This window comes from Caballeronia sp. LZ029, from assembly GCF_031451275.1.
Lineage (GTDB): Bacteria > Pseudomonadota > Gammaproteobacteria > Burkholderiales > Burkholderiaceae > Caballeronia > Caballeronia jiangsuensis.
In genome coordinates, this window is sequence record NZ_JARUXO010000002.1 from 628565 (window position 1) to 685160 (window position 56596).

At 62.8% G+C, this 56596-nt stretch carries 54 protein-coding genes; 27 read left to right on the top strand and 27 right to left on the bottom strand.

All coding sequences use genetic code 11. The features are described 5' to 3' along the window. From QCE73_RS17680 to QCE73_RS17705, 6 genes are all read right to left on the bottom strand, one after another. A partial coding sequence (locus QCE73_RS17680; RefSeq protein WP_309882665.1) for an Hpt domain-containing protein occupies positions 1 to 684 on the bottom strand: 684 nt, incomplete at its 3' end. A 19-nt stretch (positions 685 to 703) separates the two neighbouring features. After that, positions 704 to 1669, bottom strand: coding sequence for a chemotaxis protein (locus tag QCE73_RS17685; protein WP_309882667.1), 966 nt, complete (start codon positions 1667 to 1669; stop codon positions 704 to 706). A gap of 73 nt (positions 1670 to 1742) precedes the next feature. Continuing rightward, positions 1743 to 3419, bottom strand: a complete 1677-nt coding sequence (locus QCE73_RS17690; protein WP_309882669.1) for an EAL domain-containing protein — start codon at positions 3417 to 3419, stop codon at positions 1743 to 1745. An 18-nt stretch (positions 3420 to 3437) separates the two neighbouring features. Then, positions 3438 to 3758, bottom strand: coding sequence for a hypothetical protein (locus tag QCE73_RS17695; RefSeq protein WP_309882671.1), 321 nt, complete (start codon positions 3756 to 3758; stop codon positions 3438 to 3440). Beyond that, positions 3755 to 5068 (bottom strand): EAL domain-containing protein, encoded by a 1314-nt coding sequence (locus tag QCE73_RS17700; protein ID WP_309883149.1) that lies wholly within the window; start codon positions 5066 to 5068, stop codon positions 3755 to 3757. The genes QCE73_RS17695 and QCE73_RS17700 overlap by 4 nt, the downstream gene beginning before the upstream one ends. A gap of 111 nt (positions 5069 to 5179) precedes the next feature. Continuing rightward, complete coding sequence (locus QCE73_RS17705) at positions 5180 to 7087, bottom strand: methyl-accepting chemotaxis protein (RefSeq protein ID WP_309882672.1); 1908 nt, start codon at positions 7085 to 7087, stop codon at positions 5180 to 5182. A gap of 934 nt (positions 7088 to 8021) precedes the next feature. On the opposite strand from QCE73_RS17705, the gene QCE73_RS17710 reads away from it, so the two are divergent. The 4 genes from QCE73_RS17710 (at position 8022) to QCE73_RS17725 (ending at position 11288) form a co-directional block, all read left to right on the top strand. Continuing rightward, the gene (locus QCE73_RS17710) at positions 8022 to 8384 is read left to right on the top strand and encodes an ESPR-type extended signal peptide-containing protein (protein ID WP_309882674.1); all 363 of its coding nucleotides are present in this window, start codon (positions 8022 to 8024) and stop codon (positions 8382 to 8384) included. 76 nt (positions 8385 to 8460) lie between these two features. Further along, on the top strand, positions 8461 to 8730 hold the full coding sequence (locus tag QCE73_RS17715; RefSeq protein ID WP_309882675.1) for a hypothetical protein: 270 nt from the start codon (positions 8461 to 8463) through the stop codon (positions 8728 to 8730). A gap of 348 nt (positions 8731 to 9078) precedes the next feature. Beyond that, positions 9079 to 9522 carry a hypothetical protein gene (locus QCE73_RS17720; protein WP_309882677.1) on the top strand — a complete coding sequence of 148 codons (444 nt, stop codon included), beginning with the start codon at positions 9079 to 9081 and terminating at the stop codon, positions 9520 to 9522. After that, the gene (locus QCE73_RS17725; protein WP_309882679.1) at positions 9519 to 11288 is read left to right on the top strand and encodes a ShlB/FhaC/HecB family hemolysin secretion/activation protein; all 1770 of its coding nucleotides are present in this window, start codon (positions 9519 to 9521) and stop codon (positions 11286 to 11288) included. The genes QCE73_RS17720 and QCE73_RS17725 overlap by 4 nt, the downstream gene beginning before the upstream one ends. A 58-nt stretch (positions 11289 to 11346) precedes the next feature. Here the strand turns inward: QCE73_RS17725 and QCE73_RS17730 are convergent, their stop codons facing one another. Further along, the gene (locus tag QCE73_RS17730) at positions 11347 to 11811 is read right to left on the bottom strand and encodes a septal ring lytic transglycosylase RlpA family protein (RefSeq protein WP_309882680.1); all 465 of its coding nucleotides are present in this window, start codon (positions 11809 to 11811) and stop codon (positions 11347 to 11349) included. 156 nt (positions 11812 to 11967) lie between these two features. Here QCE73_RS17730 and QCE73_RS17735 point away from each other — a divergent pair, with 156 nt between their 5' ends. Further along, on the top strand, positions 11968 to 12561 hold the full coding sequence (locus tag QCE73_RS17735) for a YSC84-related protein (RefSeq protein WP_309882681.1): 594 nt from the start codon (positions 11968 to 11970) through the stop codon (positions 12559 to 12561). 3 nt (positions 12562 to 12564) lie between these two features. On the opposite strand, the gene QCE73_RS17740 is transcribed toward QCE73_RS17735, so the two are convergent. After that, on the bottom strand, positions 12565 to 13440 hold the full coding sequence (locus QCE73_RS17740) for an IclR family transcriptional regulator (RefSeq protein ID WP_309882682.1): 876 nt from the start codon (positions 13438 to 13440) through the stop codon (positions 12565 to 12567). 285 nt (positions 13441 to 13725) lie between these two features. Here QCE73_RS17740 and QCE73_RS17745 point away from each other — a divergent pair, with 285 nt between their 5' ends. From QCE73_RS17745 to QCE73_RS17775, 7 genes are read left to right on the top strand one after another with little or no spacing between them, the layout of a single operon-like run. Then, entirely contained in the window at positions 13726 to 14817 is a 1092-nt protein-coding gene (locus tag QCE73_RS17745; RefSeq protein ID WP_238212108.1) for an ABC transporter ATP-binding protein, read from the top strand. After that, the gene (locus QCE73_RS17750; RefSeq protein ID WP_309882684.1) at positions 14810 to 15727 is read left to right on the top strand and encodes an ABC transporter permease; all 918 of its coding nucleotides are present in this window, start codon (positions 14810 to 14812) and stop codon (positions 15725 to 15727) included. Before QCE73_RS17745 ends, QCE73_RS17750 begins: the two co-directional genes overlap by 8 nt. A 15-nt stretch (positions 15728 to 15742) precedes the next feature. Continuing rightward, positions 15743 to 16537: an ABC transporter permease gene (locus QCE73_RS17755; protein ID WP_309882686.1), complete on the top strand. Its 795-nt coding sequence runs from the start codon at positions 15743 to 15745 to the stop codon at positions 16535 to 16537. A gap of 10 nt (positions 16538 to 16547) precedes the next feature. Next, positions 16548 to 16856 (top strand): (2Fe-2S)-binding protein, encoded by a 309-nt coding sequence (locus QCE73_RS17760; protein ID WP_035503804.1) that lies wholly within the window; start codon positions 16548 to 16550, stop codon positions 16854 to 16856. Next, entirely contained in the window at positions 16853 to 18277 is a 1425-nt protein-coding gene (locus QCE73_RS17765) for an FAD/NAD(P)-binding oxidoreductase (protein WP_309882688.1), read from the top strand. The genes QCE73_RS17760 and QCE73_RS17765 overlap by 4 nt, the downstream gene beginning before the upstream one ends. Continuing rightward, positions 18270 to 19409, top strand: coding sequence for an FAD-dependent oxidoreductase (locus QCE73_RS17770; RefSeq protein ID WP_309882689.1), 1140 nt, complete (start codon positions 18270 to 18272; stop codon positions 19407 to 19409). Before QCE73_RS17765 ends, QCE73_RS17770 begins: the two co-directional genes overlap by 8 nt. Before the next feature lie 22 nt (positions 19410 to 19431). Beyond that, positions 19432 to 20478, top strand: a complete 1047-nt coding sequence (locus QCE73_RS17775) for an ABC transporter substrate-binding protein (protein WP_309882690.1) — start codon at positions 19432 to 19434, stop codon at positions 20476 to 20478. A gap of 3 nt (positions 20479 to 20481) precedes the next feature. On the opposite strand, the gene QCE73_RS17780 is transcribed toward QCE73_RS17775, so the two are convergent. After that, a complete protein-coding gene (locus QCE73_RS17780; RefSeq protein WP_309882691.1) occupies positions 20482 to 22518 on the bottom strand; it encodes an NADH:flavin oxidoreductase in 2037 nt (678 codons plus the stop codon). A gap of 128 nt (positions 22519 to 22646) precedes the next feature. On the opposite strand from QCE73_RS17780, the gene QCE73_RS17785 reads away from it, so the two are divergent. Beyond that, positions 22647 to 23276 (top strand): TetR/AcrR family transcriptional regulator, encoded by a 630-nt coding sequence (locus QCE73_RS17785; protein ID WP_309882692.1) that lies wholly within the window; start codon positions 22647 to 22649, stop codon positions 23274 to 23276. On the opposite strand, the gene QCE73_RS17790 is transcribed toward QCE73_RS17785, so the two are convergent. Next, on the bottom strand, positions 23240 to 24046 hold the full coding sequence (locus QCE73_RS17790) for an NAD(P)-binding domain-containing protein (protein ID WP_309882693.1): 807 nt from the start codon (positions 24044 to 24046) through the stop codon (positions 23240 to 23242). The two genes, QCE73_RS17785 and QCE73_RS17790, sit on opposite strands and share 37 nt — an antisense overlap. Before the next feature lie 180 nt (positions 24047 to 24226). On the opposite strand from QCE73_RS17790, the gene QCE73_RS17795 reads away from it, so the two are divergent. Together QCE73_RS17795 and QCE73_RS17800 are read left to right on the top strand one after the other, a co-directional pair. Then, positions 24227 to 24610, top strand: a complete 384-nt coding sequence (locus QCE73_RS17795) for a nuclear transport factor 2 family protein (protein WP_309882694.1) — start codon at positions 24227 to 24229, stop codon at positions 24608 to 24610. 200 nt (positions 24611 to 24810) lie between these two features. Continuing rightward, positions 24811 to 25050: a hypothetical protein gene (locus tag QCE73_RS17800; RefSeq protein WP_309882696.1), complete on the top strand. Its 240-nt coding sequence runs from the start codon at positions 24811 to 24813 to the stop codon at positions 25048 to 25050. Between the two features lie 27 nt (positions 25051 to 25077). On the opposite strand, the gene QCE73_RS17805 is transcribed toward QCE73_RS17800, so the two are convergent. Both QCE73_RS17805 and QCE73_RS17810 read right to left on the bottom strand, forming a co-directional pair. Further along, positions 25078 to 25410 (bottom strand): cupin domain-containing protein, encoded by a 333-nt coding sequence (locus QCE73_RS17805; protein ID WP_035503820.1) that lies wholly within the window; start codon positions 25408 to 25410, stop codon positions 25078 to 25080. Positions 25411 to 25460: 50 nt separating this feature from the next. Further along, positions 25461 to 26336, bottom strand: a complete 876-nt coding sequence (locus QCE73_RS17810) for a LysR family transcriptional regulator (protein WP_309882697.1) — start codon at positions 26334 to 26336, stop codon at positions 25461 to 25463. Between the two features lie 96 nt (positions 26337 to 26432). Here QCE73_RS17810 and QCE73_RS17815 point away from each other — a divergent pair, with 96 nt between their 5' ends. The 11 genes from QCE73_RS17815 (at position 26433) to QCE73_RS17865 (ending at position 39248) form a co-directional block, all read left to right on the top strand. Next, entirely contained in the window at positions 26433 to 27632 is a 1200-nt protein-coding gene (locus QCE73_RS17815) for a YbfB/YjiJ family MFS transporter (protein ID WP_309882699.1), read from the top strand. A gap of 75 nt (positions 27633 to 27707) precedes the next feature. Next, the gene (locus QCE73_RS17820; protein WP_309882700.1) at positions 27708 to 28580 is read left to right on the top strand and encodes a GNAT family N-acetyltransferase; all 873 of its coding nucleotides are present in this window, start codon (positions 27708 to 27710) and stop codon (positions 28578 to 28580) included. A 5-nt stretch (positions 28581 to 28585) separates the two neighbouring features. Further along, positions 28586 to 29512, top strand: coding sequence for a glyoxylate/hydroxypyruvate reductase A (locus tag QCE73_RS17825; RefSeq protein WP_309882701.1), 927 nt, complete (start codon positions 28586 to 28588; stop codon positions 29510 to 29512). A 163-nt stretch (positions 29513 to 29675) separates the two neighbouring features. Beyond that, on the top strand, positions 29676 to 31085 hold the full coding sequence (locus QCE73_RS17830; protein WP_309882702.1) for an aspartate aminotransferase family protein: 1410 nt from the start codon (positions 29676 to 29678) through the stop codon (positions 31083 to 31085). A gap of 43 nt (positions 31086 to 31128) precedes the next feature. Next, positions 31129 to 31626 carry an Lrp/AsnC family transcriptional regulator gene (locus QCE73_RS17835; RefSeq protein ID WP_187606672.1) on the top strand — a complete coding sequence of 166 codons (498 nt, stop codon included), beginning with the start codon at positions 31129 to 31131 and terminating at the stop codon, positions 31624 to 31626. A 95-nt stretch (positions 31627 to 31721) separates the two neighbouring features. Beyond that, positions 31722 to 32786 (top strand): tartrate dehydrogenase, encoded by a 1065-nt coding sequence (locus QCE73_RS17840; protein ID WP_187606671.1) that lies wholly within the window; start codon positions 31722 to 31724, stop codon positions 32784 to 32786. Between the two features lie 17 nt (positions 32787 to 32803). Continuing rightward, on the top strand, positions 32804 to 34276 hold the full coding sequence (locus QCE73_RS17845) for an NAD-dependent succinate-semialdehyde dehydrogenase (RefSeq protein WP_309882704.1): 1473 nt from the start codon (positions 32804 to 32806) through the stop codon (positions 34274 to 34276). Then, positions 34273 to 35241: a M14 family metallopeptidase gene (locus tag QCE73_RS17850; protein ID WP_309882706.1), complete on the top strand. Its 969-nt coding sequence runs from the start codon at positions 34273 to 34275 to the stop codon at positions 35239 to 35241. Before QCE73_RS17845 ends, QCE73_RS17850 begins: the two co-directional genes overlap by 4 nt. A 659-nt stretch (positions 35242 to 35900) precedes the next feature. Further along, positions 35901 to 36245: a cupin domain-containing protein gene (locus QCE73_RS17855; RefSeq protein WP_035503833.1), complete on the top strand. Its 345-nt coding sequence runs from the start codon at positions 35901 to 35903 to the stop codon at positions 36243 to 36245. Between the two features lie 196 nt (positions 36246 to 36441). Further along, positions 36442 to 37503, top strand: a complete 1062-nt coding sequence (locus QCE73_RS17860) for an ABC transporter substrate-binding protein (protein WP_309882707.1) — start codon at positions 36442 to 36444, stop codon at positions 37501 to 37503. Between the two features lie 20 nt (positions 37504 to 37523). Continuing rightward, positions 37524 to 39248, top strand: coding sequence for a GMC family oxidoreductase N-terminal domain-containing protein (locus tag QCE73_RS17865; RefSeq protein ID WP_309882709.1), 1725 nt, complete (start codon positions 37524 to 37526; stop codon positions 39246 to 39248). Here QCE73_RS17865 and QCE73_RS17870 read toward each other — a convergent pair. Genes QCE73_RS17870 through QCE73_RS17895 form a run of 6 tightly spaced genes read right to left on the bottom strand, consistent with a single transcriptional unit; the run spans position 39236 to position 45546 of the window. Beyond that, positions 39236 to 40663 (bottom strand): aldehyde dehydrogenase family protein, encoded by a 1428-nt coding sequence (locus tag QCE73_RS17870; RefSeq protein ID WP_309882711.1) that lies wholly within the window; start codon positions 40661 to 40663, stop codon positions 39236 to 39238. The genes QCE73_RS17865 and QCE73_RS17870 overlap by 13 nt on opposite strands. 20 nt (positions 40664 to 40683) lie before the next feature. After that, positions 40684 to 41481 carry an ABC transporter permease gene (locus tag QCE73_RS17875; protein ID WP_309882713.1) on the bottom strand — a complete coding sequence of 266 codons (798 nt, stop codon included), beginning with the start codon at positions 41479 to 41481 and terminating at the stop codon, positions 40684 to 40686. Then, complete coding sequence (locus tag QCE73_RS17880; RefSeq protein WP_035503840.1) at positions 41478 to 42389, bottom strand: ABC transporter permease; 912 nt, start codon at positions 42387 to 42389, stop codon at positions 41478 to 41480. The genes QCE73_RS17875 and QCE73_RS17880 overlap by 4 nt, the downstream gene beginning before the upstream one ends. Further along, complete coding sequence (locus QCE73_RS17885; RefSeq protein ID WP_309882715.1) at positions 42386 to 43720, bottom strand: FAD-binding oxidoreductase; 1335 nt, start codon at positions 43718 to 43720, stop codon at positions 42386 to 42388. Before QCE73_RS17885 ends, QCE73_RS17880 begins: the two co-directional genes overlap by 4 nt. A 2-nt stretch (positions 43721 to 43722) precedes the next feature. Beyond that, positions 43723 to 44436 (bottom strand): HAD-IA family hydrolase, encoded by a 714-nt coding sequence (locus tag QCE73_RS17890; protein ID WP_309882716.1) that lies wholly within the window; start codon positions 44434 to 44436, stop codon positions 43723 to 43725. A 33-nt stretch (positions 44437 to 44469) separates the two neighbouring features. After that, a complete protein-coding gene (locus tag QCE73_RS17895; protein WP_035503914.1) occupies positions 44470 to 45546 on the bottom strand; it encodes an ABC transporter ATP-binding protein in 1077 nt (358 codons plus the stop codon). A gap of 101 nt (positions 45547 to 45647) precedes the next feature. On the opposite strand from QCE73_RS17895, the gene QCE73_RS17900 reads away from it, so the two are divergent. Further along, positions 45648 to 46619 carry a LysR family transcriptional regulator gene (locus QCE73_RS17900; RefSeq protein WP_309882719.1) on the top strand — a complete coding sequence of 324 codons (972 nt, stop codon included), beginning with the start codon at positions 45648 to 45650 and terminating at the stop codon, positions 46617 to 46619. Here QCE73_RS17900 and QCE73_RS17905 read toward each other — a convergent pair. The 9 genes from QCE73_RS17905 to QCE73_RS17945 all read right to left on the bottom strand — a co-directional run bounded on the left by QCE73_RS17905 (position 46533) and on the right by QCE73_RS17945 (position 56569). After that, entirely contained in the window at positions 46533 to 46949 is a 417-nt protein-coding gene (locus QCE73_RS17905; RefSeq protein ID WP_035503847.1) for a helix-turn-helix domain-containing protein, read from the bottom strand. The two genes, QCE73_RS17900 and QCE73_RS17905, sit on opposite strands and share 87 nt — an antisense overlap. Beyond that, the gene (locus QCE73_RS17910; protein WP_309882721.1) at positions 46946 to 48115 is read right to left on the bottom strand and encodes an FAD-binding oxidoreductase; all 1170 of its coding nucleotides are present in this window, start codon (positions 48113 to 48115) and stop codon (positions 46946 to 46948) included. The genes QCE73_RS17905 and QCE73_RS17910 overlap by 4 nt, the downstream gene beginning before the upstream one ends. After that, positions 48112 to 49500 carry an NAD(P)/FAD-dependent oxidoreductase gene (locus tag QCE73_RS17915; protein ID WP_309882722.1) on the bottom strand — a complete coding sequence of 463 codons (1389 nt, stop codon included), beginning with the start codon at positions 49498 to 49500 and terminating at the stop codon, positions 48112 to 48114. Before QCE73_RS17915 ends, QCE73_RS17910 begins: the two co-directional genes overlap by 4 nt. Further along, positions 49485 to 49799, bottom strand: a complete 315-nt coding sequence (locus QCE73_RS17920) for a (2Fe-2S)-binding protein (protein ID WP_035503853.1) — start codon at positions 49797 to 49799, stop codon at positions 49485 to 49487. The genes QCE73_RS17915 and QCE73_RS17920 overlap by 16 nt, the downstream gene beginning before the upstream one ends. Then, positions 49796 to 51619 carry an ABC transporter ATP-binding protein gene (locus QCE73_RS17925; protein ID WP_309883151.1) on the bottom strand — a complete coding sequence of 608 codons (1824 nt, stop codon included), beginning with the start codon at positions 51617 to 51619 and terminating at the stop codon, positions 49796 to 49798. Before QCE73_RS17925 ends, QCE73_RS17920 begins: the two co-directional genes overlap by 4 nt. 8 nt (positions 51620 to 51627) lie before the next feature. Next, positions 51628 to 52560 carry an ABC transporter permease gene (locus QCE73_RS17930; protein WP_035503857.1) on the bottom strand — a complete coding sequence of 311 codons (933 nt, stop codon included), beginning with the start codon at positions 52558 to 52560 and terminating at the stop codon, positions 51628 to 51630. Then, complete coding sequence (locus QCE73_RS17935; RefSeq protein ID WP_035503859.1) at positions 52557 to 53513, bottom strand: ABC transporter permease; 957 nt, start codon at positions 53511 to 53513, stop codon at positions 52557 to 52559. Before QCE73_RS17935 ends, QCE73_RS17930 begins: the two co-directional genes overlap by 4 nt. A gap of 79 nt (positions 53514 to 53592) precedes the next feature. Next, the gene (locus QCE73_RS17940; RefSeq protein ID WP_309882725.1) at positions 53593 to 55215 is read right to left on the bottom strand and encodes an ABC transporter substrate-binding protein; all 1623 of its coding nucleotides are present in this window, start codon (positions 55213 to 55215) and stop codon (positions 53593 to 53595) included. Positions 55216 to 55294: 79 nt separating this feature from the next. Then, on the bottom strand, positions 55295 to 56569 hold the full coding sequence (locus QCE73_RS17945; protein WP_309882726.1) for an FAD-binding oxidoreductase: 1275 nt from the start codon (positions 56567 to 56569) through the stop codon (positions 55295 to 55297). Between the last annotated feature and the right edge of the window lie 27 nt (positions 56570 to 56596).

Consider the following 56596-nt stretch of genomic DNA (forward strand, 5'->3'; position numbering starts at 1 on the left):
GAACGTGCTCGTGGTTTCCGCGAGCATCGCCTGCGTGATGACGAGCTCGCCCACCAGATTGATGAGCTGATCGACCTTCTCCACGCCGACGCGAATCGAACTACCCTCCGCCGATGTGGCCGCCTGCCTTTCGCCAGCGCTTGCCTGCACGTTCGTTGAATCGTTCCGATTGCTCACATGCGCTGCCGGTAGATTCGATTTGCCCAATGCCCGCTCGTTCTGCGTTCCTTCGACAGTCATCGAGTTCGCCTCGACGAAAGCCGGTTCGAGCGCAGGCGTCGATTCCGCTTGCCCAGCACCACTTTTCAGTCGCTCGAGCTTCGCGCGGATCGAGGCGGCAGCGGCCTCATCCGGCTCGGCACTTGCACGATACGCGGTGATCTGCCCCGAGAGCACGTCCTTGGTGGCGAGGAACGTGTCGATCATGTCGCGGTGCAGAACGAGCTCGTCGTTTCGCGCGCGATCAAGAAGCGATTCGAGAATGTGCGTCGTGTCGGTGAGCGAGGCGAATCCGAACGTCGCCGCACCGCCCTTGATCGAATGCGCTGCGCGGAATATCGCCGCGAGGTCCTCGGGGTCGGGGTTCGCGATGTCGAGCGCAAGCAGCAGACGCTCCATCTGCGCGAGCAGTTCTTCCGCTTCGTCGAAAAAGCCTTGATAGAACTGGGTAATGTCGAGTGTCATGATTAGCCAGCCTCGTCAATCAGACGGCCTTTTCGATGAGGGCCTTTCGCATCACGGAGGCAAGTTCGCTCGGTGCGAACTTCGAGACATAGCCGTTCGCGCCGACTTTGCGCACGTGTTGCTCGTTAGCGGAACCGGACAACGACGAGTGGATCACCACCGGAATGTGGCGCAGCGACGCGGTGTCCTTGATGCGGCGAGTGAGCGTGAAACCGTCCATCTCGGGCATCTCCAGATCGGTCAAGACCATGGCGATGTGGTCGTCCACGCACGCGCCGGTCGCTTGCGCTTCGCGATCGAGTCGCTCCAGCATCTCCCACGCCTCTCGACCCGTTTTCGTCATCACGTACGGGACACCCATCGCGGCGAGACTCTGCTCAATCAGGCTGCGCGCGATGCCCGAGTCGTCCGCGGCAAGTACTTTCGCGCCCGGTTTCAATAGAAGCTGTCCGGTTTTCTCCGCACTGATTTCCTGGATGCTCGCCGGCAGCACGTCTCGCAAAATCTGTTCGACGTCCAGCACCTTCGCGAGCTGCGAACCATCGATGTCTCCGTCCAGCCGTGCAAAGCTCGTGACCATGTTGCCGTGCGCGCTCGACTCGGCCGAGAGGATCCGATTCCACTCCAGCCTTACTATGTCGTCCACTTCTTCGACGGCAAAGCCCTGCGTCGTGCGGGCGAACTCGGTCACCAGCAGGATTTTTTTCGTGCCGCTCCTTGCTTGACATCCCATCACACGGGCGAGGTCGATCACGGGAATGATCTGGCCGCGAATATTCACCACACCGAGAATCTCCGGCTTCGCACCTGCCACGCACGTGATCGTCGGCATTTCGACAATTTCACGCACCTTGAATACATTGATGCCGTAGCGATCGCGCTGTCCGGAGTCCTGCGCGTAGCCTACCTTGAAGAGCAGAAGCTCAAACATGTTGCTTCCCGCGAGCTGGACTCGCTGCTCGATATCGTCCTGTGCGTGGTTCACGGTGTATGGCTCCTGGTTCGAATAACAGTGGAAGATCTCTTCTTCTACGGTAACGGCATTTGGTTTATATAGGTTACCTAACGAATTTGTGGGTAGATCCGACGCTGCAACAAGCGGAAATATCGAATCTCGTTAATGGATCGAGGCCGTCCTTTCCGTCGGCGGCCGTGGGCCTGCCAAAATGAAAGCCCTGCATCACCTCGCAGCCCAACTGCCGAAGAACTTCGACCTGCGTTGCCGTTTCCACGCCTTCGATGACGCACGCAAGGCTCAGACTTCGGCACAGATCAACGATACTGCGCACGATATCGCGCGCACCGACGTTGGTTTCGATCTCCGCGATGAAGCTGCGATCGACCTTGATCTTGTCCAGCGGTAATCGATGGATGCAGTTCAGGCTCGAAAACCCGGTTCCGAAATCATCGAGCGAGATGTGCGCGCCCAGCGCTTTGAGCGTTTCCAACGCCTCTTGCGCCTGCTCGAAATCGTGGATGACCGCCGTTTCGGTGACTTCAAACGTGAGGCGATCGGGCGCGACACCACTTTTGCGAATCATGCCGATGAGGCGCTCGAGGGCGTCGGGCGACGCCAGATCGAGCGCGGAGAGATTGAAGGACACGCGGGCTTCGGCGGCACCGGCTTTCATGATTCTCAGTGCTTTTCCCAGCAGCACTTCGGTGAGCGTGTGAATCAGGTGGCTGCGCTCGGCCACCGTGATGAAAAGAGAGGGCGGAACCACGCCGAGAATGGGACTGTGCCACCGCGCCAGGGCCTCGAAGGAGATGATGCGTGCAGTCGTCACATCGACGATAGGCTGGAAATAAAGCGACATTTCCACCTCAAGATCGGCGTGTCGCAAAGCCTGCTCGATCTCGCCGAACTTGCGAATCTGGCTCTCATGTTCGTGCGAGAAAATGGTGATGCCCCCGCGCCGATGAGTCTTCGCAAAATAGAGCGCATAGTCGGCATGCTCGAACAACTGATCGGGCGTCTCCCCTCCTTCCGGAAAGATCGCGAGACCGATCGAACCAGACAGCGATATCGTGGCGCCGAGCCAGACGTAGGGTCTGCGAAGCGCTTCACAGATCATCGTGCCCAACCGCACAAGCTCCTGTACTTCTGTCAGATCGCGTATCAGAAGACCAAACTCGTCGCCGCCCAGGCGAGCCAGGGTGATGTGTGGTTTCGACAGCGCCAGCAAACGGCAGCCCGCTTCCTCAAGGACGCGATCGCCCGCCGCGTGGCCGTAGAGATCGTTTATCTGTTTGAATCCATCCAGGTCGATTACGCCGACGGCATATCTCAGCGGGCCGGCATTGTCGCGAGGCGCGAGCGCGTTGAGCTCGCCGAAAAACCGTCGCCGATTGGGCAAGCCGGTCAGACTGTCGAGATTCGCCAGCCAGGAGTTCTCTTCACTGAGGCGCAACAGTTCGCCCTGGCGCGCTCGCAACGATCGCCGTGACTCGACGAGGCGAGCAAAGTCACGGTAGTAGGTCAGCAGGATGACCACCATCGCAACCGCAACGAGCAACATGTTGGCCGCGATCGCCATCAGAACCACGTTACGCGTCAACGCGAAAAACAACGAGAACGGTACGACCACGATAGCCGTCAACAATAGCGCTGCCGCTCGCGTGTGCATCAGACAAAAGACACACCCGATGACGGTAATCGACATGTAGAACGCGACGTGGACGCGGGCGTAAGCGTCACCATAAGGATAGAGCGCGAGGCCCCAGGTCGTGAACAACGCCCCCAGCACGCCGATCTACACCAGCGTGGTGCGCATGCGTGCGGCAATTTGAGCATCCGTGAGCGTATGCCGACGCTTCTGCCGTCTTAGCCACGTCGCGAGCCGCATCAGACAGATTGCGCACAGCGTGATCGGAACGTCACGCGCTAACCAGGCCGGGGTCGTTCCGATATGCGTGATCGCTACCGCGACAGTGTTGATGATCAGAATGACGTGTAGCAGCGGCAACTGCCTCGCGAATGCTTCGAACTGACAGCGCGAGAGTTCATCACTGGAGTTCGAAGCACCGTTCAACGATAAAAGCCGTCGTAATAAAGGGATGTGCAATAAATTCATGTCTGAATACCGATACTTGACCGGTGCTGGTCTGCTGTCCAATGATCGATCCATCGCTCGGCGCTCATCTGCAGCTCGGCAAGCGTCGATCGATCGAGCGATGGCCACCGCTCGATCGTTTGTCGGAGCACGTCCTCGTCCTGAATCTCGATTGCTTCAGCCGCAGCGAGCAGCGTACCGAGCGGACCGTCATGGCTTTCGATAGCGGCCTGTATCGAGGGATGAACATGCAGTTGTTCCATCAGTTCGGAAAACGGCAACTCGAATATGACGTTCATCAGCGAGAGCATGCCGGTGAGCGAGGCCATGTCCGCGAAATCATCCGGCATCGTTTGATGCTCGGCGATGCGCTGCGCCATCAACTCCATGAATCTGGCACGGACGCCCACAAGCTGGACCATCGGACTGACGTCCAGCGCAATGGAAGGATTGATGCCGTTCGCGTAGATCAGCAAATGAATCCATCGGGTCATGCGCGCGATGCCGACGACAAGGATGGCCTCGCGTACCGAGGTCATCTCGCGCCGCCGGTCTGCACACCGGTTTGCATTGGCTAGCCGCAAGAGGTGCACCACGATGTCGGCATTGGCCTTCAGCGCTTCTTCGAGTTGCTTCGGATCGGGATCGGTCGATAGCACGCCCAGCAGCCGCAGAAGCGACGCCGGGCAGTGGTTGGCCTTGCGCTGACGCAGTACCTGCGCGCGCGCAAAGAAATAGCCCTGGAAGAGTTGGCAACCTGCGCGCGACGCGACATCGAAGTCGTCATGGGTTTCCACTTTTTCTGCGAGCACGGTCTTCCCTGCCCCGAGGAAATAGCCGACTAGGTTCGCGAACTGTCCGCGCGAGGTGCTCCGCATGTCGACCTTGACGATATCGATCGCCGCGAGCAGTTGCGGGGGAACATGCAGTTCTGTCGATACGTCATCCAGTGCGAGCCGGTAGCCGGCCGCGTGCAGCGCGTGGCATCGTGCAATGACGGCACCATCGAATTCGATATCCTCGAGGATTTCGAGTACGAAGCGTTCGAACGGAATGGTCTCGATTGCATCACTCATCAGAAAGCTCCGGCTGACGTTGACAAAGCCCGTGCGGTTTCGCAATACCTTCCCCACGCCGAAGTCTCCGAGTGCGCCGCACAGTACATGTGCGGTCGCCCGGTCTGCATCGCCCACGGACGCGCTGTTCTCTGCGCTGTCGCGAAACAACAACTCGTAGGCGCTCAGGCTGCCGTCGCGCGTGAAGATCGGTTGTCGTCCAAGGTAGATTTCGGACCCTGCATATGCGTCGTCAGCACTGGTATCGAACACCATGTCTTGCACGGTCCCTCCTGCTTCAAACCCTATAACCTGTTCACCTCGGACCGAGAGGCGGCACCAACTGCCGAGCCTCCGGTCATCGGTCGCCAATGGAAATAATCCCGTTCAGAATTGCTCCCAGCCTCCGGCAGCCGCTACCACCTTCTTCGGTCCGAACGCAGCGGCTCGCGGCTTCGCGGCAACAGGGGCACGGTCGGCGACGGCTGAGCGCGCCGGACTCGCGACCGCCCTTATCGTTCTCGCTTCGGTCCTCGACGGATGCTCGTCGAGGCGAAACGTTTCGACCGTACGTTGCAGTTCGAACGCCTGTTCTTCGAGGCTGGCCGCCGCCGCTGCTGCCTGCTCGACAAGCGCGGCGTTCTGTTGCGTCACTTCATCCATCTGTGTGATGGCGACATTCACCTGCTCGATACCGGCGCTTTGCTCCTGGCTCGCCGAGGTGATCTCGGCCATGATGTCGGTGACCCGCTTGACGCTGCTCACCACTTCGCCCATGGTGTGGCCGGCCTGATCGACGAGCTTCGAGCCCGCTTCCACCTTGGCCACCGAATTCTCGATCAGCGTCTTGATCTCCTTGGCGGCCCCGGCCGATCGTTGTGCGAGATTCCGTACCTCGGTCGCCACCACGGCAAAGCCTCGCCCTTGCTCTCCCGCGCGTGCTGCTTCGACGGCGGCATTCAATGCCAGGATGTTGGTCTGGAACGCGATCCCGTCGATGACGCTGATGATGTCGGCGATCTTCTTCGAGCTCGCGTTGATCTCGCCCATTGTCGTGACCACCCGGCCGACGACATCGCCCCCTTTGATCGCAATATCTGTGGCGGAGGTCGAAAGCTGATTCGCTTGACGGGCGTTTTCGGCGTTCTGACGCACGGTGCTTGTGAGTTCTTCCATCGAACTCGCGGTCTCCTGTAGCGACGACGCCTGTTGCTCCGTGCGGCTGGACAAATCGGTGTTGCCCGCGGCGATCTGTCTGGATGCCGTGCTGATCGACTCCGTCGCTTCCTTGATCTGGCCCACGACAGAGGCCATGTTGTCGAGCAACGCATTGACGCCGGAACACAGGGCTCCGATCGAACCTTGCTTGCCTTCGAGCGGCACACGCGGCGTCAGGTCACCCTCCTTAGCGGCTGCGGTGACGGCCTGCGTCTGTTCCACTGCCAGTTCGAGCACCTTCGCAGCGCGCACCTGCTCGGTGACATCGGAGGCGTACTTGACGACTTTGAACGGCTTACCGTTCATGTCCATGATCGGGTTATAGGAGGCCTGGATCCATACCTCACGACCGCCCTTGCCGATGCGCTTGTAGCGGCCCGCGTCGTACTCGCCCCGTGCGAGCTTCTCCCAGAACATCCGGTACTCGATCGTGGCGCGCTGATCGGGATCGACGAAGAGGCTGTGATGCTGGCCTTTTATCTCGTCGAGCATGTATCCCAACGTTCTCAGGAAGTTGTCGTTCGCGTTGAGGATGCGTCCGTCAAGTGCGAATTCGATCACAGCTTGAGCCTTGCCGATCGCGGCCAATTGCCCTTCGAAGTCGGCCGCCTTCAGCTTCGCCTCGGTGATGTCGGTGGCGTACTTGACGACTTTGAACGGCTTGCCGCTCGTGTCCATGATCGGGTTGTAGGACGCTTGAATCCATACTTCCTTGCCGTCCTTGCAGATGCGCTTGTACTGACCGGCGTCGTATTCGCCTCGCGCGAGCTTCTCCCAGAACAGCCGATACTCGACACCGGCGCGATGCGCGGGATCGACAAACAGACTGTGGTGCTGCCCCTTGATCTCGTCCAGCGAATAGCCGAGCGTCCTCAGAAAATTGTCATTGGCGCTCAGCACCCTGCCATCGAGCGTGAACTCGATGACCGCCTGAGCTTTGCTGATTGCAGCCAGTTGCCCTTTCATGTCCGCCCACTCTCGCGCCTCGTCCTGGATATTGGTATTCCCGGTCGTGCTGATTTGGGACGGCGCATCGGCGGTTACTGCCCTGCGTCTTCTGGCAAAAGAAAACCTCATTTGACTCTCCTCAACTTCACGGTGACAGGTGGAATGCACGGCATGCAGCGACACGCCGCTCGGGTACGCGAAACTGGAGCACATCTCACTTCCGATGAGGCGTCGTAGCGAACCGAACGATCTGAAACAATGAGCCGTGTTGATTCAAAAATCCTAAGCATGACTAAGCCAACCTGCGACTCGGACATTTGTACTTCACACTACTCTAAGAGGGGTAACGACAGAGGTATTTTCTACTTGAGAGAGGGTAAACCGGAAGCAAACGATTGGGCCGCGGTGAAAACGATTTAAGGTTTATTGAATTTATCTATCGAATGCCGCTTCCGATCTTTAAGGTATTTTATTTCTTTCAATCGCACACTCTACAGATTAGCTACACATCCGTAGATATATCATCGAGTAATGTTTAGTAGTCGATGCTATCTCTGGAAGAGAAATGATCTTTGACTAAAACGTATTAGATCGAAGCGAAGTTGAACCCGCAAAGTATCTTCAATGTATTGGTCGCCTGTGCGAAATCGCACAAGCCGCAAAACGAAAAAATTGGACAAAACGCGGCCCGTCGTTCATATTGCACGACTCGGGGAATTTGGACTCTTGACTGGCGCTATCAGCGCCTGCTCAAATCATGCGTGGTGATTTGAGCGGCCGCCATAGTACGAACGGACCCTCGGCGCCTCGCTTGTGCGATGCGCCTCTCCTCTTTAAGTGTTCTTCGCAAGAGCGCCTTTGGCGCGCCTTGCTTCACAATGTTGTGCCTTTTTTCGTCGACGCTAGGACTCGCGTGGCCTTGCCTCGTGCGAGCCGGTTCTTTTTGTTTGAGAAATTCATAACGATGTTTCACGCTTAATAGCGATGCATACATCGAAATAGATTAACTATTTAGGATTGCATAGCGGATAAGTATTCGCTGATTCATTCCCACATAATAAGCATGAACAAGGGTATTCACAAACTCGTCTTTAGCCGTGTGCGACATATGCTCGTCGCCGTCGCGGATTTCGCCAACGCTCACGGCAACACGCCCGGCACGTGCCGCGCAAACGCCATCGTATGTGACGCCGAATGCGTGCCCGCATTGCGCGCGATCGCGCTAGCCGCGACGCTACTCGCCGGCAATGTCGTCTTGAGCGCGCCGTCGCTCGCGCAGATCGTCGCGGCACCCGGCTCGGGCGCGAATGTCGTGCAGACGCAAAACGGGCTTCCACAAGTCGATATCGCAAAACCCTCGGGGGCGGGCGTATCCCTGAATAATTACGCGCAATTCGACATTCAGAAACCAGGCGCAAACAAATAAGGTTAACGACAGTGAAACCGCGACATCGCAAGATCGCGTAAAAGATGTGATTAAGAAATAGAGGCCAAACTGAGCTATGAAGATCAAGATAATTGAAGATGGTAACCTTGCATCATGGGTTAGGTTGCTGCTTATCGTTGCTGGTATTGGTTTAGCTGTGATTGCACTGGAATTTGATGTCCCATCCTGGGTCGCAAAGACTCTACTGTTGACAGGGTTTGGAATTGGTCTGGTTGGTGGAATGACGAGTCGCGCAGCGCTGTTGAAAATAAAGCCGTTCGACAACAGCTATAAGAAGGCACGCAAGAGCTACGAAGTGAAGGACGAGGAGCAAGACAAGTCTTGAAACGACAAACCCGGCCGTAATCGGGTTTGTAGTGTGTTCAGCAGTTCAGGCCGGCGTGATGACAAGCCTGCCCTGTTCGCCCTGCACTTTGACCCGCTATCTCGGTTCAAATCCGGCGCGCTCAAGCCATCGCCCGGCGAGGGTGAACTGCGTGGGCTCAGACGTCTAGCGTCGGATTTACGAGAAAGCGCGCACGCGTATGCCTTCCTGAACGGTGAGCATCGGCGGAGTCGCCGAAGGCTAGTTCTTCGGGCATTTATCGCTTGTTTAGGGGCAGTTAGTTTTTCAGGACAACGTATCAATTTATTGAATAATTATTGGCATTGAATAAGAAAGGACGAACTCAAGATGACAAACAAAACGACGGCCCTGCGCGATGATTCCTTCGCGGTCGCTCAGGTGGCGCTTTACATATTTGCCGGACAGAGCGCCTTATCTGCGCTCTTGATCCTCACGGGCGCGATACCTTTACCCATTGACGCGCAAGCATCGCTCATGCAGCGCGCTTCCGTCATTGCGTCAGGGGCGGCGACCTCGCTGTGCTTAGCGCTAAGTCATTTATTACTCGCGAGATGCCTGGATCGTTGTACCAAGCTCGTTTGGCGCGTGGCGCTGGGGATGTTCCTGTTAAACGCACTATTGAGCGTCCCCGCGTTTTTCGCACGCCCATCGATTTTCCCGATACTGACGGGTGGTCTATCAATCGCAGGCGCATGGTCAATCTTTAGAGGGCGGAAGACGTTCGATGACCAGTCCGACGAGGTGTGTGCTTCTGTGAATGGTGGCATATGAAAAGAGTCAAACTAGCGGCCCTGCCGCTCTCAACCGCCTTAACGCTCGCCGCGCACGCACAGCCAGCGCCAACAATCGCCGACGAAGCCGCCGCCGCTCGCGCCAACGCGCTACGAAATCAACAGGTACAACAGCAACGCGACGCCGAGCAGCGCGAGGCGACTGTACAAGCGCCCGCAGTGCGCTCGACGGTGCCGACCGATGGCGCTTTTCCGACGCTACCAGACGAGCAGCCATGTTTTCGCGTCGACACCTTCGCGCTTGATGTCCCAGCGACATTGCCCGATGCGATCCGCGAGAAAGGCGCATCGGCGCTGCCGCTCGATCGCTTCGCCTTCGCCCGCGAATGGCTCGACCACTATCGCGGACAATGCATCGGCCGCGAAGGCGTCGCGATACTCGCCAAGGGCATCCAGCAAGCCGTGCTAAGTCGCGGCTACGTGACGACGCGCGTCCTCGTACCCGAGCAGGACATCGCGGGCGGTACGCTTTCGTTCGCGCTCGTGCCCGGCGTGATTCGCGATATCCGCTTCGCCGATCCGGTAACGTGGGCATCGTGGCGCTCGGCATTCCCGACGCGGCCGGGCGACGTGCTCAACCTGCGCGACCTCGAGCAAGGCATCGAACAAATGAAGCGGCCCTCAAGCCAGGACGCCGACATGAAAATCGAGCCGACCGGCGCACCGGGCGAGAGCGATGTCATCCTCTCGCTCAAGCGCGCGAAGCCCTGGACGCTCGTCGCCTCGGTGGACAACTCGGGTAGCCGCGCGACGGGCAAGCTGCAAGGCAATCTAAGCCTCGGCCTCGACAATCCGCTCGGCCTGAACGACGTCCTGAGTCTCGGCGCCAATCAGGATCTGTATTTCGCCGACGAGGGGCTCGGCTCGCACGGCTTCAACGGCTCGTATTCGATGCCGTGGGGCTACTGGACCGGCTCGCTCTTCGGCTACACGAGCACGTACTACCAGCAGATCGCGGGGGTCAATCAGACGTTCGTGTCGAGCGGTAACGCACAGACGGCGGGCGTCAAGCTGGCGCGCGTGCTACGCCGCAGTCAGAGCGATGTGCTCGGCGCCTACGTGCAGCTCTCGAAACGGTTCGGGGCGAGTTTCATCGACGATACCGAGATCGAGATTCAGCGGCGCAATAACACCTTTTTCGAGGCGGGGCTCACGGATCGGCACTACATCGGCGGCGCGCAGATCGACGGCACGCTCGCGTATCGCCAAGGGATCGGCGGCCTCGGCGCAACGCCCGACCCCTATCCGTCCACGCCGATGCCCACGAGCAGGCCGACCTATCGCTATCGCATGGCGGTGCTCGATTTCAACCTCTCGGCGCCGTTCGCCGTGGCGAGTCAGCCGTTCCGGTACGTGACGACGCTCCACGGCCAATATTCGCCCGATACGCTCTTCTACGTCGACGATCTCACGATCGGCAGCCGATACACGGTGCGCGGCTTCGATGGCGAACAAATGCTCGCGGGCGAGCGCGGGTTTTACTGGCGCAACGAGTTGCAGGCGCCGCTCGGGCAGTCACGACAATCGCTCTATGCGGGCGTTGACTACGGACGCGTGTTCGGCCCGAGCACGGCTTTTCTCGCGGGCACACAACTCGTCGGCGCGGTGATCGGTCTGCGCGGCAGCATCGCCTTGAAGTATGGCGGACTGAGCTATGAGTTCTTCGCGGGCACGCCGCTCTACAAACCATCGGCGATGTCGACCTCGCGCGTGACGCTCGGTTTTCAGGTCATGGCGCAACTCTGACGGAACGGGCTTCGGATTTCGCGGGCTCGTACCGTGTCAGGAAATTTCTCCATGCACCCTAGGGCGCCCCCGCGCCCGACTTCACGCTGCCATCAGGCTGCGGCACCTCGATCGGCTTGACCTCGACCGCCGCGGTGCCGTCCTTCTTGAGCCCGAGCTTATCGGCCGTCTTGGGCGAAACATCGACGATCCTGTCCTTCACATACGGCCCGCGATCGCGAATCTGCACCACTTCGCTGTTGCCATTCTCGAGATTCGTGACCCGTGCCTTCGTGCCGAGCGGAAGCGTCTTGCTCGCGGCGGAATCGGATTGCGGATTCATCGGCGTGCCATCCGCCATCTTCTTCTTGTAGAACTTGTGGCCGTAATACGAAGCCTTGCCCTTGCGCGGTTTGCCGGAGCGATCGAGATTGCGTTCATGAGCGGACGTGGTCTTCGCGTGAGGTTCGCTCGCACAAGCCACATACGCCGTGCTCAGACTGCACGACAGGATCACGCATACGAATGCCCGAAGCCGCTTCATGTTCCTTTCCTCTCGAACTCGACGTCCCGACTGCTTCGTAGTAGCACGGATCGCTCCATTTCCCTCTGCTCAATACGCTGGCCCCCGATCTCCACACACGCCGGACGACAGCTTGTATAGTGCGAGAGCCTAAGAACTGTGGATCACGGGAACCGTATGAACCAGAAGAACAAAAGGCGTCTCTTGTTGACGGGCGGCATTGCAGCGGCAGCGCTGGGGTTGAGCGGATGCACGACCACGGGACCATCGTCCGGTGAGACAGCGGCAGGCACGGCCGATCGCGATCGCGCCATCGACGCCGCCGTCGATGCGACGCTCCAGCGCCTCTATGCCTCCGTGAACGGCTCGCGCGAACTCGTGAACAAGGCGCGCGGCGTGCTCGTCTTTCCACGCGTGATATCGGCGGGCTTCTGGTTCGGCGCACAGTACGGCGAAGGCGCGCTGCGCGTGGATGGCCGAACCGACGGCTACTACAGCACGGCAGGCGGTTCGTTCGGCTTGCAGATCGGCGCTCAGTCGAAAGCGCTCATCTACGTGTTCCTGACCGACGACGCGCTCGCGCAATTCCGCAAGCGCGACGGCTGGGCAGTCGGCACCGATGCGACCGTCGCCGTCATGAAGCTCGGCGCCAACGGCCAGCTCGATACGACGACAGCCACCAATCCCGTCGAGGTTTTCGTGCTGACGAATGCCGGACTCATGGCCGGCGTGTCGCTCGAAGGCACCAAGGTCAGCCGGTTGAGCGACTGAGCGCTACTCCGTCGGGCCGGACAGCGGCCTCGTCGCCATCGCGCGCGTGAGGCCGTGGACCGGGCGACGCACGGCCACATCGAACGGATTGATCTGCGGGCCGATCGTCGCGGCCTGACGCTTCAGCAACTCGACCACCATCGGCAGACGGTCTTCGCCGAGACGCGTCGACAGCGTGCCGACGCTCAATGCGCCCACCGCAAGCCCCGCACGATCGAGTATCGGCACCGCGACGCCCGCCATGCCATCGATCAATCCGCTGTTACGCCCCGCGTAGCCCTGCGCGCGCACGCGCTCGATCTCGGTGCGCAGATAGACCTCGTCGAACACACCATAGTTATGCAGCCGCGGCACGTTGAAGCGGATGATCTCCTCGCGCTCTTCCTCGGGTTGAAACGCGAGAATCGCGAGGCTGCCCTGCCCGACGCCCAAGGCCACGCGCCCGCCCACATCGCCGGTGAACGAGCGGATCGGGAACGGGCCTTCGCACATGTCGAGGCACACCGCATCGAAGCTGCTTTTCACGAGCAGGAAGATGGTGTCGCCGAGACTCGCGCATAGCCGCAGCAACGCGGGCCGGCACAGCGTGCGCATACGGCTCGGGTTGCCCGCCTGCGCCGCCAGCGAAAAGAAATCCACGCTCAGCCGATAACGCTTGCTCCCCTCGTCCTGTTCGACGATGCCTTCCGCGATCAGCGCATGCAGGATGCGATGCACGGTGGCCTGCGTCAGTCCCACCGCCTTCGCAAGCGCGGTGACACGGCTACCTTCGGCCTGATCCTCGCCGAGCGCGCGAATCACGGCGAACGCACGCTGAAGCATGCCGACGCCCGGCGCGTCCGCCGCCTGCGTTCCGTTTCCTTCGTCAGAAGCCTTCATCTTCGCCTCGTGTATTCCATTCAACGGAATGTCCGCGCCCTGCATTTCTTCGCCCCTATTCGACCCGATTCAGCCGCGTTACGCAATCTAAGGGATAACCCAAATCACGCTCATCGAAATAATTTCCTTTCTATGTCGATATAAATTCCACTGTTCGAAATCTACAGGCAAGTTTCACTCATTCAATGGAATTTCAAATTGACGCACCGAAATATGGCTAGCTAGAGTCGGTTCATCGGAATCAGTCGCACACAGGCGGCGCGCGACGCGCCGAAGGGGCAGGCCATGTCGTTCCTCACATTGACCGATCTGTCGAAGTCGTTCGGCGATCTGCACGCCGTCGCCGACGTCAATCTGTCGGTCGAGAAAGGCGAATTCGTCTCGCTGCTCGGACCCTCGGGCTGCGGCAAGACCACGACCTTGCAGATGATCGCGGGCTTCATCGAAGCGACGCGCGGACGCATCATGCTCGACGGCCGCGACATCACGCATATGCGCCCGAACCGGCGCGGCCTCGGCATCGTGTTCCAGAGCTACGCGCTCTTTCCGCACATGAGCGTCGAGCAGAACGTGAGCTTCGGACTGGAGATGCGCGGCATCGACAAGAGCGAGCGCCGCGAGCGCGTGCGCGACGCGCTGTCGCTCGTGCGGCTCGACAAGTTCGCGCATCGCTTTCCGCGCGAGTTGTCGGGCGGGCAACGTCAGCGCGTGGCGCTCGCGCGCGCGATCGTCATCGCGCCGCCCGTGCTGCTGCTCGACGAGCCGATGTCCAATCTCGACGCGAAGCTGCGCGAGGACATGCAGTTCGAGTTGCGCGGCATTCAGCGCAAGATCGGCACGACGACGATCATGGTCACGCACGATCAGTCCGAAGCGCTGTCGATCAGCGATCGCGTCGTCGTGATGGAAGCGGGCCGCATCACGCAGGTCGATACGCCCTATCGCGCGTATGAGCGTCCCGAGACGAGCTTCGTGTCGCAGTTCATCGGCAAGGCCAACATGCTGCGCGGCACGATCGTCGCGCGCGATGGCGACGCCATTCGCATCGATCTCGGCCACGATCTCGCGGAGACCGGCTCGACCTCGCAGCTTCCGGAACGCGAGCGCGCGATCGGCGTCGGCGATGCGGTCACCGTCTGCATCCGCCCGGAAAAACTGAGGCTCGGCGTGGCGGGCAGCGGACGTCTGCCGGGGCGCGTGACGAGCCGCTTCTTTCTCGGCAGCCAGTGGCTCTACCGGCTCGACAGCCGCGCGGGCGAAATGCTCGTGTGCTGCCAGAATCACGGCGACGAGCCGCTCGAAGAAGGCGCGCAAGTAGGCATCGACTGGAACACGGAATCGATCCGCTTCATCCAGCAGGAGGCCGCCCGTGGATAGCACGCTGCGTTCTTCCGAGTCTGCGTCGGCGGCGGAATCGAATAGCGCCCGGCGCGCGCCGTGGCATGCGTATCTGCCGCTCTGGATCATGAGCGCGCCCGCGCTGCTGCTTTTCGCGGTGCTCGTGATCGTGCCGCTCGCGATGACGCTCGCGCTCACGTTCTATCGATTCGATCCCGCGATCGGCTCCGTCGCCGCGTTCGATCTGCATAACTACGCCGAAGTGCTCGGCTCGTCGTACTTCCACACGATCTTCGCGCGCACGTTCGGCATCGCCGCGCTCGTGACCTTGCTGTGTGTCGTGATCGGCACGCCCGAGGCGTACATCCTGTCGCGCATGGGCGATCCGTGGCGCTCCGTCTTCCTGCTGGTGATTCTCGCGCCGCTGCTGGTTTCGGTGGTCGTGCGCGCGTTCGGCTGGAGCATGCTGCTCAACGTGAACGGGCTCGTGAATCAGTTGCTCGGCGCGTTCGGCTTCGGTCCGTACAAGCTGCTCTATACGACCTTCGCGATCGTCATCGCGCTGGTTCACGTGATGCTGCCGTTCATGGTGATCCCGGTGTGGACCGCGCTGCAACGCATCGATCCGCAGACGGAAAACGCCGCGCTCTCGCTGATGGCCTCGCCCGCCGTAACGCTGAGGCGCATCGTATTGCCGCAACTCGTGCCGGGCATTTTGTCGGGCAGTCTGATGGTGTTCGGCCTGTCCGCGAGCGCCTTCGCGATTCCGGGCCTGCTCGGCGGACGCCGTCTGAAGGTCGCGGCCACCACCGTCTACGACCAGTTCCTCAGTTCGATGAACTGGCCGCTCGGCGCGACCATCGCGGTGCTCTTGCTCATCGCCAATCTGGTGGTGATGCTCACTTACTATCGCGTGCTCGAGCGGCGCTATACGCGCAGCATGGGCTGAACGAGGCGATCCATCATGCGCAAAAACGGTCCCGTCGCGCTGGCGTTCCATACGATCGTGATCCTGTTCGTGCTGGCGCCGCTCGTCATCGTCATGCTGGTCGCGTTCACGCCCGAAGAAACGCTGACGCTGCCCACACACGGCCTCTCGCTGCGCTGGTTCCGCGCGATTCTCGATTATCCCGACTTCATCTCGGCGTTCTTCAACAGCGTGAAGCTCGCGTTCGCATCGGCGACGCTGTCGCTCGTGATCGCGTTGCCCGCCGGACTCGCGATCGGCCGCGCGCGCTTTCCGGGACGCGGCTTTCTGAACGGGCTGCTGCTCTCGCCGCTCGTGATTCCCGGCCTCGTGCTCGGCATCGCGATGCTGCGCTTCTTCGCGCTGATCGGCGCGACCGGCTCGTTCGCGTGGCTGATCCTCGCGCACATGGTCATCATCACGCCGTTCGTGATGCGGCTCGTGCTCGCGTCGGTGAGCGGCATGGACCGCAGCATCGAGCACGCGGCGGCGTCGCTCGGCGCGAGTGCGTGGACGACCTTCCGCCGCGTCACGCTGCCGATGATCCTGCCCGGCATCACCGGCGGCTGGCTGCTCGCGTTCATCAACAGCTTCGACGAGCTGACGATGTCGGTCTTCGTCACGTCGCCGCAAACGGTCACGCTACCGGTGCGCATGTACATGTACGCGACCGAATCGATCGATCCGATGATGGCGTCGGTCTCGGCGCTCGTCATCTTCATCACCGCGGGCGCGATGCTGATTCTCGACCGCGTGTACGGGCTCAACCGCATTCTGATCGGCCAGCACTGAACCCACTCTCATGAGCACCGCAACGATTCATCATGCGCCGCAGTTCGTTCGTCTCGACGAGATCGAGCGCGCACGCATTCCCTTCGTTCTCGATGGCGTGCCGGCCGAAGCGCTCGCGGGCGATACGCTCCTGACCGCCATCCTCATGCATCAAAGGCATGTGCGGCACAGCGAATTCAGCGGCAAGCCGCGTGCGGGCTTTTGCCTGATCGGCGCGTGTCAGGACTGCTGGGTGCGCGGCGAGGACGGCAAGCGCATGCGCGCATGTTCGACGCGCATCGAAGCGGGCATGCGTGTCGTCACGGAGGACGCGCGATGAGCGGCGCACATCGTGTGGTGATCGTCGGCGCGGGACCGGCTGGCATTCGCGCGGCGGAAACGCTCGTCGCGGCGGGGTTGCGGCCAGTCGTCATCGATGAAAACGCGCGCTGGGGCGGACAGATCTATCGGCAGCCGCCCGCCGACGCGGGCTTCAAACGCAGCGCGGTGACGCTCTACGGCTTCGAAGCGAAGAAGGCCGAAGCCGTGCACAGCGCGATGGCGAAGCTGCTGCCGAAGATCGACTATCGCCCCGACACGCTCGCGTGGGCGTGCGAGCAGAACCGCCTCGACACGCTTCACGCGGGACGCGAGGCGAGCGTGCCGTTCACGCATCTGATCATCGCGAGCGGTGCGACGGATCGCATCGTGCCGCTGCCCGGCTGGACGCTCGCGGGCGTCTTCACGCTCGGCGGCGCGCAGGTCGCGTTGAAGGCGCAAGGCTGCGCGATCGGTTCGCGCGTCGTGTTCGCGGGCACCGGGCCGCTCCTGTATCTCGTCGCCTATCAATACGCGAAAGCGGGCGCGCGAGTCGCGGCCGTGCTCGATACCAGCCCGTTCGCGCGTCAGGCCGCCGCCGCGCCGCGTCTGCTGAACCAGCCTGCGACGTTCGCCAAGGGCCTGTATTACGTCGCATGGCTGCAGGCCCATGGCGTGCGTATCGAACGTGGCGTGACGCTCGATAACATCGATGGCGACGATGCCGTGCGCGGCATCCGCTGGCGCACGCATCGCGGCGCGCCTCGCTCGCTCGACTGCGATGCCGTCGGCATGGGCTTCGGCCTGCGCCCCGAAACGCAGCTCGCGGATCTCGCCGGATGCCGCTTTCGCTTCGACGCGCTCAATCGCTGCTGGCTCCCCGAGCGCGACGCGGCGGGCCGCAGCTCGGAGCGCAACGTGTATCTCGCCGGCGACGGCGCGGGCATCGCCGGTGCGGACGCCGCCGAGCTCGCGGGACGGCGCGCCGCGCTCGCGCTGATCGAAGACATCGGCATCATGACGCACGAACGCGCTCAGCCCGATGCCGCGAAGCTCGAACGCGAACTCGAACGCATCGCCATTTTCCGCGCGGGCATCGAGCATGCCTTCGCGCCGCCCGCGAACGCCGCGCAGGACTGGCCCGACGACATGATCGTGTGCCGCTGCGAGGAAGTCACCGCCGGCACGATGCGCGCGTGCATCCGCAGCGGGCTCGCCACGGAAGTCAATCGGCTGAAGGCGCTCACGCGCATCGGCATGGGCCGCTGTCAGGGCCGCATGTGCGGCGAATCCGCCATTGCGCTCGTCGCCGCCGAAACCGGCAAGCCGCTCGCGGAGGTCGGCCGTCTGCGCAGCCAGGCACCCATCAAACCCATCCCGATCACACCGATGCTCTACGACGACGGCGTGCAGGTGCAGCCCGAGGAAGCCCACGATGAGTGACGTCCGTCCGGGTGTGAGTCATTACGATGTGGTGATCGCGGGCGGCGGACTCGTCGGCTCATCGACGGCGCTTGCGCTCGCCAGAGCGGGAATGCGCGTCGCGCTGATCGAACGGCGCTTCTGCGGCGCGCAGGCGAGCGGCGTGAACTACGGCGGCGTGCGCACGCAGGGACGCACGGCAGAACAGTTGCCGCTCGCCGTGCGCGCGCGGCGCGTGTATGGCCGCCTGCCCGAGCTGATCGGCATCGACGGCGAGATGGTCATGTCGGGTCATCTGCGTCTCGCGCGCTGCGAAGCCGATCTCGACGTGCTCGATCGATGGTCCACGATGGCGCGCGAACACGGCGTTCAATCGCAGGTGATGAGCGGTGCTGCATTCCGCAAGCGCTATCCATGGCTCGGAACCGCGGCGATCGGCGGCTCGCTCTGCCCGAGCGACGGCCACGCGAATCCGCGTCTCGTCTCGCCGGGTTTCGCGCACGCCGCCCAACGCGCGGGCGCCGATGTGCGCGAGCAGACCGAACTCGCCGACATCACCTTCGACGGCACGCGCTTTCAGATGCGCGCGGGCAACGAGCGCGTCAGTTCCGACTGGCTCGTCAACAGCGCGGGCGCGTGGGCGAACCGCATCGCGGGCAGCTTCGGCGAAAGCGCGCCGATGAAGCCCATTTATCCGAACATGTGGGTGACCGAGCCGCTGCCGCTCTTTATCGGGCACAGTCTCGGCGTGGTCGGCGGCGGCATCTATGCGCGTCAGGTCGAACGCGGCAACTGCGTGATCGGCGGCGGGCGCGGACATGGCGATGGCGAGTACGCGCAGCCATCGACGGCCACGACGCGCGCCGTGATGCGCGACGCGTGCGCGCTGTTGCCCGCCCTGCGCGACGCGCTCCTGATCCGCACCTGGAGCGGCGTGGAAGGCGAGACGCCCGACAGCAATCCGGTCATCGGGCCGAGCCGCACCACGCCGCGTCTTCTGCATGCTTTCGGTTTTTCGGGCGGCGGCTTTCTGCTCGCGCCCGGCGTCGGCGAAGTGCTCGCCGAACTGGTCACGCAGGGCGCGACCAGCACGCCGATCGACGCCTTCTCGATCGGACGGTTCAGTTCGATGCCTCTACCCGTCACTCACTAAATCAGAACAAGGAAAACTCACGATGAAGCTGCCCCGCACACTCGTTTCGCTCGCCGCGCTCGTCGCGCTCGGTGTCACATCGTCCGCCTGGTCGCAGAGCAAGACGATCTATATCGGCATGAACGGCGGGCCGATGGAAAAGGCCTACACCAGCCAGGTCCTGCCCGAGTTCGAGAAAGCCAACAACGTGAAGGTCGTCGTGGTGCCGGGCACGTCCTCCGACGTCCTCGCGAAGCTGCTCGCGAACCGCAACAGTCCGCAGATTCACGTCGCGTTCCTCGATGACGGCGTGATGGCGCGTGCCGTCAGCATGGGCGTATGCCAGAAGCTCGACGACGCGCCCGTGCTCAAGGAGCTCTACCCGTTCGCGCGCCTGAAGGACGACATGGGCGCGGGCGTGCAGCTCGGCATGACCGGCATCGGCTACAACACGAAGCTCTTCAAGGAAAAGGGCTGGGCGCCGCCGACCTCGTGGATGGACTTCGCCGATCCGAGGTACAAGGGCAAGGTGGTGTTCCAGTCGGCGTCGAGCAGCACCTTCGGCCTGCATGGTTTCCTCGCGATCAACCGCATCCTCGGCGGCAGCGAGAAGAACGTCGAGCCGGGCTTTTCCAAATGGGCGACGACGGTCGGCCCGAATGTCGTCGAGTACATTCCGAACTCGGCGAAGCTCTCGGAGATGATCACGACGGGCGAAGCCGGCCTCTTTCCGCTCACGCCGACCGCCATCGGCGATCTGAAGGACAAGGGTCTGCCGGTCGCGTATGTCGCGCCGAAGGAAGGCGCGGTGCTGCTGCTCGTCGATGTGTGCGTCGTGAAGAACAATCCCGATCCGGCGCTCGCGCAAAAGCTCGCGCAATTCCTCCTGTCCGCGCCCGCGCAAACGAAGGCCGCCGAAGCCGGCAAGCAGATTCCCACCAACACGCAGGCGAAGATGACGCCGGAGATGGAGAAGAATCTCGGCGACCTGAACGCGCTCGTGAAGAAAGTGACCGTGGTGGACTGGGACACGATCAACGCGAATCGCGCCCAGTGGGATCAGCGCTGGAATCAGCAGATCGAGAAGTAACGCTTACAGGTCCTTCACGAGACGAAGCGCATCGTAGATGGCGGCGTGCGTATTGCGCGCCGCCACCGCATCGCCGATCCTGAAGAGCTGGAAGCGCCCTTCCGGGTTCCGTTCGGCGACTTGCGGCTTGCCGTCGATGAGCTTGTCGTAATCGATCGCGCCGAGGTTCGACGACAAAGGCTTAAGCTCGAAGTACAGTTCGTCCATCGGAATCGTGCCGTGATTGACGACGATCTGATCGTGGCGCTGCTCCTTCTTCACGCCGCCGTAGTCGCTGCCGATCGTCGCCACCAGTTCGCCGCCTTCGCGGCGTACGGATTCGAGGCGGAACGTCACCGTGAATGTGGTCGCGAGCTTCTGCAGCGAGCGCATGTAGGGTACGAGGTTCATGCTCATGACTTCGGGCGAGAACGAGCGGTCGGGCGTCATCACCTCCACCTTGCCGCCGGCCTGCGCGATCGTTTCGGCTGCCTGAAGCGCGGCGTGATCGCCGGCATCGTCGAAGATCAGCACGTTCGCGCCGGGCTTCACATCGCCGGAAATGATGTCCCACGAAGAAACGACATGTTCGTTGCCTTCCGTGCAGACCTCCGTGTGCGGCATGCCGCCGGTCGCGACGATCACCACATCCGGATTCTCCGCCAGCACCGTGTCGTTGTCGGCCCACGTGTTGAACCTGAACCGCACGCCGAGCCTTTCGCACTGCGCCATGCGCCAGTCGACGATGCCCATCATCTCCTTGCGGCGAACGTTCTGCGCGGTCAGGCGAATCTGGCCGCCGGGATCGTTCATCGCTTCCAGCACGACGACATCGTGCCCACGCTCGCCCGCGACGCGCGCCGCTTCGAGACCCGCGGGCCCCGCGCCCACGATGACGATCCTGCGCTTCGTCGCGGCCGGCTTGATCGTGTGCGGCATCTCCAGTTCGCGGCCCGTCGCGGCGTTGTGGATGCACAGCGCCATGCCGCCCTGATAGATGCGATCGAGGCAGTAATTCGCGCCCACGCAAGGCCGGATATCGTCCTCCCTGCGCTCGATGATCTTGCGCACGATATGCGGGTCGGTCATATGCGCGCGCGTCATGCCGACCATATCGATCTTGCCCGACTCGATCGCATGGCGCGCCGTCGCGACGTCCTGTATGCGCGCCGCATGGAACGTGGGGAAGTCCGTCGCCTGCCGGATTTCACCCGCGAAATCGAGGTGCGGTGCGCTCTTCATTCCCATGATGGGGATGACGTCGGTGAGTCCGGCGTCGGTATCGAGATGGCCGCGAACCACGTTCAGAAAATCGACGAGACCGCTGTTTTTCAGGCGCTTCGAAATCTCGATGCCCTCTTCCTTCGTGATGCCGCCCGCCAGCATTTCGTCGGCCGTATAGCGGATGCCGAGAAGAAAGCGCTCGCCGACGCGCTCGCGCATCGCGCGCATCACGTCGAACGTGAAGCGCATGCGGTTTTCCAGCGAGCCGCCATACGGACCTTCGAGCGTATTCGTCAGCGGCGACCAGAACTGGTCCATCAAGTGACCGTACGATTCGATTTCCAGCCCGTCGAGCCCGGCGGCCTTCATGCGCTCCGCCGCATCGGCGAAGTCGCGGACGATGCGCTCGATATCCCAGTCCTCCAGCTTCTTCGGAAAGGCGCGGTGCGAGGGTTCGCGGTTGTGCGACGGCGAAACGGCGGGCAGCCAGTCGCCCTTGTCCCAGCGCGTGCGGCGGCCGAGATGCGTCAACTGGATCATCACTTTCGCGCCGTGCTCGTGGCACTCGTCGACGAGATCCTTCATCCACGGCACGACTTCATCCTTGTACGCGAGGATATTGTTGAAGACCGGCGGACTGTCCTTCGAAACCGCCGCGGAACCGGCCGTCATCGTCAAAGCGAGGCCCGCCTTGGCCCGTTCGACGTGATACGCGCGATAGCTCGCCTTCGGCATCCCGTCCTCGGCGTACGCCGGTTCATGCGACGTCGTCATGATCCGGTTGCGAAAAGTGAGGTGTTTCAGCGTGTACGGCTGGAGCAGCGGGTCCGTGGACATGGATGCCTCATCGAAGCGAGTGGGGACGAAACGCCTGTTGTGAATCAAGAGTAGAACCTCTGTACACACGTGTCAAGTAGGGAGACAATGGTGTACATTAGAGTTGTCAAAGCGGGGGAAATAACGACATGGACGAGACGCTCGATGTGGTGCGCGGCTCCGCCGACATGTGGCTGGATGCGGCGTACGAAGGCTTTCTGGAAGGTGGGGTCGAGGCGGTCCGCATTCTTCCGCTCGCAAAAAAGCTGAATCTGTCGCGGACGAGTTTCTACTGGTTCTTCAAGGATCGAGAAGAATTGCTCGCCGCGCTGCTCGACCGATGGAAACAGAAGAACACGGGCAACTGGATCGAGCGTACGGAAGCGTATGCGGACAGCGTGTGCGAAGCGATGCTGAACGTGTTCGACTGCTGGTTCGACGACACGATTTTCGACTCGCGCTTCGAGGCCGCGATCCGCAACTGGGCGCAGCAATCGCCGGACATCGCGGAGCACATGGCTCAGGACGACGCGCAGCGCATCGAGGCGCTGACTGCGCTATTCGAGCGATTCGACTATGAGCCGCGCGCCGCCGATGTCCGCGCGCGCGTCGCGTATTTCACGCAGGCCGGCTATGTGTCGACGAAGCCTCACGAAGACATGTCCGTCCGCATGATGCGCATTCCGGAGTACGTCGAAGTCTTTACGGGCGTGAGGCCGAAGAAGCACGAACTCCAGCGCTTCTACTCGCGGCGCGACTTCGAGTTCGAGTCTGAATGATCGTGTTCCTTCGCGGTCAGTTGCTCGAACACGTGCTCGCATGCGGCTTTCCACGCCGCGTTGCCACCGAGCCTGTCCAGCACATCCAGACCTTGTGCCGTATAGGTGCCCGCCGTCGCGATGGATGAACCGATTTCGCCGATGCCCGACGAAGCTTTATATCGCGAGTAAGCCACGCAGTCTTCGACGCCGCTGAGCACGAGCTGTCTTGCGTCGTCGGGTGCGAAGCCCTTCTGAACGAACCATTGCTGGAGGTCGTGAAGCAGGAAATAAAACCATCCGTTCATGCACGCGCCGACGGTGGCGAGCTCGAATTCGCGTTCCGTTGCGAGCAGCACCGCATTGCCCAGCGCGGTGAGCAACGGCGCCATCGCTGAATCGGCGGGATAGACCGCGACCGTCGAGCGGTTGATCTCGGCAGCGAGAGACAACATGGCGCGCGTGCATTCCCTTGCGCCGAACATGCGCTGCAAATCGCCGGCCGGCACGCCACTGACAACGGAAATGAGCGGAATGCCGGGCTTAAGGCTGACTTCCTGCGCAAGCTCGCCGAGTTGTCCCGGACGAACGCCGATGAGGACGACATCCGCGGCATCCGCGACTTCCTGGTTATCGCGCATCAACGTGCAGCCGATATCTTTCACGAGACTCTCCGCCCTTGCGCGGCTTCTGGGCGAAAGAAGAAACGTCGCGTCGCTGCCGCTGCGATGTAATCCGCGAATCATCTTCTCGGTCAGATCGCCGACGCCGAGCACCCCGAGCTTGATCATGAGCTTCGTTACTCCTCGCTGAGCTTGATTTGCCAAACTGAACATTCGCGCATCACGAGGCACTATATCCGCATTCGAGAACATCGGGCCGCTTGCGTTGCACGTGCTCGAATCGGCGCATAGACTGGTTCGGGTATCGGATGTTCGCGAATGCGTCGTGAAGAAATACGGAGTCACTCCATGAGTGAAGAACAGATTCGAGAAGCGCTGAATGCGCACTGGCTCGCGTCGGCGAACGGCGATCTCGACGCCGAGCACGACATCTACGATGACGATGCCATCTGCGATTATCCCCAATCAGGCGAACGCATACGCGGACGGACGAACTTGCAGGCATTGCGGGGACATCATCCGGACAAGCCATCCGGTTTCGATGTCAAACGGATTCAGGGAGAAGGCAATCTCTGGATCACGGAATACATGATCTCGTATCAGGCACAGGCGGCCTTTACGGTCAGCATCATGGAATTCCGCGACGGCAAGGTGATTCACGAAACCCAATACTTTTCGAGTCCATTCGAAGCGCCGGCCTGGCGAAGTCAGTGGGTCCAGCACATGAACTGACGGGCGAATGTCTGTCTTTCGCCGACATCGGGCAATCGAACTGTCGCTCACGATCCGTCGCGTGACGCGCGTGCGCGCTCGCATAACTTCGCTCGACGCTTATAGGCAGGGACTTTCGCACTCGTTGGCATGGCGCGTGCAAATGAATGAGTGGCGATTTGCATGTCGTCATTCACTTCACTTTTGCCAGGAGACCAGCCATGACCACTCTGACCATCACCGATCTGCCCCGCGCCGATACCATCGATCGCGATGCGATGTCCGCCGTTCGCGGCGGCATCGCGCATGTGACCCTGCCCGGCGGCGGCAACGCGCTTCCCGGATTGCCGACGCTGCCGGCGTCGTGGCCCGGCGCTGCCGCGCTCCTTAAGGAGTTGCACATCCCGGTGCCGTTGCAGATCGCGCCGCAACCTGCGACGCAGGACCCTCGTCTGCTTTGAGCGGGTCGCGTGCTGCTCGACGCGCCTTCATCGTTCGAAATAGATCGCGAGCCAGACGGTCTGCTCGCCGGCATCCGTCCACGCGACGCGATGCCGGCAATGCGGCTCGATCAGCACGTAGTCGCCCGGACGCATGTCGTGCCGCGTCGAGTTCTCTTCGAATTCGAGCGTGGCCGCGCCCGACAGCAGCACGACCCATTCGGCGCGCGAGTCGTCGTACCAGAAGCCTTCCGGACTCGCGTGGCCCATCGACACGATCCGCTCCACGTTCAGGCGTTGCCCCGTGACGAGCATGTCGATCCGCTCTTCGACGCCGCGCTTTGCTTCGACGCCGAACAGGTTACCCGTTTGCAGTTGCATGGATCGGCCTCGCGTCAGGTTCGAATCGTTGATATCGATTATGTGCGAACTCAACTCGACCCGCTCACCAGCAAATCGCGCATCGCGTTGAGCGCCGCCGAGAAGTGCCCTTTGCGCCACACGAGCAGCGTATCGACGCGGCCGAGTTCGCCCATCGGATGCAGATCCACTTCGCCATCCAGCCGCGCGAGTTCGAGCACCGAACGCGGCGCCACCGCGACGCCCGCCCCCGCCGCCACGCACGCGACGATCGCGTGATAGGAACCCAGCTCCAGCACCCGCGCCGGTCGGATGCCCTGCTGCTCGTACCAGCGCATCGCGTATGAGCGATAAGCGCAGCCGCGCTCGAACGCCACCAGCGTCAGCCCTGCGGCGTCGCGCGCCGTCGTCGCCGGATGCTGTCCGCGCGGCGTGACCAGCGCCAGCTCTTCCTCGAACACCGGCACGAATTCGAACTGCTCGGCGGGAAGCGTGTCGGGCTCGATCGGACGCGCCATCACCGCCGCGTCCACTTCGAACGTCCGCACGCTTTCGATGAGCGCGCGTGTCACGCCCGTCGCCAGTTCGAGCGTCACCTGCGGCCAGCACTGATGGTAGGTCGCGAGCACGCGTGGCAGGCGGCTCGCGGCCGTGCTTTCCATCGTCCCGAGCCGCAGACGCCCCTGCGGACGATTCTCGCTGACCGCGTGACGCGCTTCCTCGGCGAGCGCGAGCAGCCGTTCCGCGTAGGGCAGCAAGGTCTCGCCGGCCGGCGTCAGCACGAGCCGACGGCCATCGCGAATGAAAAGGTCCGTGCCGAGCGTCTCTTCAAGCTGACGGATGCGCGTCGTCACGTTCGACTGCACGCGATTGAGTTTCGCCGCCGCGCGCGTCACGCCGTTCTCGCGCACGACAGCCCGAAAAATGGTCAATGCCGACAGATCCATGATCTTCCCAGAAGATTCATTGCATCTCGATTATTCATTTTTCAAGATGCATCGGTCAAGCTAGGATGCGTTCATTACCGCTACGCTGATCGACTCATGGCCTCGCCCGCACAAGCTTCGTCGCTGCCCGCCCATCACGCGCGAAATGCCGCGCTGGCGTGCGCCGTCGTGCTCGCGGTGGCGCTCGGCGTCGGACGATTCGCCTTCACGCCGCTGCTTCCCCTGATGCTGAAAAGCGGCGCGCTCGATATCCGCCACGGCGGCTGGCTCGCATCGGCGAATTACGCGGGCTACTTGATCGGCGCGTTGTCGTGCGCGGCGATCCGCATCGATCACGCGCGCATGGTGCGCCTCGCGCTCGCGTGGACGATCGTGCTGACGCTCGCGATGGGCGTCGTCCATCTCTTCTGGCTGTGGGCCGCGATACGCTTCGCGGCGGGCGTCGTCAGCGCGTGGGCCTTCGTGTTCGCATCGCAATGGGGCTTGCGGCGGCTCGCCGAACTCGACGCGCACGGCCTCGGCGGCGTGATCTACGCGGGGCCGGGCGTCGGCATCGTCGCGACCGGTTTGCTCGGCGCGGCGGCCGCGGCGCTCGGCGTGCCAGCGCCTTCGGTATGGATCGGATTCGCGATCGCGTCGGGCGTGGCGGGCGCCATCGTGTGGAAGACGCTCGCCCATCAGACGCCATCGACGCGTGGCCGCGCACACGTGCCCGAGCGCGCAGCGCCCGCAGCGGCGCGCGTCGATTCGATCGGGCTCGTCGGCCTCTACAGTCTCGCGGGCTTCGGCTACATCATCACCGCGACGTTTCTTCCCGTCATCGCGCGACAGGCGTTGCCGGGCTCGCCGTGGCCCGACCTGTTCTGGCCGGCATTCGGACTGGCGCTGATCGCAGGTGCGCTGATCGCCGCGCGGCTGCCGCTGTCGTGGGACAACCGGTTCTTGTCGGCGGCGTGCTATGTGATCCAGGCGCTCGGCATCTTGCTGGGCATCGTGTTTCCGAGCGCGCTCGGCTTCGGTATCGGCAGCGCGCTGCTGGGCTTGCCGTTCACCGCGATCACCTTGTTCGCGATGCGCGAGGCGCGCCGATTGCGCGGTGAAGCCGCCGCCGGCCTGATGGGATACGCGACCGCCGCGTACGGAGTGGGACAGATCGCCGGGCCGCTCGTCGCGGCACCGATCGCCGCGCACACCGGCTCGTTTTCCATCGCGTTATGGATCGCGGTGGCGGCGCTGGGACTCGGCGCGGCCGGACTCGCATGGCTCGGGATGCGCGGGCGCGCAACGAGCGCCTGACGCAACAGGATCGTCCTATCCGCGCGCCGGAGCCGCGTGTCAAAGTGGCGGGCATCCTCTCATGTGGAGCATGCCGTGTCCGCCGCCGAAACATCCGCACTTCTCTATCGCCCCTTCACCGCCAATGACATCGCCGCGGCGCATGCGCTCTCGGTCGAAGTCAAATGGCCGCATCGCGCCGATGACTGGCGCTTCGTGCTCGACGCCGGCGCGGGTTTCATCGCGCAGGACGGCGAACGCGTGGTCGGCACCGCGCTCTTCTGGACATACGGCGACGACGGCGGATCGCTCGGCATGGTGATCGTCGCGCCCGACTGTCAGGGCAAAGGCATCGGCCGCAAGCTGATGGAACTGCTGCTCGAAGCGCTCGGCAAGCGCATCACCGTGCTGCACGCGACGCCCGCGGGCGAGCCGCTTTACGCGAAGCTCGGGTTCAAACGCATCGGCGCGATCCATCAGCATCAATCCGCCGATTTCGCTGTACCCGCAATCGAATTGACGCAAGGCGAACGGCTGCGCGCAATCGAACCGGGCGATACGCAAGCGCTCATCGATCTCGCTTCACGCGCAAACGGACTCGACCGAAGCGCGCTGCTGCCCGCGCTGTTGAACGTCGCGCGCGGCGTCGTGCTCGAACGCGATGGCGAAGTGCTCGGCTTCTCGCTCATCCGCGAGTTCGGGCGCGGTCACGCGATCGGACCGGTGGTTGCCGTCAACGCCGATCGGCAGCACCAGCGCCGTGCGCAAGCGCTCATCGCGCATACGCTCGCGTCGCGCGAAGGCACGTTCACGCGCATCGATACGCCGGATGAAAGCGGTCTGTCGGACTGGCTCGAAGGCATCGGGCTCAAGCGTGTGGATACGGTCATCAAGATGGCGCGCAACGGCACGCCGCCGCACGATGCATCCGTCGCGCAATTCGCGATCATCAATCAGGCGCTGGGCTGATACGCATGACGATCCTCTATAAAGCCGATCCCGAACGCGGCCGGCAATGGGCGCAGCACTTCGCGCAAAAAGCGCCGGACGTGACGTTCCGCGTGTGGCCCGACATCGGCGATCCCGCCGCCGTTCGCTATCTCGCCGCATGGCAGCCGCCCGCCGACGTCATGCAGACATTCCCCAATCTCGAGGTGATCTTCTCCGTGGGCGCGGGCATCGATCAGTTCGATCTGTCGGGCGTGCCGCCGCATGTCGAGGTCGTGCGGATGACCGAGCCGGGCATCGTCGAAGGCATGGTCGAATACGTGACGCAGGCGGTGCTCACCATTCATCGCGATCTCTTCGATTACGCCGCGCAGCAACGCGAGCGCATCTGGCGCGAGATGCCCGTGCGCGCCGCCTCGACGCGGCGCGTCGGCGTGCTCGGGCTCGGCATGCTCGGCACGGCGGTGCTGAAAATGCTGCATCTCTTCGGCTTCGATTGCGCCGGCTGGAGCCGTTCGCCGCACGAGATCGAAGGCGTCGAATGTCATGCGGGCGTCGGATCGCTCGATACGTTCCTCGCCCGCACCGATATCCTCGTGTGCCTGCTGCCGCTCACGGACGCGACGCGCGGCCTCATCGGCAAACACGTGTTCGAGACGCTGCCCAAAGGCGCATCGTTCATCAACGTGGGGCGCGGCCCGCAAGTGATTCAGCAGGACCTTCTCGACGCGCTCGACAGCGGCCATCTCCATGCCGCGATCCTCGACGTCACCGATCCCGAGCCTTTACCGCCGACGCATCCGTTCTGGACGCATCCGCGCGTGCGCCTGACGCCGCATATCGCGAGCGCGACGCGGCCGGAAACCGCCGTCGATGTGGTGCTGGAGAACCTGCGCCGCCATCGCGCGGGAGAGCGCATGATCGGCGCAATCGACCGCACGCGCGGCTACTGAACCCGTCCTCCGGAGCGCGCAGCACAAAATGCTGCGCGCCCCCCGAAAAAAACCGCGAATTCACTTTTTGGCGATTTTTTTGGCGATGCGCGCGATACCGCTCTGCCGATAGTATGAAACGGTCAAGAGCCATTCCGCCCCTTCGCGAAGAGAGAGCCGCATCATGCCGATCAAGTCGCTTGTCGAGTCCGACCGTCAACATCTGATTCATCCCGTCGTCAGCTATCGCGCGCATGAGGCACGCGGCGTCACCGTGCTCGATTCCGCCGATGGCGTGTTCCTGCGCGATATCGAAGGCAAACAGTTGCTCGACGCGTTCTCCGGCCTGTGGTGCGTGAACACGGGTTATGGGCACGCGAGCATCGTCGAGGCCGCCGCGAAGCAGATGACGAAACTGCCCTACGCCACGAGCTATTTCCACTTCGGCTCCGAACCCGCGATCGAACTGGCCGCGAAGCTCGTCGAGCTCGCGCCCGCGTCGCTGCAACACGTGTACTTCACGCTCGGCGGCTCGGACGCCGTCGATTCGGCGCTGCGCTTCATCACGCACTACTACAACGCGACGGGCCGTCCGTCGAAGAAGCATTGCATCGCGCTGCAACGCGGTTATCACGGTTCGTCGTCGATCGGCGCGGGACTGACCGCCTTGCCCGCGTTCCATCGCAACTTCGATCTGCCGCTCGCGACGCAGCATCACATTCCTTCGCCGTATGCATATCGCAACGATTACGCCGACGATGCCGCGCTCACCGCGGCATCGGTGCAGGCGCTCGAAGCGAAGGTCGCGGAGCTCGGCGCGGACAACGTCGCCGCCTTCTTCTGCGAGCCGATTCAAGGTTCGGGCGGCGTGATCGTGCCGCCGTCGGGCTGGCTGAAAGCGATGCGCGATGCCTGCCGCAAGCTCGATATCCTCTTCGTCGCCGATGAAGTGATCACCGGTTTCGGCCGCACGGGTCCGCTCTTCGCGTGCGAAGGCGAAGGCGTCGAGCCGGACCTGATGACGGTCGCGAAAGGCTTGACCGCAGGCTATGCGCCGATGGGCGCGGTCCTGATGTCCGATGCGGTCTATCGCGGCATCGCCGATGGCGCCGATGCGTCCGCGGTCATCGGTCATGGCCACACGTATTCGGCGCATCCGGTGAGCGCGGCCATCGGACTCGAAGTGATGCGGCTCTATCATGAAGGCGGCCTGCTCGCGAACGGCCAGGCGCAGGCGCCGCGTTTCGCGCAAGGGCTCGACGCATTGCTCGAACATCCGCTCGTCGGCGATTCGCGTCATCGCGGTTTGCTCGGCGCGCTCGAACTCGTCGCCGACAAGCAAAGCAAGCGCGGCTTCGATGCATCGCTCAAGCTGCCGGACCGCATCGCCGCCGCCGCGTATGGCAACGGCCTCGTGTTTCGCGCGTTCGGCGACAACATTCTCGGCTTCGCGCCGGCGCTGTGCTACACGCAGGCGAACTTCGACATGCTGTTCGAGCGCCTCACGAAAACGCTCGACGACGTGCTCGCGCAGAGCGAAGTACGCGACGCCCTGAAGGGCGGATCGGGCTTCAGCTCCCGCGCGGCTGCGTGATAACATCGACCGACCGCCGACATGCGAGACCGAACCCGCCGCGATGAGCACCGACAGCAAGCTGGACCGAATCGATCTGCGTATCCTCTCGCAATTGCAGAAGCGCGGGCGCATCACGAACGTGGAGCTCGCCGATGCGGTCGGTCTGTCGCCCAGCCCTTGCCTGATTCGTGTGAAGCGGCTGGAGAAGGCGGGCTTCATCGTCGGCTACGGTGCGCAGATTCAATTAGAGAAGCTCGGCGACGTGCAGGTGGTCTTCACCGAAGTCACGCTCGCGGATCATCGCCGCGAAGACTTCATCAACTTCGTGAATGCCGTGAAGGATGTCGACGAGATCGTCGAATGTCATCTCGCGAGCGGCGGCTACGACTATCTGCTCAAGTTCGTCACGCGCAGCGTGAGCCATTACCAGAGCATTGTGGAAGGGCTGCTGGAGCGTGGCATCGGCATCGAAAAGTACTTCAGCTATGTCATCATCAAGACGGCGTTCGTGAAAACGCACTATCCGCTCGAAACGCTCTTCTCGCAGCATCATCACTGAGGCGCGCGCCTCATTCTTCTCATGAACGAATGCACGCACGCGCGTTTTGCACGTGCGTGCTTTTTATCGTCGATCATCTTCACGCGGAGTAGCACATGTCCAGCAAATATCGTATTGCCGTGATTCCGGGCGACGGCATCGGCAAGGAAGTGATGCCCGAAGCATTGCGCGCGCTCGATGCCGTGAGCAAGCGCTTCAATATCGAACTGGAGTACCGGCATATCGAGTGGGCGAGTTGCGATTACTACGCGCAGCACGGCCAGATGATGCCCGACGACTGGAAGGCGCAACTGCAAGACGCCGATGCGATTCTGTTCGGCGCGGTCGGCTGGCCTGACACCGTGCCGGATCACATCTCGCTGTGGGGTTCGCTTCTCAAGTTTCGCCGCGAGTTCGATCAGTACATCAACCTGCGTCCCGCGCGTCTTTTCGACGGCGTGCCCTCGCCGCTCGCGAACCGCAAGGCGGGCGACATCGACTTCATGATCGTGCGCGAAAACACCGAGGGCGAGTATTCGTCCGTCGGCGGCACGATGTTCGAAGGCACGGAACGCGAGTTCGTCTCGCAGACATCGATCTTCACGAGAAAGGGCGCGGAACGCGTATTGAAGTTCGCGTTCGATCTCGCGCAAAAGCGCGAGAAGAAACTGACGGTCGCCACCAAGAGCAACGGCATTTCGATCAGCATGCCGTGGTGGGATTCGCGCGCCGCCGAAATCGCCGCGCAGTATCCCGAGATCAAATGGGACAAGCAGCACATCGACATTCTGTGCGCGCGCTTCGTCCTGAGCCCGGATCGCTTCGATGTGGTCGTCGCGACGAACCTCTTCGGCGACATTCTTTCGGACCTCGGCCCGGCATGCACGGGCACGATCGGCATTGCGCCTTCGGCCAACATGAATCCGGAGCGCAACTTCCCTTCGCTGTTCGAGCCGGTGCATGGCTCCGCGCCGGATATCGCGGGCAAGAACATCGCCAATCCGGTCGCGATGATCTGGTCGGCGGCAATGATGCTCGAATTCCTCGGCGAACGCGACGCGCACGACGCGATGCTCTCCGCCATCGAAACCGTGCTGAAGCAAGGCCCGCATACCGGCGATCTGGGCGGCCGCGCGAACACGACGGAAGTCGGCACGGCCATTGCGCGCCTGCTCGGCTGAACATTCCGGAGACCATCATGACGCAACGATACGAGTTGAGCGATCTGATTCGCGCCGACAATTTCATCGACGGCAAATGGGTTCCCGCCGCGAGCGGCAAGCGCTTCGCCGTCACCGATCCCGCGACGGGCGATGTCATCGCGCAAGTGGCCGACAGCGGCCCCGCCGACGCCCGCGCCGCCACCGATGCCGCCGCGCGCGCCTTTCCCGCATGGCGCGATACGCTGCCGAAAGATCGCGCGGCGGTGCTGCATCGCTGGCATGCGCTGATCGTCGAGAACGCGGATGCGCTCGGGCGTCTGATCTCGCTCGAACAGGGCAAGCCGTTCGCGGAAGGTCGCGGCGAGGTGATGTACGGCGCGTCGTATGTCGCATGGTTCGCGGATGAAGCCACGCGCATCTACGGCGACATCATTCCGCAGCAGCAGCGCGGCAAGCGCATGAGCGCGGTGAAGGAGCCGGTCGGCATCGTCGCGGCGATCACGCCGTGGAATTTCCCGCTCGCGATGATCGCGCGCAAGATCGCGCCTGCGCTCGCGGCGGGTTGCACGGTCGTCGGCAAGCCTGCCGAAGATACGCCGCTCACGGCGCTCGCACTCGTGCTGCTCGCGCATGAAGCGGGCGTGCCGGCGGGTGCGTTGAATCTGATCGGCGCATCGCGCGAGAACGCGCAGGAAGCCGTCGGCGACTGGCTCGAAGATGGCCGCGTGCGCAAGATCACCTTCACGGGCTCGACGCCAGTGGGCAAGTACCTCGCACGCGAATCGGCGGGTACGTTGAAGAAGCTGTCGCTGGAACTCGGCGGCAATGCGCCTTTCATCGTATTCGACGACGCCGATCTCGACGCCGCCGTCGCGGGACTGATGGCATCGAAGTTCCGCAATGGCGGACAGACCTGCGTGTGCCCGAATCGCGTGTATGTGCAGTCGTCCGTGTACGACAAGTTCGCCGATCTGCTGGCGAAGCGCGTCGCCGCATTGAAGGTCGCGCCCGCGACGGACCCCGACGCGCAGATCGGCCCGATGATCAACGCGCGCGCGGTCGAGAAGATCGAACGTCACGTCAGCGACGCAGTCGAACGCGGCGCACGCGCGATCACGGGCGGCAAGCGTCTTGCCGAACTCGGCCCGAACTATTACGCGCCGACCGTGCTCACGGGCGCCACATCCGACATGCAATTGAGCTGCGAGGAAACCTTCGGCCCGGTCGTACCGCTCTTTAGTTTCGACGACGAAGCCGAAGCCATCCGCGTCGCGAACGATACGCCGTTCGGCCTCGCCGCCTATTTCTACAGCCAGAACCTGAAGCGCATCGATCGCGTGTCGCGTCTGCTCGAAGCGGGACTCGTCGGCATCAACGAAGGCGCGATTTCGAGCGAAGCCGCGCCGTTCGGCGGCGTGAAGGAATCGGGTTATGGGCGCGAAGGCTCGAAGTACGGCCTCGACGATTATCTGTCGATCAAATATCTCTGCCAGGGCGGACTCGAATGAACGCCTATCCGATCGAGATCACGTTCCCCGATATCGGCGCGCATGCATCGGGCAACGCGGGTGTGCCGTATGTGCATACGTTCGACTCGGGCATCGACGGTCCGCATGTGATGATCAACGCGCTCACGCACGGCAACGAAGTGTGTGGCGCGATCGTCGTCGATGCATTGCTGCGCGCTCGCCTGAGGCCGCGTCGCGGCAAGCTCACGCTGGCCTTCGCGAACGTCGATGCATACGCGCGCTTCGATGCGGGCAAGCCGGATGCATCGCGTTTCGTCGATCAGGATTTCAATCGCGTATGGACTGCGCAGGCGCTCGACGACACCTCGCGCGATTCGAGCGAACTGCGTCGCGCCCGCGCGATGCGGCCTGTGATCGATACCGTCGATCTGCTGCTCGATCTTCATTCGATGCATGAGAAGAGCAAGCCGCTGATCGTCGCGGGGCCGCTTGATAAAGGCATCGAATTGTCGGCGCGGCTCGGCACGCCCGCGACCGTCATCTGCGATGAAGGCCATCCCGAAGGCCGGCGCATGCGCGATTACGAAGGCTTCGGCGATCCGTCGAGCAGCAGGAATGCGTTGCTCATCGAATGTGGACAGCACTGGGAAGCAGGCGCCGTGACCGTGGCGCGCGACGTGACTGCGCGGTTTCTTCTGCTATCCGGTGTCGTCGATGAGGATGATTTGCCTGCGGGGTGGATTCAGGCATCGCCGCGGGAAATGCTCGTCGTGCGTGTGACGGAACCCGTTGTCGCGAAGAGCATGGATTTTCGTTTTGCGGGTGAGTACACCGGGCTCGAAGTGTTTCCCCAAGCGGGTAGCGTGATCGGGTGGTCGGATGGGACTGCCGTCGAGACGCCCTATGACGATTGCATGCTCGTCATGCCCTCATTGCGGCAATTACGTCCGGGAGTGACTGTCGTGCGGCTCGGCAGGATCGAACAGCGTATTCAATACGATTAGAGATGTTGCGGAGTTTGTTTTCGCCGGATCCCGTATTCGCGTCGGTCTATTAGCACTGCCCCTCCCCGGGGCGGGGGTCACTTTCTTTGCTGCTGCAAAGAAAGTAACCAAAGAAAGCAGCTTCTCAGCGCCCGCGGTCACACGCACGTTGGCCATGCTTGCCAGCCACCAATGGCACTTGCCTAAGTGTCGCCCCCAAAGGACCAATCGGGCTTGGCTCGCGCACGGTCTGCCGAGCTAGTTGTTTTAGGGCGCTGGTTCAGCACCAAAGAGCTTCGGCACAGCGCTACGCGCTGCCGTTGGGTATGCGAGGGAAACCATCGAAGAAGGAGCGCGCGCGCACCCGATTGACCCATCGGCCGCATAGCGGGCCGGAGCTATTTGGTGCTGAACCAATAACGCAAGCGGCGCGATGTGTCGGACCGTGCGCGGTCCAAGCCCTTGTCTGCTTGTGGGGGCACACGCTAGTGCCGGGCCATTAGGCCAATCGTCTGTGCCGCGGCCGGTGTGAAGTGCTTAGGCTGGGGATAGCTGTTTCTTTGGTTACTTTCTTTGCAGCAGCAAAGCAAGTGACTGCCGCCCCGCACAGGGGCAGTGCTAATAAACCAACACGATTACGGGATCCGGCAAAAAATCCCAAACCATCAAAGGAAGAACCAATGAAAGTTCAACAGATCAGACAGAGCATTGCGATTGAGGGATTAGAAAACTGGGGCACAGCGGGCCTTCCTGGCGCACAGGAAATCAAAATCTCCGGCGTACAAAAAGTCATTCCAGGCAGCGAAGCCATCGATACCGGCATATTCGAATGCACACCCGGCACATATCGCCGTTCGGTCAAACAGGCGGAAGTCATGCATTTCCTCGCGGGAAACGGCCGCTTCACCCCCGACGGTGAAGACACGATTCACTTCACCGGCGGCGATACCCTCTTCTTCGCGGCGAACACCGAAGGCACATGGGAAGTCGACGAAACCATGCGCAAGGTCTATGTGATCTTCTGAACCCGCAACAGAACGTGGCCATTGCACTGACATAACATCAGGTCATGGTCACTCCAACAATTCCGGCGTTGCCCCCGCGTATTTGACTCAATATATTTTTAGTCATCCACGCGCCGTCCCCGCTTCCGGTCAAAGCCAGGCGGAACCGCGCGATCCGCAAGACATCCGCTTCAACCGTGTCGAGGAAAACGCCGTGATGAACATTGCAAGGTTCCGCTGTCCGCACTTCGCCGTTCGCCCGCTCGCCATGACTTTGCTGCTCTCCATCGCAAGCGCGGCGCCCGCGTTCGCGGCGGGCAAGATCACGTTCGTGTCGCAGGGCGGCGCTTATCAGGAAGCGCAGACCAAAGCCATTCTCGACCCCGCCGCGAAACAGCTCGGCATCACGATCAATCAGGACAGCATTCCCGACGCGTGGCCGCAGATCAAGGCGCAAGGCGCGACCGGCAAGCCGATCTGGGATGTCGTCGATACCCCGCCCTCCAACTGCCTGCGCGGCGGACGCGAAGGTCTGCTGGAAAAGCTCGATTTCTCGAAGATTCCCAACGCAGCGACGGTCCCGGAAAAATACCGCACGCCCTATTCGGTGGCGTACGAGTTCTATTCGACCGTCATCGGCTATAACAAGAAGACGCTCAAGAAGGTGCCGCAAAGCTGGAAGGACTTCTGGGACGTGAAGAACTTTCCCGGCACGCGAGCGCTACGCAACGATCCAATGACCGTGCTCGAAGCCGCGCTGCTCGCCGATGGCGTGCCGCGCGACAAGCTCTATCCGCTCGACGTGGACCGCGCGTTCAAGAAGCTCGAAGAGATCAAGCCGAACATCACCGTTTGGTGGACCTCGGGCGGACAGTCCGCGCAATTGCTGCACGACGGCGAAGTCGATATGACGATGATCTGGAATGGCCGCGCCAGCGCCGTGATGAAGGATGATCCGGACGTCGCCTTCACGTTCAACGACGGCATTCTGCAGAACACGCAGCTTTGCATCCTGAAGAACGCGCCGAATCTGAACGATGCAGTGCGCTTCCTGAACGCGGCCCTGTCGCCGGAATTGCAGGCGAATCTGCCGCTGTATATCGACTACGGCCCGGGCAATCCGGCCGCGTTCAAGACCGGCAAGATCACCGACAAGCGCGCGGCCGAATTGCCGAGCGCGCCGGTCAATGCGGCGAAGCAGGCGCTGCTGTCAGAGGACTGGTGGGCATCGGAGCCTGGCATTCAGGCGAAGGCGCGCTGGCTCAAGTTCATGCAATAGCGCGGCTTTAAGTACCGCACGTGTTCGACTATCTGATTCTGGGCGGCGGCTCGGCTGGTTGCGTGCTGGCCGCGCGCCTTTCCGAAGATGCGCACGCGAACGTATGTCTCGTCGAAGCGGGCCGCGATATCTCCGCGCACACGATGCCCGATGCCATTCGCAGCCGTTATCCGGGACGCGCGTATCTCGACACGCGCAATATCTGGCAGACATTGAAAGCGCGCATGAGCCGCAGCGCCGCCACGCGACGCTACGAACAGGCACGTCTTCTGGGCGGCGGCTCGGCCATCAACGCGCTGATGGCCAATCGCGGCGCACCCGCCGATTATGACGAATGGGAAGCGCTCGGCGCGTCGGGCTGGAACTGGCAAACTTGCCTGCCTTACTTTCGCGCGCTCGAAACGGACTGCGATTTCAGCGGCGCATTGCACGGCAGCGATGGCCCCGTGCGTATCCAGCGAACGCCGTGGCCGCGCATATCGCCGTTCGTGCGCGCGGTCCTCGGCTCGCTTGCCGAAAGCGGTCATGCATTGCACGACGATCAGAATGGGCCCTGGCAAGACGGCGCGTTCATCGGTTCGATCGCGGTCAGTGCGAAGGGAGAGCGCATCCCGACTTCCGTCTGTTATCTCGACGATGCCGCGCGCGCACGCGGCAACCTCACGATACGCACCGGCGAAGTCGTCGAGCGCATTCTGTTCGACGGCAAGCGTGCCATCGGCGCGCGCATCGTGCACGCGGACGGCACGCGTGAAGAACTGAAGGCGCATCGCGTGATCGTGTCGGCGGGTGCGATTCATAGTCCTGCATTGCTGATGCGAAGCGGCATCGGTCCCGCCGATGAACTCGCCCCGTTCGGCATCGACGTGCTTGTGGATCGTCCGGGTGTCGGGCGCAATCTCATGGAGCATCCGTCGATTGCCGTGTCCGCGTATCTGCCGCGCGCCGCGCGCACGCCGTTTCCGGATGAACATCACGAGCAGGCGATCGTGCGCTTCTCTTCCGGCTTGCCGAATACCGTTCGAGGCGACATGCATGGCGCGATCCTGTCGCGCTCGGGCTGGCATTCGGTCGGATATCGACTGGGTACGATCTTCTTCTGGGTCAACAAGTCGTATTCGCGCGGGCGCGTGACGCTTGCATCGGCGAGTGCGTTCGATGAACCCGATGTCGATTTCGCCATGCTCTCCGATACGCGCGATCTCGAACGGCTCAAGCTTGCGTTGCGCTTCGGCGCTTCCGTTTTGTCATCGCCATCGATGAACGCGCATCGCGATGCGATCTTTCCGTCGAGTTATTCGCCGCGCGTGGCCGCGGTGGCTGTTCCGGGCACATGGAACGCGGTGCAGCGCGGCGCGTTGAGCGTGTTGCTCGATATCGCCGGACCGTTGCGCGGCTCGTTGATCGAGCATGTCGTGACGCAGGGCGTGACCATCGACGAACTGCTCGAAGACGATCACGCGATGACGGCGTTCGTGAAGCGTTCGGTGGGCGGCACCTGGCATCCGTCGGGGACGTGCCGCATGGGGGCATCGAACGATCCGTTGGCCGTCACCGATGCGCGCGGCGCGGTCTATGGCGTCGAAGGTCTGTACGTGTGCGATGCATCGCTAATGCCGTCGATTCCGTGCGCGAACACGAATGTGCCGACGATCATGATCGTGGAACGGGTGGCGGATGTGTTGCGTGGCGCGGCGCGTGACAGACGCGAACCGGCCACGCGCACGTTCAACTACTCGCCATAACCCACAATCCCCTTCACCTCAAGAAACGCCTCCAGCCCCCACTCCCCATATTCACGCCCATTCCCCGACTGCTTGTAGCCACCGAACGGCGAGCCCGGATCCCACGCCGGATAATTGACATAGACGCTGCCCGCGCGCATTTTCATCGCTACACGCCGCGCGCGTTCCTGATCCTTCGACTGCACATAAGCTGCCAATCCATAAGGCGTGTCGTTGGCAATGGCGATCGCTTCTTCCTCATCGCGATACGGCATGATCGCGAGCACCGGGCCGAAGATTTCCTCGCGCGCGATCGTCATCGACGGATTCACGTTCGCGAACACCGTCGGCTTCACGTAGTAACCGCGTTCGAGTCCATCAGGACGTCCGGGGCCGCCCGTCACCAGCGAAGCACCCTCTTCGATGCCGATATCGATCAGCCGCTGCACGCGCCCGAACTGGACCTCACTGACCACGGGGCCCATCGTCGTCGCCGGATCGCCGGCCGGTCCCACGCGATGCCTGCGAGCCGCGCGCAACGCGATCTCGACGGCCTCGTCATGCCGCGATGCGGGCACCAGCATGCGAGTCGGCGCATTGCACGACTGACCGCTGTTGCTGAAGCACGAGTTCACGCCCGCGGTCACGGCGGCTTCGAGATCGACATCGTCGAGAAGAATGTTCGCCGACTTGCCGCCCAGTTCCTGATGCACGCGCTTCACGGTCGGCGCGGCGAGTTTGGCGATCTCGATGCCCGCGCGCGTCGATCCGGTGAACGACACCATATCGACATCCGGATGCGCGCTCAGTGCCGCGCCGACGGTCGGTCCATCGCCATTCACGAGATTGAACACGCCTTTGGGCACGCCCGCCGCATCCATGATCTCGGCGAACAGCACCGCATTCATCGGCGATACTTCGCTCGGCTTCAGCACCACCGTGCATCCCGCCGCAAGCGCCGGCGCGACCTTGCACACGATCTGATTGATCGGCCAGTTCCACGGCGTGATGAGCGCGGCCACGCCCACCGGTTCGTGATTGACGAGCGTCGTGCCCTTCCTGCGCTGCCACGGGAAGTGCTCGACCGTGCGCAGCGTCTCCTCGATATGCCGCCTGCCGAGCGCGGCCTGCCACGCATGCGCGAGCTTCGTCGGCGCGCCTATCTCACGCGAGATGACATCGGCCATCTCGTCGTAACGCGCGACATACGCTTCGAGCATGCGCTCGAGCAACGCGACGCGTTCTTCCACATGCGTCTGCGAGAACGATACGAATGCGCGCCGCGCCGCGGCCACCGCGCGGTCCACATCGCGTGCATCGCCGAGGGCGACTTCGCCGATAGCTTCTTCCGTCGATGGATCGATGACAGCCAAACGCGTGCTGCCGAAGGGCTCGACCCATTCGCCGTCGATATAAAACTGCTGTAGATGTCGCATGTTTTTCCGTAGTGAAAGAATCAGGCCCGCACGGCCGGCGATGAACGCCTGCTCACGACGACGATCATCACGAGGCACAAGGTCAGCGCCGTCAGCATCGTGCTGATGGCGGCGATGGTCGGATCGATTTCATCGCGCAACGTGACGAACATGCGGCGCGTGAGCGTCTGATTATTGCCGCCGGAAATGAACAGCGCAACGACGGTTTCATCGAGCGCCTGAATGAACACGAACACCGCGCCGGAAATCACGCTGGCCTTGATCTGCGGCAGCGTCACCGCCATGAATGCGCGAAAGCGGTTCATGCCGAGACTGCGCGCGACCATCTCCTGCGTGCGGTCGAACGTGCGCAAGTCCGCGCCGACGGAAATCAGCACATAAGGCAATCCGAGCATCGTATCCGCGATGATGAGTCCGCCAAGCGTGTTCACATAACCCATCTGCGTGAATACGAAGAACACGCCCACCGCGACGATGATGATCGGCACCATCAAGGGCAGCATCAGCAGCGGGCGCAGATAGCGCAAGGACCAGTGCGATCCGTACTGAATGCCATAAGCCGCCGCGACACCGACCGGCGTCGCGATGAGCGCCGCGCACGTCGAAGCCGCGAAGGTGGTCTTGGCGGCATCGATCCACGCGGGGTTATCGAAGAACGCGTGATACCAGCGCAGCGAATAAGCCGGCGGCGGAAACGTCAGGAAGCGCGCATCGGAAAACGAAAGCGGCACCACGATGATCACCGGAATCATCAGGAACGCGAGTATCAGCATCACCGTTGCGCCCAGCGTCACACGTCCAAGCGATATCGAGTTCATTTCGCCCCCAGCGTCTTTTCGAGCGGAATCACGCGGCTCACGCCATAGAAGATCGCGAACACGCAGATGAGCAGCACCACGCTCACCGAACTCGCCGCGCCCCAACTGTTATAGATCTCGACGTTGCGGCTCACGATCATCGACACCATCATCGACTTGCCGCCGCCCATCAGTTCCGGCGTGATATAGAAGCCGAGGCACAGCACGAACACGAGCGTCACGCCCGCGAGCACGCCGCTCATCGACAGCGGCAGGAACACGCGCCAGAACACATGCAATGGCGAGCCACCGAGACTCGCGCCGGCCTGCGAGAGATTCGGCGGTATCTTCTGCATCGCGGAATAGAGCGGCAGCACCATGAACGGCAGAAGGATATGCACCATCGCGATGATGGTGCCGAACTGGTTATACGAAAGCTGCAATGGCCGATCGATCAGGCCCGCACCGAGCAGCGCCTTGTTGATAAGGCCCGTGCGTTGCAACAGCACGAGCCATGCATACGTGCGCACGAGCACGCTGGTCCAGAACGGCAGGATCACCATGCCGAGCACGAGCGCGCTCCATCGCGGCGATATCGATGCTGCGAAGTACGCGACCGGATAGCCGAGCAAGAGCGTGATGGCCGTCACGATGAGGCTGAGCTTGAACGTCAGCAAAAACGTGTCGAGATACGCGCCCGTGAAGACGCGCCTGTAGTTCGCGAGCGAGAACACGCCATCGTGATAGAAGGACTGCCACGACAGCCATACGAGCGGCGCCACGAGCAGCACGACGATCACCAGCAGCGCGGGCGCCATCAACAGCAGCATCGTGCGATCTTCACGACGCTGATGGCGCACCGAAGGGTCGATGGTCGCGGCTTGCATCACGGCGGTGTCCTGGAGAATCCGTTTGGCTGTCGTCATCATGCACCCACCGCGTCGAGAAACTGATACCACGCGGCGACGAGCCTCACGCCCGGCGCGCGCAGCGCATGGAACGGCACGGGCCGCAAGCCGTCTTGCGCGAGCAGCGCCAGCTCCGGTTTTTCGCCGAGCGCCAGCGCAGCCGCGTGCTGGCCGATGAGGCTCGCCATCGCGACGCCCGTACCGTTATAGCCGAGACAGAACGTGGTGGCGTCGTCGCTGCATCCCACGTGCGGCAGCGCATTGAACGTCATGCCGACATAACCCGACCAGCGATATTCCACGGCCACGTCCTTCAGTTGCGGAAAGAGCGCGACCATCGCGCGTTGCAGCGCATCGAAGCCGGTCGGCTCGCCTTCCTTGCCGAACGCATCGCGGCCGCCGAAGAGCATGCGGCCATCGACCTTGCGGAACCACTTCATCATGCGGCGCGTTTCGGTATAGCTGCGGCGATTCACCATGAGTTGCGAATCGAGTTCGGGCGATAGCGGCGCCGTCGCGATCATCGCGCTTCTGAACGGCACGAGCTCGCGATGATACGAAGCGGTTGCATCGGTCAGATTGGAGTAGGCGTTGGTCGCTACGATCACCTGCCTCGCGCGCACCGTTCCGCCGGGCGCTTTCAACAGCACGCGGCCGTCCTGCGTGCGCGACATGTCGATGACAGGCGTCGCTTCGTAGATCGGCACGCCGCGCGCGGTCAGGGCCGCCGCGATGCCGCGCACGTATTCGAGCGGCAGGATCGTGCCCGCATCCGCGCTCAACACGCCGCCGACGAATGCCTTCGAGCCCGTTTCATGCGCCACTTGCGCGCGCGACAGCACGGTCATCGACGTATCGCCGAGCGTCGTGCGCACCCAGTCCGCTTCCGCGCGTATCGAGTCGAACGCGCGCTCCGTATGCGCGCATCGCAAGCTGCCGGTGTGTTCGAACTGCGCGCGAGTCAGCCTGAACTCGTCGATGAACGCCTCGACGGTGCGCACGCCTTCATGCGCGAGCCGATGCATGCGCTTGGCCACATCGACGCCATGTGCGCTCGCGATCGCCGGAAACGAGAGACGAAACTTCGACGACACCACGCCGCCATTGCGACCGCTTGCACCCCAGCCGACCGGATTCGCATCGAGCACCGCGCATTCGACGCCGCGCTTTTGCAGCGCATAGGCGGCGCTCAAGCCCGAATAGCCCGCACCGATGATCGCCACGTCCACGCCGATGTCGCGTGCGAGCGGCGCACCCGTGCTGACCGGCGCGTCCATCGCCGGGACGCGCGCGGCCATCGCCCGCCAGAGCGAATCGGGTTGCGGGCGCGGTGGTGTCGTCGGGGCGCGCATCGTCACGCGGCGGCGCGCACTTCGTCATCGACGGCATCCGCGAGCGCCGCGAGCGTCGCGAACTTCCACGTCGGCGTCGTGACGTTCTCGGGCACCGGCGTCGCGCCGAAGCCCTTCATGCCCTGGCGCCGCTCGATCCAGCACGTCGCATAACCGAGCTTCGTCGCGATGCCGATGTCGTGATACTGGCTCTGCGCCGTGTGCAGAATCTCCTCGAACTTGTAGCCGAACGCGGCCTGACGTCCACGGTTATAGGCAAAGAATTGCGGATCGGGTTTCGCGACGCCGGTTTCATCGCAGCACACGGTATCGTCGAACGGATTGCCGAGCGTGTGCGAATACGCCGACAACGCGACGCGGTCCGCATTCGTCATCGCAACGAGTCGAAAGTGCTTGCGCAGCCGCTTCAACGCAGCGACGGAATCTTCGAATGCGGGCCATTCGAGCACGTCGCGCTGGAATGCAGCGGCGGATTGCGGATCGTCGGGCAGGCCGAGTTTCTTCGCGAGATGCAGATACACGTTCGCCATCTCATGGCTCGATCGGCCCGGATGCTTCGCGCGCCCTTCCATGTACGGCTCGAAAATCTGATCGTCGGTCAGGTCCTTCGCCTTCGGGCCGCCCAGGCGGCGCACGGAGTCGAGCACGCCCTTTTCGAAGTTGATCAGCGTGCCGACGACATCGAACGTCAGGACCTTGAATTCGGTGAGATTCATTGCTTCATCCTCTACGGGTTGCGGTGAAAAGAATCAGGCCGACACGACGATCGTGTCTTGTGGATCGAGCGCGACGGTCATCGATGCACCCGGCGCGGGAATGCGTCTGCGCGCGTCGTGACCGCCGGGTTGACGAAGACTGATCGCGGTGCCGTCGGCGAGCGCGGCGAACACACGCAGGCTCTCGCCTTGATAAAGCACTTCGGTCACGCGGCATGAAAGGCGGTTCGCGTTCGCATGACGGTTCTCGCCATCGATGACGAGCTTTTCCGTTTGCACCGCGAGCAGCAGCTTGTCACCGCTCGGCAACGGATGCGCGGTACGCAGCACGGTATCGCCGAGACGCACGGCATCGTGGCCGGCGCGCGTGACATCGAGCATCGTCGCTTCGCCGATGAAGCTCGCAACGAAGGCATCGCACGGGCGATCGTAAAGACGCTCGGGCGTATCGATCTGCACGAGCCTGCCGTCCTTCAGCACGGCGACGCGATCGCTCATCGTGAGCGCCTCGCGCTGATCGTGCGTCACGTTGACGATGGTCGCGCCAAGCTGCCGATGCAGCCTGCGCAGTTCGATCTGCATGGTCTCGCGCAATTGCTTGTCGAGCGCGGACAAAGGCTCGTCCATCAGAATCAGTTGCGGCTGAAACACGATCGCGCGCGCCAGTGCGACGCGTTGCTTCTGTCCACCCGAAAGCTGATGAATGCCGCGGCTTTCATAACCTTTGAGTTCGACCATCGCGAGCGCTTCGGCGACGCGCTTCGCCCATGTCGATTTCGGTTCGCGACGCGCGCGCAACGAGAACGCGACGTTCTCGCCCACGCTCATATGCGGAAAGAGCGCGTAGTTCTGAAACACGATGCCGATATCGCGCTTGTGCGGCGGCGCGAATGTAATGTCTCGCTCGCCGACCCACACGCTGCCCGAAGTCGGCTGGACGAAGCCGCCGAGAATCCCGAGCAGCGTCGTCTTGCCCGAACCCGAAGGCCCGAGCAGCGAGACGAACTCGCCCGGCGCGATATCGAGCGATACGTCGTCGAGCGCGGTAACGCCGCTGTATCGCTTGGTCGCGGACCTGATCGACACTCCAGTTTTCGCGCGTGCATCCATGGCGTTCATCTCGTCGGAAAGGAGAGCGGTTGAGAAAATACTAAGTCGCGATGTTTTTGACGGCAATTCCAAAATTGTTGGATCGGGCATAACATGAAGTCATGCCAAACCTTCGCAAGAAACTGCCGAGCGCGAATGCGCTCTTCGTGTTCGAAGCGGCCGCGCGCTGCGGGAATTTCACGCGCGCCGCGCAAGAGCTCTATGTGAGCCAGCCCGCCGTCAGCCGCATGCTCGCGCGCATGGAAGACCATATCGGCGTGCGGCTTTTCGAACGCGTTCGCGGCGGCATCGAACTCACGGAAAGCGGAGAGATTCTCTATCGCAAGATCTCCGAAGGCTTCAGCGGCATCGAAAGCGCGATCCGCGAAATCGAGGCGCGCGCGACGGGCGTCGAAACGGTCACGCTGTCCGTGTCCACCGGCTTTACCACTCATTGGCTCATGCCGCGCATGAGCCGGCTGAATCAGGCGTTCCCTTCGATCGACATGCGCTTTCAATTGATATCGGGGCGCATCGGCGGGCCGCTCGTCGATGTCGATCTGGGTATGCGCTTTCTGCACGATGAAGAGATCGATGAAAACGCCGTGCTCGTGATGCCCGAAATGCTGCTGCCACTATGCAATCCGCGTTATCACGAACTCGCGCAGACCGAAGCGGCGCGCGCGCATGGCGATACGGTCATCGTCATGGATGACGAGGAGCGCGGCTGGCACGAGCGTTTTCATGCGTTCGCTTCAAAGGAGCGTCACGCGGCGGGGATGCTGCGCTTCAACGATTACGCGATCGTCGTGCAGGCGGCGCTGCTCGGGCAAGGCATCGCGCTCGGCTGGCTGAACGTGACATCGCACTGGCTCGCGCAAGGCGCGCTCGTGCCGGCCGAAGAGGAACTGCTCGTCACGAGCCGCCGCTGCTGTCTGCTCACGCCGCCGAACCGGCCGATGCGGCCCATCGTCGCCAGCGTGCGCGAATGGATCATTCAGGAAGCGTTAAGCGACATGCGCACTGTCGAGAGCAAATACCCGCGACTGGGTTTGCGCGACGCGCTTCGTCAAACCGGCATCGAACTCGGCTGAGCGCGCCTTTTTTCGCGTGCGCTCGACGAAGGCGCTCGGCGTCATGCCGCATAAGCGCTTGAAGTGCCGCGCGAGATGACTCTGATCGAAGAAGCCGACTTCCGTTGCGACGACCGACCCCGGCACGCCCGCGAGCAACAAGGTCTGCGCGCGTTGCACACGCAGCTCGCACAGGTACTTGTAGGGCGAAAGCCCGAATTGCTCGCGAAACACGGTCGCGAAGCGCGACACGCTCAGCGCCGAGAGATCCGCGAGTTGCGCAAGACTCACCGTCTTGTCGAAATTGGCTTCGATATAAACGAGCGCGTCGATCAGATTGGCCTGGCTCATGGCGAAGTCTCGGAGGTGATCGATTCGGCGTGCGTCGACGAAGCGCGCTGAAATCGTCTGATGGAAAACGATGTGAGATCGATGGGCGTGCTGCCGCTATCGAGCACTTCGGCAAGCGTTTCGCCGACGCCCGGTCCGATCTGAAAGCCCGATCCGCTGAAGCCGAACGCATAGAAAAGGCCATCGGTTGTCGAGCTCGGGCCGATCACCGGCTCCGAATCCGGCAGATAGCTTTCCACGCCGCTCCACACGCGAATCACATGCAGCGCGCGCATCGCGGGGACCATGCGGCGAAACTGCGCCATCTGCGCGACGGTGTTCGCGGGCAGGACCGATGCGCGCCGCGTGTCTGCATCGGCGGGACCGGAAGGGCCGCCGCCCAGCACGATATTGCCGCGCGGAATCTGCCGGAAATACACGCTCTCTTCCTTGATCGACGTGTACACGCCCATCGAAAACGGGAACACATAGGGCACGGGTTCGGTCACGGCCATCTGCGGACCGCGCGCGCTGAGCGGCACGGGTTCGCCGAATTGCGTCGATAGCACATTGGCCCACGCGCCCGCGCAGATCAGCACTTGCTCCGCGCGATACACGTCGCCCGTTGCGGTCTCCACGCGAAAGCCGCCCGCTTCCTTTTCGACGCGAACCACATCCGTGTTCTCGACGATATGCGCACCGAGCCGCGCCGCCGCGCGACCGAACGCGGGCGCGGCGAGTCGCGGGTTCGCGTGACCGTCGAGTGGCGAGATCGATGCGGCGAGCACATCACGGCCGAGAAAAGGAAAACGCCTGAACATGGCCGCGCCTTCCACCACTTCGAGATCGAGGCCACAGGCGCGCGCATCGGCGGCATAGCGATGGAAGTATTCCGCGTCTTGCGCGTGATAGCACACACGCGTATGACCCGATGGCAGGAACTCGACGTCCTCGCCGAGCAACTCGCGCGAACGCCGCCAGGTTTCGAGCGCGCGATTCGACATCGCAAGTTGTTCGAGCGCGCGGCCCTGCCGGCGCACGCCGCCGAAATTCACGCCGCTCGCCTGCTGTCCTGTCAGACCACGTTCGAGCAGAATCACCGAACGATTGCGTCGGCGTAAGAAGAAAGCGGTCGACGTACCGACGATGCCGCCGCCGATCACGATCACATCGGCGCGCCCGGTCATTCGCTCGTCTCCATGTCCTGATGCGGCGCGAGCGCCATCGGCAGCGGTTTGACGGGCGCCTGCCCGCGCAAACGGCCGACCGCTTCGAGCGGCACGCGCGCCTCCGCCGCGATGACTTCCGCGCCCGCATGCGCGCAGAAGCGGCCCTGGCATCGGCCCATGCCGACGCGCGAGAAAGCCTTCGCGCGATTCGCTTCCTTCGCGCCCATGTCGTTCACGACGCGTCTGAGTTCGCCTGCGCTGATCGCTTCGCAACGGCACACGATGGTCTCATCCGGCAACGTGGCGGCGAATCGCGCGGGCCACGGGAACGCGGTACGCAAGCCCGCCGCGAAGCGCGTGAAGCTGCTCAGTTGCTTGCGCAACGTGTTCGCCTCGTCTTCATTGGAGATCATGCCGATATCTTTCAATGCCGCGAGCGCCGCGAGCCGCCCCGCGCGTTCGGCCGCATCCGCGCCGCGCACACGCGCGCCGTCGCCTGCGAGATAGACGCCATTCACATTGCTGCGGCCGTCTTCATCGGCGACAGGAAGCCACTGCTGCAAAGCGTGATCGAAACGGAACTCGCAGCCCGCGAGATCGGCGAGTTGCGTTTCGGAGCGCAAGTGATAGCCGAGCGCGACCGCATCGCATTCGACTTCGAGCATCGCGCCATCGGCGAGTTTGACGCGCACGCCTTGAACGCCCTGCTCCGGCGTGCCTCGAATCTCGACCGGCGTGATGCCGCGATGAACGCTCACGCGCGCAGCCTTGAGAACCTTCATCAACGCGATGCCCTTCTTCAGCGTCGACGGAATCGCGAGGAGTTGCGGCAATGCGCGCAGGCGTTGAGCGAACGTGGATGTATCGAGCACCGCGCTCACCGTCGCGCCCGCCTTCACGTATTGCGCGGCGACGAGATACAGCAGCGGGCCGGTGCCCATCATCACGACGCGCGAACCGATCGCGCAGCCCTGCGATTTCAACGCGACCTGCGCGCCGCCGAGGCTATACGTTCCCGCGTGATGCCAGCCGGGCACCGGCATCAGACGATCGGTCGCGCCGCTGCAAACGATGAGCGCATCGAACCCAAGCTCGCGCTGATGCGTGCCGCTCACCATATGCACCGAATTCGGCGCAATGTTCCACACGAGCGTATCGGGCATATAGTCGATGTTCGGGCGCAATGCATCGAACGCCTCGTGCAACGCACGCGCGCGCTCTGCTTCGGTCCCGTACAAGGCGTCATACGTGCGCGTGAATCCTTCCGGCTGACGACGATAAATCTGCCCGCCATCGCGCCTGCCTTCATCGATCACCACGGGACGCAAGCCCGCTTCGACCAGCGCCTCTGCCGCGCGCACGCCCGCCGGCCCCGCGCCGATCACGATCACAGTCGCGGCCATACGCCCTCTCCAGCTTGCGAAAGACGCGTGACGATCGACATGCCTTCGACCGCCGGCGTCGTGCACGCGCGCACGCGTTCGCCGTCTTCAGTCCACACCCAGCAGTCCTGGCATGCGCCCATCACGCAGAAGCCCGCACGACGGCCGTCGCCGAATTCGGAATCGCGCAAGTCCTGCTGCGAGGTGAGCAGCGCGACCATCAGCGTGTCGCCGGCGGCTGCGAGCGCGCGCCGGCCATCGATGACGATCTCGAACGTTCTGCGCTCTTTCTCCGCGACTCTCACGAAGCGTCCGCTCATGCCGTCACCGTTTCCATCGACTGCATGCGCGCGAGATCGTCGGCGCTGTGATGACACAGAATCTCCGCGCCCGATGGCAAGGTCTTCCGCGCAGGCGGCGTCACATTGCATTTGCCGTCGATACGCGCCGCGCAACGCGAACGGAAGCTGCACAGTTCGCGCACATCGCTTTCCGGGCCGAGCACGGGCAACGCACCGAGCGCCATCGCGCGGCGCGAATCGAGCCAGCCGGGACGCAGCGCGGGCACCGAATCGACGAGCAGGCCCGTATAAGGGTGATAAGGCGGATGCGAAAGCGCATCGCGCTGGCCCGCTTCGACGCATTGGCCCGCGTAGAGCACGATCACTTCGTCGCAGATGGCGCGCACCGTTGAGATGTCGTGGCTGATGAACATGTACGACACGTTCAGCTCGCGGCGCAGTTCGGCAAGCAGATCGAGGATCGCCGCACCGACGACCGTATCGAGCGCCGACGTCACTTCATCGCAGAGAATGAGCTCGGGTTTCGCGGCGAGCGCACGCGCAAGATTCACGCGCTGCTTCTGTCCACCCGACAAGCCGCCTGGCTGACGCTTCGCGATCGACGCGGGCAGCTTCACCAGATCGAGCAGTTCGAGCATGCGCTTTTGCGCAGGTGCGCCGCGCAGGCCGTGATAGAAATTCATCGGCCGCGCGAGGATATCGGCGATGGTGCGGCTCGGGTTCAGCGCGGTATCGGCGTTCTGAAACACGATCTGCACGCGACGATATTGCTCCAGCGTGCGCTCCGACAACTTCGCGGGCAAGGGCTTGCCGTCGAGCAGCACCTCGCCATGCGCGCGATCGACGAGTCCCGCGATCACGCGCGCGAGCGTCGTCTTGCCCGAACCCGATTCGCCGATCACGCCGAGCGTGCAGCCGCGCTCGATCTTCAGGCTCACATCGTCGAGCACACGCACGGCGGGCACGCCGTTCGCATCGATGCGGCCATAGCCCGCGCTCAGGTTGCGTATTTCGAGCAGCGGGACGTCGCGCGCTTCGTCGGGCATCGTGAGTTCCGCTTCGGGGCGGCGCGTCGCGGCGAGCAGTTGACGCGTGTATTCGTCGACGGGCGCATCGAGCACTTGCGCGGTCGTGCCGTTCTCGCGCACGCGTCCACCATTCAATACGACGATGCGATCCGCCATCTGCGCGACGACCGCGAGATCGTGCGACACGTACACGGCCGTCGTGCCCAGCTCGCGCACCACGCCCTTGAATGCGGCGAGCACTTCGATCTGCGTGGTCACGTCGAGCGCGGTGGTCGGCTCATCGAACACGACGACGGCGGGATCGGTGATCAGCGCCATCGCCGCCATGAGCCGCTGCAACTGGCCGCCCGACACCTGATGCGGATAACGATCGCCGATGGTCTCGGGATTCGGCAACGCCAGCGACCGGAACAGACCGACCGCTTTTTCGCGCGCGGCTGCGGCCGTCATCAGCTTGTGCAGCAGCGCGGGCTCGGTGACCTGATCCATGATCGTGCGCGCCGGATTGAAGCCCGCCGACGCGCTCTGCGCGACATAAGCGACCGTGCGTGAACGCAATGCGCGACGGCCTCTGGCATCGAGCGACAGGACATCCGTATCGCCGATCTTCACCGAGCCGCCCGCGATCGCGCATCCGCCGCGCGCATAGCCGAGCAGCGCGAGCGCGATGGTCGTCTTGCCCGATCCCGACTCGCCGATCAGCGCGAGCACTTCGCCCTTCTTCACCGTGAAATCGACACCCTTCACGATCTCGACGACCGGATCGGGCGCGACGCCTGCGATAACGCGCAGGCCTTTTACTTCGATCATGTTCGTAGTCACTGTGCGCCTCCATGCGAACGCGCGCCATGACGACGCAAGCTGTCGATGAGCAGATTCACGCCGACGGTCAGCGTCGCGATCGCAACGGCAGGCATCAGCACCGCAGGCGCGCCTTCCGAAAGCCCGCCGATGTTCTCGCGCACGAGCGAGCCCCAGTCCGCGTTCGGCGGCTGCACGCCGAGGCCGAGGAAGCTCAGGCCCGAAAGCAGCAGCACGATGAACACGAAGCGCAGGCCGAAGTCCGCGAGCATCGGATGAATCATGTTGGGCAGCACTTCCACGCGCGCGATATAGAAAAGCTTCTCGCCGCGCGCCTTCGCCACCTGCACGTATTCGAGCGTCATGATGTTCACCGCGAGCGAGCGCGAAATGCGGAACGCGCCGGGGATGTAGGCGAGCGCGGCGACCATCATCAGCATCGGGATGGACGAGCCGAACGCCGCGATCACGACGAGCGCGAGAATCTTGCTCGGGATCGAGATGAGCGCATCGAAGAGGCGGCTCAGCACTTCATCGACCCAGCGCCCCGACACGGCGGCAATGAGGCCGAAGAACGTGCCGATGACGCTCGCCGCCACCGTCGATGCGAGCGCGAGGCCCACCGTGTATTGCGTGCCGTAGAGAATGCGGCTCAGCATGTCGCGGCCGAGATAGTCGGTGCCGAGCAGATGCGCCGGGCTATACGAGCCGAAGACTTCCGTCGACGTGAACGCGCCGCCTTTATACGGCGCGATGACGGGCCCGACGAACGCGACCGCGAGCCAGAACACGACGATGAAGAGACCGATCAGCCCCAGCACGGAAAAGCGATCGACGAGGCGCTTCAACGCACCGCGCTTGACGACGACGGGCGCCTGTTCCTGCGGCGCGTCGGCGGGAGGCTGCTCGTATAGCATGGTCGTGGCGTGAGAAGAGACGTTCCGGTTCATCGTTGACGCAGCCTCGGGTTGGAGACGATCTGGGCCAGATCGGCAATGAGCACGAGCGCGAGATAGGCCGCGCAGAAAACCATCACGCAGCCCTGCACGAGCGGCATGTCGCGATTGGTGACGGCATCGACCATCAGGCTCGCGAGACCGGGATAGTTGAAGATCGATTCGACGATCACCACGCCGCCGAACAGATACGACAGCGAGAGCGCGACCGCGTTGGCGATGGGTCCGATGGTGTTCGGCAACACATGCCGCAACACGACACGCATGGGCGTCGCGCCCTTCAGCAAGGCCATTTCCACATACGACGCGTTCAACTGATCGAGCACCGCCGCACGCGTCATGCGCGCCATCTGCGCGACGATCACGCAGCAAAGCGTCATCACCGGCATCGCATAGGTTCGCAATAGCCCGCCGAACGACGATACATCCGACAGATACGACAGCGCGGGCAGCCAGCGCAGCTTCACCGCGAAGATCAGCACCGCGATGGTCGCGACGAGAAATTCGGGCACGGCGACGGTCGAGAGCGTGAGCACGTTGAGCACGCGATCGACGAGCGAGCCGCGATACATCGCCGATGCAATGCCGATCACGAGCGCAAGCGGCACCGACACGAGAGCGGTCAATCCGGCAAGCACGAGCGAATTCGGCAGACGCGTCGCGATCAGTTCGCTGACCGGCAGATTATTCGACAGCGACGTGCCGAAGTTGCCGGTCACCACATGCACGAGCCATTGCAGATAGCGCGTGACCGCGGGTTGATCGAGGCCGAACTGATGCCGCAGCGCCGTCACCTGCTCGGGCGTCGCCGCCTGACCGAGCGCCTGCTGCGCGGCATCGCCCGGCAACAGGCCGGTGATGCCGAACACCACCATCGACACGATGAACAGCGTGAGCACCGCGAGGCCGAGGCGCGCGGCGACGAGTCGTTGCGCATGAACTTTCATCGGATATCGCCTCTCGTTGAAGGGTTGACTTCGCGCGCCGCAACTTCGAAGACGGCGCGCGTCCGGCGTTACATCATGTTCATGCTTCGAGCCACACGTTCTCCGCGAACATCCAGCCCATCAGACCCGCGAGCGGAATGCCGCCGAGACCCTTGAGCTTCGTCGTGTGCGCATCGAGCGAGCTCTGGAACATCGGAATGCCGATGCCGCCGTCCGTATGCACGAGCTCCTGCATGTCGCCGTAGATCTTCTTGCGCTTCGCGTCGTCCGGTTCGCCACGTGCGGCGACGAGCATCTGGTCGAACTGCGTGCTCTTCCAGTTCGCTTCGTTCCACGGGGCGTCGGACTTGAAGAACTGCGTGAAGATCACGTCCGCGCTCGGGCGCGCATTGATATTGCCGAAGCCGAGCGGATGCTTCATCCAGTGGTTCGACCAATAGCCATCGGACGGCACGCGCACCACTTGCAGATTGATGCCGGCCTGCGGCGCGACCTGCTGCATCAGAACCGCCATTTCGACGGAGCCTTCCGCCGCCGGCGATGCGTACAGTTGAATCGGCGCGTTGCCGAGCTTCGCCTTCTGAAAGTGGAACTTCGCCTTGTCGGGATCGAACGCGCGTTGCGGCAGGCCCGACATGTAGTACTTGTTGCTCGGATCGATCGGCTGATCGTTGCCGATCGCGCCATAGCCGCGGAAGATCGTCTTGCGCATCTGCTCGCGGTCCATCAGGTACGTCATGCCGCGACGGAAGTGCGCGTTGCCCGTGATGCCGCCGTCATCGCGCATGATGAGGTCGGTGTACTGGCCCGTCTTCGTTTCCAGCACCGCGAAGCCCTGCGTGCCCTTGATGCGCTCGGTCGAACGCGCGCTCACCGCGTTGATGAGCTGCACGTCGCCGGACATGAGCGCGTTCACACGCGCGGGCTCGTCGGCGATGCCGATGAGTTCCACTTCATCCAGATGCGGCATGCCCGGCTTCCAGTACTTCTCGTTGCGCACGCCCACGGTACGCACGCCCGGCGCGAACTCCTTCACCTTGAACGGGCCCGTGCCGATGGCCGTCTTGAAGTCCGTCGTGCCGTCCTTGATGATGAGGAAATGCGAGTCCGCGAGAATCACCGGCAGGTCCGCGTTCGCGCCGGTCAGCGTGATGGTCAGTTCGTTCGGGCCGGTCGCCTTGATCTCCTTGAACTGATCGGCGAGCGTCTTCGCCTTCGAGCCGACCGCCGGGTCTTTATGGCGCATCAGCGAATAGATGACATCCTGCGGCGCGAGCGATTTGCCGTCATGGAACTGCACGCCGCTGCGAAGCTTCACGACCCACACGGTCGCGTCTTTCGTTTCGAGCGATTCGGCCAGCGCCATCTTCGCGCCGAGGTGATTGTCGAGTTCGGTCAGGCCGCTATAGAACATGAACGCGCGGGCGTAGTCGGTGCCGAGCGCGCCCTTGGCGGGATCGAGCGTATCGGCGGCCGACGACGACTGCGTCGCCACGCGAATGCGTCCGCCCTGCTTCGGCTTGGCCTGCGCGAAAGCCGCGCCGCTCGCGCTGAGAAGCCCCGCGCCCGTCACGGACAGCAGCCCACCCGCGGCCATCGCGCGAAGGACGTTGCGCCGCGACGCGCCGCGGCGCGTCAGTTCTTCGAGCCGTTTGCCGGCATCGGCATGGGCAAGTGCTTCAGGCGATGTGTCGATGCTCATGAACTTCTCCGCGATAGGGGCTGTGAATGTCCGGCGGCTTGCTTATTGGATGTAGACCGCCTTTGTTTGCTTCGATGCTTCAATAGAACACGTCTTTGATCGAGTAATACGCGCCGACGAGCGGCAAGAACCAGGGCTTGCCCGTATGGCCCGGAATCGCGGGCCAGTCGAAATCGCGCCACGGATTCGCATCGGCATTGCCGTTCATCACGTCGGCCATGATCTGGCCCATGTGCGTCGACATCTGCGTGCCGTGGCCGCTGTAGCCCATCGAGAAATAGATGCCGTCGTGCTGGCCCGCGCGCGGCAGACGATCCGCGGTGATATCGACGAGACCGCCCCAGCAATAGTCGATGCCCACATTGGCCAGGCTCGGGAAGATCGACGCGAGATTCGCTTGCAGAATGCGCCCGCTCTTCGCATCCGATGGACGCTCGGACGCGGTGAATCGTGCGCGCCCGCCGAGCAGCAGACGCGCATCGGGCGTGACGCGAAAATAGTTGTGCATCAGGCGGCTCGTCGTGTACGAGCGCCGGTTCGGCAGCAGTTCTTGCAGCCGATCCTCGGGCAACGGCTCGGTCACGATGATGAACGAGCCGACAGGCGCGAGCCTGCGCCGATACCACGAGAAAGGGCCATGCTTCGAAGGGCCCGTCGCGATCAGCACCTGCTTCGCGCGCAAGGTGCCGCGCTTCGAATCGATGCGATACCCGGAACCTTCCTTCGTGATCGCGGTGACTTCGGCGTGCTCATAGAGACGCGCGCCTTGCTTCACGGCTGCTTTTGCAAGTCCGTCGGCGAACTTGCCCATATGCATCTGCCCGCCATGACGTTGCAGCAGGCCGCCATGAAAGGCATCGGATTGCACTTCGTTGCGGACCTGCTCGCGATCGAGCAGATCGATGTCGGGATCGACTTCACGCCGGATGAGTTCGGCGGTCTTCGCGATATGTTCAAGATGATGCGGCTTCGCGGCGAGCTTGAGCTTGCCCGAAGCGAGATAGTCGCAATCGATGTTCTCTTCGCGGATCAGACGCTCGACGGTCTCCACCGCCGCCGCATACGCGCGATAACAGCCTTGCGCGCGCTCGACGCCGAGTTGCGCGCGCAGCGCCGCATAGTCCTGCGCGACGCCCGTATTGCACTGACCGCCGTTACGCCCCGACGCGCCGCCGCCCATGCGCCCGGCATCGAGCACGACGACGCTTGCGCCGCGTCTGCCCAACGCGAGCGCCGCCGACAAACCCGTGAACCCGCCGCCGATCACGGCGACATCGGCCTGGCCGTCCGCCGGGCCTTCGCACGTCGAGATCATCGCGGGCGCGGTGTCGAGCCAGTAGGAGTCGAGTTTCATCGGCATTGCTCGCGTGAAGTGGCTTGT

Bases quoted from the DNA above. Each gene is read 5' to 3' on its own strand.
- QCE73_RS17695 (WP_309882671.1), bottom strand. From the start codon at position 3,758: ATGAATTTATTGCACATCCCTTTATTACGACGGCTTTTATCGTTGAAC.
- QCE73_RS17700 (WP_309883149.1), bottom strand. From the start codon at position 5,068: ATGGTGTTCGATACCAGTGCTGACGACGCATATGCAGGGTCCGAAATC.
- QCE73_RS17705 (WP_309882672.1), bottom strand. From the start codon at position 7,087: ATGAGGTTTTCTTTTGCCAGAAGACGCAGGGCAGTAACCGCCGATGCG.
- QCE73_RS17710 (WP_309882674.1), top strand. From the start codon at position 8,022: ATGAACAAGGGTATTCACAAACTCGTCTTTAGCCGTGTGCGACATATG.
- QCE73_RS17715 (WP_309882675.1), top strand. From the start codon at position 8,461: ATGAAGATCAAGATAATTGAAGATGGTAACCTTGCATCATGGGTTAGG.
- QCE73_RS17720 (WP_309882677.1), top strand. From the start codon at position 9,079: ATGACAAACAAAACGACGGCCCTGCGCGATGATTCCTTCGCGGTCGCT.
- QCE73_RS17725 (WP_309882679.1), top strand. From the start codon at position 9,519: ATGAAAAGAGTCAAACTAGCGGCCCTGCCGCTCTCAACCGCCTTAACG.
- QCE73_RS17730 (WP_309882680.1), bottom strand. From the start codon at position 11,811: ATGAAGCGGCTTCGGGCATTCGTATGCGTGATCCTGTCGTGCAGTCTG.
- QCE73_RS17735 (WP_309882681.1), top strand. From the start codon at position 11,968: ATGAACCAGAAGAACAAAAGGCGTCTCTTGTTGACGGGCGGCATTGCA.
- QCE73_RS17740 (WP_309882682.1), bottom strand. From the start codon at position 13,440: ATGAAGGCTTCTGACGAAGGAAACGGAACGCAGGCGGCGGACGCGCCG.
- QCE73_RS17745 (WP_238212108.1), top strand. From the start codon at position 13,726: ATGTCGTTCCTCACATTGACCGATCTGTCGAAGTCGTTCGGCGATCTG.
- QCE73_RS17755 (WP_309882686.1), top strand. From the start codon at position 15,743: ATGCGCAAAAACGGTCCCGTCGCGCTGGCGTTCCATACGATCGTGATC.
- QCE73_RS17760 (WP_035503804.1), top strand. From the start codon at position 16,548: ATGAGCACCGCAACGATTCATCATGCGCCGCAGTTCGTTCGTCTCGAC.
- QCE73_RS17765 (WP_309882688.1), top strand. From the start codon at position 16,853: ATGAGCGGCGCACATCGTGTGGTGATCGTCGGCGCGGGACCGGCTGGC.
- QCE73_RS17770 (WP_309882689.1), top strand. From the start codon at position 18,270: ATGAGTGACGTCCGTCCGGGTGTGAGTCATTACGATGTGGTGATCGCG.
- QCE73_RS17775 (WP_309882690.1), top strand. From the start codon at position 19,432: ATGAAGCTGCCCCGCACACTCGTTTCGCTCGCCGCGCTCGTCGCGCTC.
- QCE73_RS17780 (WP_309882691.1), bottom strand. From the start codon at position 22,518: ATGTCCACGGACCCGCTGCTCCAGCCGTACACGCTGAAACACCTCACT.
- QCE73_RS17785 (WP_309882692.1), top strand. From the start codon at position 22,647: ATGGACGAGACGCTCGATGTGGTGCGCGGCTCCGCCGACATGTGGCTG.
- QCE73_RS17790 (WP_309882693.1), bottom strand. From the start codon at position 24,046: ATGATCAAGCTCGGGGTGCTCGGCGTCGGCGATCTGACCGAGAAGATG.
- QCE73_RS17795 (WP_309882694.1), top strand. From the start codon at position 24,227: ATGAGTGAAGAACAGATTCGAGAAGCGCTGAATGCGCACTGGCTCGCG.
- QCE73_RS17800 (WP_309882696.1), top strand. From the start codon at position 24,811: ATGACCACTCTGACCATCACCGATCTGCCCCGCGCCGATACCATCGAT.
- QCE73_RS17805 (WP_035503820.1), bottom strand. From the start codon at position 25,410: ATGCAACTGCAAACGGGTAACCTGTTCGGCGTCGAAGCAAAGCGCGGC.
- QCE73_RS17810 (WP_309882697.1), bottom strand. From the start codon at position 26,336: ATGGATCTGTCGGCATTGACCATTTTTCGGGCTGTCGTGCGCGAGAAC.
- QCE73_RS17815 (WP_309882699.1), top strand. From the start codon at position 26,433: ATGGCCTCGCCCGCACAAGCTTCGTCGCTGCCCGCCCATCACGCGCGA.
- QCE73_RS17825 (WP_309882701.1), top strand. From the start codon at position 28,586: ATGACGATCCTCTATAAAGCCGATCCCGAACGCGGCCGGCAATGGGCG.
- QCE73_RS17830 (WP_309882702.1), top strand. From the start codon at position 29,676: ATGCCGATCAAGTCGCTTGTCGAGTCCGACCGTCAACATCTGATTCAT.
- QCE73_RS17835 (WP_187606672.1), top strand. From the start codon at position 31,129: ATGAGCACCGACAGCAAGCTGGACCGAATCGATCTGCGTATCCTCTCG.
- QCE73_RS17840 (WP_187606671.1), top strand. From the start codon at position 31,722: ATGTCCAGCAAATATCGTATTGCCGTGATTCCGGGCGACGGCATCGGC.
- QCE73_RS17845 (WP_309882704.1), top strand. From the start codon at position 32,804: ATGACGCAACGATACGAGTTGAGCGATCTGATTCGCGCCGACAATTTC.
- QCE73_RS17850 (WP_309882706.1), top strand. From the start codon at position 34,273: ATGAACGCCTATCCGATCGAGATCACGTTCCCCGATATCGGCGCGCAT.
- QCE73_RS17855 (WP_035503833.1), top strand. From the start codon at position 35,901: ATGAAAGTTCAACAGATCAGACAGAGCATTGCGATTGAGGGATTAGAA.
- QCE73_RS17860 (WP_309882707.1), top strand. From the start codon at position 36,442: ATGAACATTGCAAGGTTCCGCTGTCCGCACTTCGCCGTTCGCCCGCTC.
- QCE73_RS17870 (WP_309882711.1), bottom strand. From the start codon at position 40,663: ATGCGACATCTACAGCAGTTTTATATCGACGGCGAATGGGTCGAGCCC.
- QCE73_RS17875 (WP_309882713.1), bottom strand. From the start codon at position 41,481: ATGAACTCGATATCGCTTGGACGTGTGACGCTGGGCGCAACGGTGATG.
- QCE73_RS17880 (WP_035503840.1), bottom strand. From the start codon at position 42,389: ATGATGACGACAGCCAAACGGATTCTCCAGGACACCGCCGTGATGCAA.
- QCE73_RS17885 (WP_309882715.1), bottom strand. From the start codon at position 43,720: ATGCGCGCCCCGACGACACCACCGCGCCCGCAACCCGATTCGCTCTGG.
- QCE73_RS17890 (WP_309882716.1), bottom strand. From the start codon at position 44,436: ATGAATCTCACCGAATTCAAGGTCCTGACGTTCGATGTCGTCGGCACG.
- QCE73_RS17895 (WP_035503914.1), bottom strand. From the start codon at position 45,546: ATGGATGCACGCGCGAAAACTGGAGTGTCGATCAGGTCCGCGACCAAG.
- QCE73_RS17900 (WP_309882719.1), top strand. From the start codon at position 45,648: ATGCCAAACCTTCGCAAGAAACTGCCGAGCGCGAATGCGCTCTTCGTG.
- QCE73_RS17905 (WP_035503847.1), bottom strand. From the start codon at position 46,949: ATGAGCCAGGCCAATCTGATCGACGCGCTCGTTTATATCGAAGCCAAT.
- QCE73_RS17910 (WP_309882721.1), bottom strand. From the start codon at position 48,115: ATGACCGGGCGCGCCGATGTGATCGTGATCGGCGGCGGCATCGTCGGT.
- QCE73_RS17915 (WP_309882722.1), bottom strand. From the start codon at position 49,500: ATGGCCGCGACTGTGATCGTGATCGGCGCGGGGCCGGCGGGCGTGCGC.
- QCE73_RS17920 (WP_035503853.1), bottom strand. From the start codon at position 49,799: ATGAGCGGACGCTTCGTGAGAGTCGCGGAGAAAGAGCGCAGAACGTTC.
- QCE73_RS17925 (WP_309883151.1), bottom strand. From the start codon at position 51,619: ATGATCGAAGTAAAAGGCCTGCGCGTTATCGCAGGCGTCGCGCCCGAT.
- QCE73_RS17930 (WP_035503857.1), bottom strand. From the start codon at position 52,560: ATGAACCGGAACGTCTCTTCTCACGCCACGACCATGCTATACGAGCAG.
- QCE73_RS17935 (WP_035503859.1), bottom strand. From the start codon at position 53,513: ATGAAAGTTCATGCGCAACGACTCGTCGCCGCGCGCCTCGGCCTCGCG.
- QCE73_RS17940 (WP_309882725.1), bottom strand. From the start codon at position 55,215: ATGAGCATCGACACATCGCCTGAAGCACTTGCCCATGCCGATGCCGGC.
- QCE73_RS17945 (WP_309882726.1), bottom strand. From the start codon at position 56,569: ATGAAACTCGACTCCTACTGGCTCGACACCGCGCCCGCGATGATCTCG.